The following is a 57,671-nucleotide window of genomic DNA, read 5'->3' on the forward strand; positions in this document are numbered from 1 at the left end:
GAAGTGGTTCTTCAGAGGGCGTGGGGTGAAGCGTCTGCCAGAAGGTTAAGGTGACGGGGACACACAAATTGTGTGCCCCCGTTTTCTAGAATTTCACAGCTTTTCTTTTAATCGTGACTTCTATGACGATCGGTAGTCTGGACGCGTACGCTTTATGCCTTAAGATTAAAACTCTTTACAATTGACCAAGCCAGAGTATGATTAGTTATGTTTAACGAAAGGTTGATTTATGTTTGACTTGGTTAGTGAAATGTTTTGTTTTGTAACGGCAACAGTGAGCTTCTTGTACGGAACAAGAATTTTGTGGGCTTGCGGTAAAAAGTGTAACTTTGTGGTAGCTCCTGCTGAAAAAAAGCAGAGTCTAAGAGCGACTATCCCAGGAGGTTTTGTTGTCTACTTTTTTGGTTTTCTTATTGTTTTCAACGAGGTCTTAAGCGGCACATTAACAATTGTCACGACATCACTTATCAGCGCCCTGCTACTTTCTCACTTTGTCGTTTCAATGGCTATGCCTGAGTTGAAAAGAAACCCTTCGAATTACATTGATTGATTTGTTGAAGTTGTTGCTGATTTAACTATAAAAACTCCTGAATGTATTTATCAACAATAGGCCGTTTTTCTTCTCACAAGTCGTGGTTTCCAGGACACAGCCCGCAAGGTTACATCTCCCTGTTTTCAGAATAATAATATTCCAATACGTCCTTTGTGATATTGGAAAGTCTTATTGCACGTATGCTTTCCCTGCTGAACCAATGTGCATTACAATCTTTTATGTCAGACATCTTTGCGCTACTGATATCACCGACATAGACAGAAACTTCGACATCGCCAGGCCTGACCGGAGAAGGACCTTTGATGGTTTTTCCCAGTTTTCTGAAAACACTGGCAACCGTGTCATTCATTTCACGGGCAACAACTTCATTCAGACACTGCATCTCGTCTTCACCAGGCTCAATCTTTCCACCGGGCAATATCCAAAAATCACCCTTTTTGGTTAAGAGGATCATCCCCTTTCTCTCGACGATAATATCCACTACCTTGATTGCCATCGTTCTTCCTCCAAAATCTCAGGAACTTAGATCAATGAAACGCTACAAAAGCTATAATGTGTTATCTACATGGAATAAGACTACCAAATGGCTTCAATGTCTAAACAACTCGCAATTGAAGCCAAATCTTCTGGTGCTAGGTCTATAAATTGCACACCCACACCTGATGGCAATTCTGGTTGAAGAGGGTTTTCCTCTTGATTGACCCATGCAACTCTAGCGCCGCAAGAAACAGACTTATTCCCTTGGCCATGAAGGGAAAATGTCAACATTAAATCATCATCAATTCCCAACGGTATATTGGTTTTGAGGTAAAGTCCGCCAGTGCTAAAATCAACACTAAAATCAGAAAGGACCGTTTGTGGGGATGGCCCGTAGTATACGCGCATCTCTGACTTCAAACGTTGGCAGGCACCTTGTGTTAACGGCATATCTATATCAATCCCCATTAAAGCTCTCCTTGATTCAATGCAATATAACCTTAAGTAGAAAAACCGTAAGGATGAAGGAACACATCTTCATAGAGCACGTTGCATGCCAACTACTTAAGCAGAATTTAATGTCGAGCTATTAAAGAGTTAGCCCTTTGTGCAGGGAAAGTAAAAGCATCCTAAGCGACAATAACACGCAAAAATTGCACATCATTGCAGGTGAAGATTATCTCGATTCACGACATTTCTCTGCTCACAATATTTAATAGCTAGTTCAAGAATTGCAAAAACATGATGTTCCATAAGTTGTGTCAAAAGGTTTATCATGTCGAAATGACCCGATTTAGCCTGTCAGAAAAAACAGTCACTGTTGTCTGCTCAGTCCCGAACTTGCACAAGCTTGCCACTATCTGTAAGCAGATAAATCCAACCGTCCGGTCCTTGTCCAACATCCCGGATGCGCTCGTTGGGCTCAAAGAATAAACGTTCCCGCGACACTTCTTGATCTTCGTTGAGTTCGACCCGCCAGAGTGCTGTTCCGACCAACGCACCTACAAACAGGTTGCCCTGCCATTGCGGAAAACCGGCTCCTGTGTAAAAGATCATCCCGGAAGGGGCAATGGAGACAGGCACCCAGTAGCTGACAGGCTCGATATAGTTCGGCGCATGGACGCCTCCGCCGATACGGCAAGCATCACTGACCGGATCACCATAGTTGCAGCCATAGCTCACCACTGGCCAGCCATAGTTGCCGCCCGCAACGATCTTGTTGATTTCGTCTCCGCCCTGGGGACCGTGCTCGGACACCCAAAGCTCGTCACTGCCCGGGCGGATTGCCGCACCTTGCGGGTTGCGATGCCCGTAGCTGAAGATCTCCGGTTCTGCGCCGATGATTGATGGATTGTCTGGAGGGATCGTTCCGTCGCGATTGATGCGAATGACTTTGCCAAGAGTGGTGGTAAGGTCCTGCGCCGGAGTGAACTTCTGGCGCTCGCCTAAAGTGACGTAGAGAGTTCGGTCGCTGCGAAAGGCAATGCGTGATCCGAAATGACCGCCGCCAGTGACCTTGGGCTTTTGGCGATAGATCACTTCGACATCATTCAAGGTGCTGCCGATGAGTCGACCGCGTGCGACGGCCGATCCTGCGTGCCCCAGTTCGGCACCGGTGCCGGGTTCGGCGTAAGTCCAGTAGATCCATGGATCGGTTGTGAAGTCCGGATCAAGCGCAACATCGAGCAGCCCGCCCTGACTTGCGTCGGCGACCGCAGGTAAGCCAGTCACAGCTTGTTGCACGCTTGTGCCTTCGGCACTCAGGATCAACATGCGCCCGCGCTTCTCGGTGACCAGTATGCGACCATCTGGCAGAAAGGCGAGTCCCCAGGGGCGAACAAGCAGGTCGTTGAGGACAACGTATCTCGGGTCGACCGATGCTGGAGCCGTGGCTCGAGTTTTTTCGGATCCGTTGCTGCTGCCTTCACCTCCGCAGCCAGCAAGAACCCACAGCAATATCAGTAAGGCGGATAGGGTTACCCCGGTTATAATTTTTCGCTTCATGATCGACCTCAGGATATAGAGATATCTCTTTCCATAACTCATATCAGAGTTTCGGTGCGTGACAACATTTACCGATAGCTTGCGGTCGTCAGCGACTTTCCTGTTATCCTTTACCTGTGTAAACTTGACCCGCAACCACACATAGATTAAGTTGTGCTCCCTATTAAACTCAAGTGGAGTCAGACCATGGCCATTAAGCCTTCTGTGCCCAGTATAAATATCAATGACTTTTCACAATTAACAGCTGTTGAGCAGATCGATGTCCTACGTTGTCTGGACGCGCGACAGAAAACTGAATTGCTGCTTGATTCACCCGATGGTGCCGAGCTTATGGCTCAACTCCCCGCACAGGAAGTTTATCTCCTGGCCGTGGAGCGTGGTCCCGAGCATTTGCCGGAGCTGTTGAGTCTGGCAACTCCTGAACAATGGAGTGGTTTCATTGATCTCGATTGCTGGGAGGGGGACCAGTTCAACTCCGACAAAACACATCGCTGGCTGATCACTCTTTTGCAAGGCGAAGAAGAGAAGGCCTTCGACGTTCTCCAGCAGATGAACTTTGAGCAGCTGGTTCTGATCTTCAAGGCCGAAATGGATATTATCTCGGGGCCGGAAGCCGATGAGAACAGCGACGCTCGCATTGATGCAAAGAAGCGCGATGGCGGCTACGAGATCTCCTACTATTCCGATAACAGCGCCAAGCTTTTTGAAAAGCTGCTTGATGTGTTGCAAAGCTTCTCCCCGGAGTTTTTCGTCTACCTGATGGAGGCGGTTCGTTCGGAAACCATGGGGCTGATCGTTGAGAGTGTTTATCAGCAACGCACCGGACGTCTCCTGGACATGGGGATCCCGGAACCTTTCACGGCGCAAAAAGTTTACGCCTGGCTCGATCCCGAAGACTATCGTGAGGATCGCCCCTTCAAGCTGGCTCCCGGTACGAGTGAGGTCAGTGCTCCCGGCTTTACCCTGACGCTGGCGCGACCTAAAGGCTTGTTGGCCGAGGTTTTGGCTGACGGAATCGATGAAGGTTTGGCCTGGGAGATGGCCAACGTGGTCAACAAGGTGATCCTGGCGGATCGCATCGATATGGGTAATGTCGAGCAGGTTTCCAATGTTGTTGCCAAGGTGGATGCGTATCTCAACCTGGGCCTGGAATGGCTGGCCGGTACCGATGTTGATACAGCCAGAACCTGTATGACCGATTGCTATTGTGAAGACCTGTTTCGCCTTGGCTTCAGCTTGACGATGAGGTTGAAGCGTCGCGGCGACATTGTTGGCAAGTCTTCCGTTGCTCCTTATCTTGATCACAACGCACGCGCTTGCCTCAGCGCTCTACATCAGTTTCCACCGCTCTTCTTAGAAGGTGTCGCCGATTCGACTCAGGGTGGCACTCGCCTCTTTGCCAGCCTCGCTGAAATCGGCATGGTGGAACAATGGCTGGGCAGGATGGAGCTCCAGCGGCAGCTCTTTGAAGACGTCCTGCACTTCCCGATGCCTGATCCAAAGGTGATAGACCTCTCCGGTTGCCAACCGGATAATGTGGATGACATCACCCTGGTGGAATTCTTCCTGACCTCGCTGGCCAACAAACTGATGGGACGTGATTTCCAACCGCTGCCGATCGCCGAGGAAGAGCTGGCCGGTCTGCACGGCATGGTCTCCCAGTCGGGTGTGCTCAATCCGCGTCTGCGGGAAGAGACGGTTAAGTGGCTTGGTTCATTGATGGATGGTGGCGGTGACTTTGCGACCTACTGTCTGGATATCTGGGAAGAAGAGTTCTGCTCGATCGGCTTTGAAGATATCGACCCGCGTTTTATCGGTGGGATGATTGTGCAGTTGGAAGAACTTTGACTTAACCTTAGAAGGTTAACGCAAAGACGCTAAGAAAAGCGAATAAAGGTGCAAAGAGAATTATGGTTTTTACATGATATCCCCTTTGCGTCTTTGATTTGATCCTTTGTGCCTTTGCGTTAAATATTCTACTCTTTATCGTCCTCAGCAGAAGGCTTGCCACCAGAAATAATCCCTTTAAACCACCCCGGTTTATCGTCAGCCTCTTCCGCAGAGGAGTACGTGTAGGGATCTTCCAGGAAACGCACCAGTTCCTCAAAGTAATCCTTGGTGAACTGATCAACCGGACGGTCCGAGAGTTGGTCGCGCACCAGCCCGATCCGTGTGACAAAATCATTTTTGAACGTCTCGTTCTGTTCACTCACAACCGTCAGCGCTATCAGCAGAACATGGCTTAAGGCCTGAATTTGCCCGGCCTGGTTCTGGATCGTCTGCGCCGTCTTGGTGGCAAACTCAATCATCTTCTGTTCGATCTCTGTCGGTTGGTCAGACATTTTCGCTCCTTAATCTTAATCGCTGTAGCGATATTCCTCAACCTGCATTTTCCGCCCGGTCCCTGTGAGATAGCAGAAGAGGTGAACAGTTCTTAGTTCCGGAGTGTGAATGGTGGTGAAGGCCGCGGCAAAATATTGCAGCTTAATCCCCTGACCCTTGATCGCTTCGGTCTTCTCCTGAACCCTTGTACGCACCCATTGCTCTTCTTCAGGTTCGAGGGCGGAGTCAAAAAACTCCGGAATACGGTTGGTGACAACGCGTTCGCAACGGGCGTAGTCGTAAGCGAGGCTTTCAATAAGTCGTGCTTGAGACGTTCCTTTGTCGCGTCCCCTGACGATCTCGTAAAGGTTCTGAAAAAGTGACTGGCGGTTTAAGGGGAAACGGAACAGCTCGCGTTTGCGCCACTCTCCAGCCAGCCATTCCAGCCCCATGGCAAAGGAGCCGGTTGCGTCGCTTAATTCGCGTATAAAGCTCGATAAATGACCGCTGTTGTACGTCAGGTCAAGAAGCCGACTGATCTCCTGGAGTTGCTGCAACTCGGCATAAGAGAGCTCAGGGCTGCCCAGAATCGTGTAGGGTGGGTTCGGGTCAAATCGGATCTGCAACTCTTCGGCTTGGTCGCGCAACGGTGAGCCGGGTAGCAGCTTGACCGGTTCGATCTGCAGGTGGTGGGGGGCGAGGGCGGCCACCCGGTCAATTGATTTGAGAAAGCTGTTGTAGTTGTCACCGGGAAGGCCGGCCACCAGGTCGAGGTGCATGTGAATCCGGTTGCTTTTGCGCAGGGACCGAATATTCTCCTCTAGTTTCTTCATATTGACCTTGCGACCGATCGCATCGAGGGTACTCTCCAGGGTTGATTGCACCCCGATCTCAAACTGGAACATCTCTTCCGGGACTTGATCCAAAAGCTCGAGAGTCGCTTCGTCGAGCAGGTGGCCGGCGATCTCAAAATGAAAATGCGTCGACCGGTTGTGTTCCAGGATGAAGCTGAAAATCTCCTTGGCGCGACCGGCGTCGAAGTTGAAGGTGCGGTCGACCAGTTTGACCTTTGCAACGCCTTTCTGCATAAGCAAGAGCAGGTCGCTCTTAATGCGCTCCATGGAGTAGGAGCGAATCAGGTTGTCTCTGGCGCTTAAACAGAAGCTGCAGTGAAAGGGGCAACCGCGACTGGTCTCGTAATATACAAAGCCGCGCTCCATATCGGTCAGCCCGGTCTTGAAGGGTGAAGGGACTGTGTCGAGTTCTTTTAACGGCGGGCTGTCCGGCCCGCTGATGAGCTCTTCTCCAACACGCAGAACTGTTCTTGGAGCCACCCCTGGTTGTTGTCCCTGTTGCCAGGCAGATAGCAATGCACGCAAGGGTTCTTCCCCTTCACCGCGAATCAACGCCGTGATGCCGGGGTTGCGAGTAAAGATTTCCACACATTCAAAAGAGACTTCAGGGCCGCCCAGGATGATGCGTAACTCGGGCCGAGCAACGTACAAGGCGTCGACCAGATCGAGGGTCTCGCGTCGGTTCCAGAGGTAGACGGAAAAGGCGACCACATCCGGGGCCACATCCAGAATCTGGGAGAGAATTGATTCGCGCGGTTCGTGGACGGTAAATTCACGGATCAGGAAATCGCCGCAATCATCTCCGCAATAGGCTGCGAGACAGGGCAGGGCGAGACTGTTATGAATGAACTTGCTGTGGAGTGTGCTGAGGATTGTTCGCATGAATCAAGGATAGCGAAGGGAGGAGGTTATATAAAGCGGAAAGTTCTACTTTGTGGGTTGTTGCAACGGCTGCTGTTGCCTTTTTAATAAACAATCGAGGTCAAAAGCATATTGATCAGGGTTGAAAAGGGGGGGGGGGGGACTGTCAGCCAGCTTTGGTCTGACTCCCACTGTCAGATCTGGATGAGTTCGCCAGAGGGGATTGTTGCCATTTTCTTCTTTGTCAGGGTCAGTAAAAATTTCCACACTCTGAATTTTACTAGCTTATAAAAAAGAAAAACTGCTTACTACAGCAACCAAGAAGGATTAATCCTACTCTCACTTGACAAACAAGACCAAAATGGTGATATTTAAGAAAAGAACATTCCGTTCAGCATCGCATCATGCTTTTGATGTTTATTTGATGACATGTAAGTAAGGGGGGAGGACATTTTATAGGAACATTTAACCAACGGGCAGCAATCCATGTTACTTCATAAATATTATTTTGTAGCTCTCATTATTGCGATTTCTATAACATCAAGTGTTGTTGTCCTGTCTGCACCACTCACAGACCCAGACAATCAACATAATCTTTCGAGTACAGCGACTCATGGCGGACCACAAGCCCAACCTATAGCGACTGGAGGTACTGATCAGATTTGCATTTTCTGTCATACTCCACACTCTGCAACACCGGAGTCTACTCTTTGGAGTCGCCCGGATCCTAACACTGGGACTTTTCCGCTTTATGGACAACAATTGGTCATTAAGGGAGATTATCCCGGATCCCCTGCGGGCTCTCAGGATCGCAGTCAATACAAGAATGACGGGTCTGTCACCTATCCCAGCGGCGCTTCTCGGTTATGCCTTTCCTGTCATGATGGCGTGACGGCTATTGGTATACTGAACGATGGCACGTCAATTGCTATGCTCGGTGGGCAAGACCTTGTCACTGGCGTAGCGGTTATTGATCTTTCGACATCTCATCCGATCTCATTTGTTTACGATAATGCAGTACTTGCCGATATAAATACTGCCCGGCCTGGAACAACCTATCAGTTGCCGCTGAATCTAACCGTTCCCACCCCGCTTGACGGCGAGAACAAGATGCAATGCACGACTTGTCATGATCCCCATAATGACACCTCTCTTGATGGCGGTGGTCTGCCCCCATTTTGGAGGTGGACAGGAACACCCATCGTTGATGAATATGACGATGTATGTAACCAGTGCCACATCGGCGGCAGTCCTGCAGGGCCTAGTGGGGATCATGATCCTGGCCCTGGAATTTAACTATGGGGCTTTTTATAATTCACGATTTACAGTAAAAGAGAGCCCCAGCCTGTCCACAAGGCCGGGGCTTTATTATTAATCCTGTTGCATCTGATTCTTAGATTATCTAGGGATATTTAGTATGCGGCGAGCGTGGAACAAAATTAGATGCTGTCTGTCAGGTCAAGTTATGCTCATGGCACTTTAAAAACGAAGAACTAGCACTTTTACCATCCCTTTTATACCGTTCCTCACAGTCAACGAAGCTTTTATTCTGATTGCTTTTTACTGCTTGGAATAAAGGCCTCCGGTTCCTCATAGCTCTCATAATCATGCCGCCTCCAGCGAAACGGCAAATCAACGATCTCACCCGGAGTGGTGATGCCGTAAAGAGCCTTAAAGGCCTCAAGAATAACAGCTCGCTGCTGCTTAACCTTTCCCGGTTCACCAAGCGGATGACCGAACGGCCATTTCAGGTAAACGCTGCGTGGCGGCTGAACCTTTTCTGTATACTCGCGAACGATGGTGACGCCAACGGTGGCGATTCCGGCTTTTTCAATCTCTCTTTGTATCAATCCCACGGATTGATTGCAGATGCCTCAAGCCGGGGTGAGCAGGACCACATCGACCTGGTCCTGTTTGAGCCTCCTTACCACCTCCTGGGCGGCTTGTCCGATCAGGGTGGCGATGTGGCGACCGTCGATGTGGCCCATGAAGGAGTAGTGGGTGTCGGCCAGTTGACCGATAACGCCTTCCTGCTGCAGCTCCTGTAACCTCTGCAACGGAAAGATGATGTTGAGGTCTTTCTCGGCATCGCTGTGGTCGTAGTAGTCGTGGGTGATCTTGTAATCGTTGCCGATCGTCGCACCATCGATGGCCCTAAAGCTCGGATCACCATCGCTATCCTGCATGTCGAAGGGTTCTTGAGAGCTGTGATGCACACCTGATGTCGTGACCAGCGCCAGCTTGCATTCGGCCAGTGGTTTGTGTGGAGGTGCCCAGGGCACAGCTTCACCGGATTCCCAGGGCTCATACGCAGTGATGAAGCGTTGGGCGAGGCCCGGGTAGCGGGTAATCACCTTGGCGATCAGGCGGTTTTTGAAGCGGTTGATTGTCGACATAGAAGTCTCCCGTATAATTTTGTGAACGACAGTATAATCATAATTATGCGCCGGATACTAGTGTCCCCATCCGGTAGCCCGGATGGGGACATTTTTTTCAACTCAGGAGAACAAAGCCTCTATTCAGTTACGAAGCAAGGCAACTTCATCCTGCCTGGGTGTCTCTGCATTTTCTATAATTGGCAGGGTCGCGTTGTTCGCCCATTCAATCCATGAGCCATCGTAGTTCTTGACCTCGGAGTAGCCTAATCCTTGTAACACCAGAGTTGCATAAGATGAACGGATGCCGGTCTGGCAATGGGCGATGACCTCCTGACCAGAGGTGATGCCATGTTTTGCGAGCAGTTGGCGAATCTCACTCTCACTTTTTAAGACTTTAACGCCATCGACTTCGTGTTGCAACTTTGTCCAGTTAAGATGAGTCGCGCCGGGGATATGGCCGCCACGATCAGCGCGCACCTTTGTACCGTCATATTCTTCAGGTGTGCGGGTATCCCAGATGACGACCGAGGTATTGCCAAGCTGGGTCAACACGTAGTCGGCTTCGGCGCGTGCTTGACCCGGCGTTGAGACGCGGTAGCTGCTCGGTATTGCCGCCGCTGTTGGTAGTAAAGTTGTCGGATGTCCCTCTTTGGACCATTTTTCATAACCGCCATCGAGAACCAGTACCTTGTTGTGCCCATGGTAGCGCAAGGTCCAGGCGAGGCGTGCTGCATAAGGGTTGCCGTCTTCGGCATAAGTGACCACTGTGGTCTCGGGGGTAATGCCGAATTCCTGCATCAGGGTCTCGAAAGCGGTGGTGGTAGGAACCAGGCTCTTAACGCCGTCGCGCTTGTCGAGAAAGCCACTGCGAGGAAGGTGATGGGCTCCCTCAATGTGCCCCAGGATGAAGAGCGGGGTCTGACGAGCGTCGAGAATGACGACTTTCGAACGGTTCTCGGCCAGCCAGTCTGTTTGTACAAAGTAATCTCCCAGACCTGCGCTTGCCAGTGCTGGGAGAGCGGCTAGAAGTAAAATGGTGAGCGAGATGAGTTTTCTGAGTGACTGCATGATTGTCTCCTGTTGTTGAGTATTTCGGTAAGGAATACATTAAATGAATAACGGTGTCAAGGTGTTTTTTTTAAAAAATATTCTACTGTAAAATAATGTAAAATAAGATCGTGGTTTGAAAGGCTGTAATGTCGGTGGCTTGGCAAAACCATGAACGATAAATTGTTTTCCTCAAGTTGCCTGTGGTAATTTGGAACTGCACCAGTTCAGGGACTATCCCTTTACCGGAAGAGTCAAACAAGGCACGGATCTCCCCGTGGGGTTATGTCCTGTAAACTAGGATTAGAAAACTAAAGGAACGGCGCGTGGCAAAAGGTAAAACCATACTGGCAGTGGTCGCCGATGAGAGTGGCGAGGTCTTCGAGCATCCAGATCTGCTACTTGCCGGCATCAGCGGTACGGAAGCGGTGCGACCGCGCATCGATGAGCTGATCCCCATGCCCGAAGGCAGCCGTCTCTTCACCATACCGCAGACACCGCCGATCGGTTTCGACCGTCGCAGTGGCAAGCAGCTGACGGCTGATCGCCTACCCAAGCAATGGAGCGGAGGTCCTATTCAGGCGGTTTCGGCTTTTCTGACTCCTGGCTATACCCGCACCTTGCTGCCTGCAGCTGATTACCGACGTAAGGAACAGACCTTGCCGCTCTGGTCTTACACCGCGGTCGGTTGGTGCCTTGAGGAAGAGCGTTTCTACGTAGCCGGTGTCCAGGTCGATCGCAACAACCAGTGGCGACCTGATCACTTCGATGATCGTAAGCTCGTTCCCCTGGTGAACAAGACCCTGCAAGACAGCCCGGACAATCGCCTGCTGGAACAGCTCTCGCGCTGTGCTCTCGATTACCATTGTTTTGCCGCCAAGAATCTTTTCTTCCGCCGTTGGGAAGCGCCGCTGCCGACTTCGCCTACATGCAATTCCCGTTGCGTTGGTTGTATCTCCAAACAGGAATCAGACTGTTGTCCTTCCAGTCAGGAGCGTCTGACCTTCGTCCCTACCGTTAAAGAGCTTTGTGAAGTGGCGGTGCCGCACCTCAAAGAAGCAAAGAATGCAATCGTTTCTTTCGGCCAGGGCTGTGAAGGTGACCCGATCATGCAGTCGGATGTGATCAGCCAAGCGGTGCGTGAAATGCGCCGTCAGACAGAACGCGGTACGATCAATTTTAACAGCAACGCTTCTTTACCTGATGCCATCGATAATCTAGCCGCTGCCGGCGTGGAATCGATCCGTGTCTCACTCAACTCGGCTCAGGAACATCTCTACAACGCCTATTACCGGCCATGTGGTTATTGTTTTGCCGATGTGGTTGAATCCCTGAAACGGGCTAAAGCGGCCGGTCTTTACCTGATGCTCAATTACCTGGTCTTTCCTGGTGTGACCGATCGCGAGGATGAGGTTGAGGCCATGGGTGAGCTGATTGACCTGGTTGGTGTTGATATGATCCAGATGCGTAACTTAAGCCTTGACCCGGTACTCTATCTTGATTCGCTGCAAGTGACAGGCAAGGGCATTGGCATGGTTGAAATGCTTAAAATGCATAAGGCACGCTTCCCCAGCCTGCAGTACGGCTATTTCAACCGGACCAGGGAGACCTTTTTCCCGCCTGGATACCAGACGGAGTGGCCGATTCCTTCCTGACGCACCTACCTCATCATCCGTAAACACCTGTATTTAATGGTGCATTAAATGATTGTATTGGCGCGGTGTTTTTGTGTGTTGACTTGCAATACATTCAAAAAGTATGATGCGTTCCGTTGTCCATTCCCTCTAAGGAGCAAATCATGCGTACTTTCCTGATCACCTTTCTGCTTGTAGCCATCTTGTCCCCGGTCACTGCTTTTGCCAAAGATTTCGGCAATGGCGTCACCCTGTCCGAAGAGACGGCGATCTCCGCGATCCTTGATGCCCCAGCAGATTATGTTGGTAAAAAAGTCAAAGTCTCCGGACTGGTCATCGACGTATGCAGCACAAGGGGCTGCTGGATCTATCTGGCAGGCGACCGTGATTTTGAGAAAATCCGTATTAAGGTAACCGATGGCGAGATCGTCTTCCCGATGGAAGCTCGCGGCAAGGTAGCGACTGTTGAGGGGGTCGTGGAGAGTATGGAGTTGACCCGTGAGGAAGTCATCAAGCGGCGCAAACATCATGCGGAAGAGAAGGGCATTGATTTTGATCCTGCCTCGGTGACTTCCGGTGAAACTGTCTTGCGTATTCGTGGTCTCGGTGCCTCGATTGATGGTGTTTAGATAAGCATGAGTTGGCGGCGCTGGAATTACCTACTGCACCGTGATATCGGTTTTCTCTGTATCGGATTGACCCTGCTCTACGCCATCTCCGGCGTGGCCGTCAATCATATCAAAGAGTGGAACCCGAGTTACAGTGTAGAGCGGGTCGAAACCAATATCGGCCCGGTTGTCGGCAACCCTGCGGACGCCGCAACCGCGCTTACGATCCTTGCGCGCCTCGGTGAACCGGGCAAACTTGAAAGCAGCTACCGGCCTGACCGAAACAGCCTGCAGCTCTTTGTCGAAGGGCGTTCGATTACGGTCGACCTGCCGAGCGGTCAAGTTGTTCATGATCGTGCCATCCCCCGGCCCGTTCTGCGCGAGATGAATTTCCTGCACCTCAACCATCCGAAAAAAGCCTGGACCTGGTTCGCTGACCTTTACGCTGTCGCCCTTGCATTTCTGGCCATCAGCGGTCTCTTTATGCTTCGCCGCAAGACTCTAAGGCGGGGGCTCGTATTGACAGGTATCGGGGTAGTCATTCCCGTTTTCTTCCTGATCCTTTATCTTTGATCGCTCCTCCATAACTTAAGAGGGACGCCATAGCAGCCTGTTGTGTCCCTCCACGTATAAGCCCTTTACGTTGACACCCCGGCAGGCCTGGGGTAGAAACGATCACAGACCTGTCGCCTTAATTTTTTCATCAAGACTGGAACAGAGATGTTCACTGATATCTTTTTACATGCCCTGACATCTTATTTTGTTGTCATCGATCCGATCGGTACTGCGCTGATCTTTCATGGTTTGACCACGGGGTGTGAGCGGGCTTATGCAAAGCGCATGGCGTTGCGTTCGACGCTGATTGCGGCGGCGATCGTGCTGGTCTCTGCCTTCTTCGGTCAGGCACTGCTGACCAAACTCGGTATCAGCATCGAGGCTTTACGGGTGTCCGGCGGACTGCTGCTCTTCATTACAGCGTTCAACATGGTGACCAAGGGGGAAACCGGCAAGAAGTGGGAGAGTGGCGAAGAGGTTGATATCTCAGTCTTCCCGATGTCGATTCCGTTGTTGTCCGGTCCCGGTTGTCTGACCGTAACGATTCTACTCTTTTCTCAAACACAGTCAGTTTCGGGGAGTCTTTCCCTGGTGATCGCAGTTCTGGTCATCTACCTGCTCACCTACCTGGCGCTCTCCTCGGCAAACCGGGTCAAAGACTTGATAGGTCGAACCGGTGACGATATCCTGCGCCGTCTGCTTGGGGTGATCCTTGCTGCGCTGGCAATCCAGTTTATTGCAGACGGTGTACGCCAGATCATGACTGGTTGACCCTGCGCGACTTATTTCACCTTAATATCAAAATCCTCTTGCACAAAAAGTGTTGCTTCATGCAGGAACCCTGCAAAGTCCTCCAGCAACGAGCCTTCGTGAGCGACAAGTTCATCAACGCCTTCGGCGAGGGGCAGGGGTCTGCTCAGGCGTCGGGCGATCCTGTGTAGAGCCTTGCCGACCACCTCGCGGTGTTGATAAGAAACCAGCCAGTTGTATTCAATCATGCGTGGGGCTATTTGCTTTAAACCTTCTGGTAGTTGCCGATGAGAGCTTTGCAGCAGTGTGTAGAAATCTGCTGCGTAGCTTTCCAGGGGAACAGGAGAATAGTCGCGCCAGTTTGCTGCGAGAAAGTGATCGTAGAAAATGTCGACGATGATGCCGCGACCGTGACCGAACTTTGGGTCAAGTCTTTGACGACTACGACGTGTGTGTGGACTGTTCTGAGCGAGGCTGTCGATCCGACGATGCAGGTGTAAACCCAGAGCGATTTTTTCGGGATAATCTGTAGGGATGCGGCCTTTGACAAAGTCACCCATCAGGCCGCCAAGTTGAATCTCTGGATCCGATCCGGAGAGATAAAGGTGGACGAGGTAGTTCAAACTCTGAGAATCTTGTTGTGCAGTATGAGGACCTCAAAGGCCATTAATGCTTTGCTGGAGAGCTGTTGGACATCCACGACTGCTAAAGACAAGTCTGCTTTGGGGTCGTCAACGTAGATCAGTCCGACAACGCGGCCCAGCATGCTCATAGGCATCAGCAGTGCTGACTGGGGGGCTGGCTTGCCCAGAAAGGTTGTCAGCGCCAGGTTCGCGCCACTCTGTGGCACGGGGCCGAGGAAGAAGCTGTTGCTTTCAACAGCGGTTTTCAGAACCGATGGCTCTGAGAGTGGTAGCTGAAACTGCTCAAAGCCTGGAATCGGTTGCCCACCTTTTGCAGATCGCCACCCGGTTACTTGCCCGGCTACGACCATGAACAGGGCCGCCCGTGAGTAGTTGGCCCCGAGATAGGCGATAACCGCATCGGCGACATCGTTACGATCGGTGATGCCAATCAGGGTCTGGGCTGTCGTCGCCAGCGTAATCTCTTCATCTTCCAGCTCTTCGATCAGGTCGTCGTCATCCAACTCCTCGATCTCGTCTTCCACGACTTCCGGGGCTGCCACAGGCTGCGCTGGTTCGGCTGCCGGTTTCTCATAGATGTGTTCGGATCCGAGTGTCCCCAGCTCTTCATCTGTATCACGGGCTTCAATCGGGCCGTCCGCAGTTTCCAAAACGTGGAGCTGGTTCAGCTCTTCGCGCACCTGTTTCGGCGGCGCTATATAGCGCATGGTGCGCTTGACGCCGTAGTAATTTTCCAGGGCAAAGACCAGGCGAACTTCGAGAGCCAGGATCGGCATCACGATGTAGCCAGTACGAAAGGAGATCTCGTCGATCGACTGCAGGTTGCGCGGGTCGGCCATGGCCAGGGTCAATTTTTTGCCAATGACAGAAACTGGCATGACCTTATGCTTCTCAGCCAGTTCCGGGCTGATGATTTTTATGACGTTATCGGGGATGTTTTGCAGTTGTCCGGGTTTTGCACAGGGGATGTTGATGAGCTGACCCAGAATCTCGGCCAGGATATCTTCTGTGATCAGTCCCATTTCGATGAGGACTGTCCCAAGCTTACCGCCGAAAATGACCTGGGCTTGCAGCGCTTCTTCGAGCTGCGCCTGGGTCAACAGGTTCTTCTTGATCAGTAACTCGCCAAGTTTTTCGGCCATGATGTGTCCCTTATCTGGAATTAGTCTTTTACAGGGTCCTCTGCCTGCTGTGCGCTGGCAGTCTTGACTGGTGCCTGATCAGTTAACTCGGCCATGAGCTTTGCCGCAAGAATATCAAACTCTGCCCGACTGGCCCCGGAGATCGGCTTGGTCGCAGGGGCTTTCACCCGATTAGGATTGACCGGAGCACCATTTTTATACATGCGGAAACAGAGGTGAGGTCCTGTGGCCAGACCGGTGCTGCCGACATAGCCTATCCGTTGACCCTGAGCGACCCGCTTGCCTTTTGCGATGCCCTTGGCGAAGCCTTTCATGTGCAGATAGATGGTTTCATAGCTGCTGTTGTGGCGGATCTTAACATAATTACCGTTGCCGCGGGTGTAACCTTTCTTGATGATGACGCCATCGCCAACACTTTTGATCGGGGTCCCTCGCGGAGCAGCGTAATCGATGGCCGGATGAGATTTCCAGGTCTTTGTGATCGGGTGGAAGCGACGCATGGTAAATCCCGAGGAGATACGGGAGAAAGAGAGCGGCGCTTTGAGGAAAGCTTTGCGCAAACTCCGGCCTTCGGCGTCGTAGTAGTCAAGGCGTCTGTCGCCGTCCTTGTATAGAAAGGCCTGGAAGGTGGTGCCCTGGTTGGTGAACTCTGCTGCCAAAATGCGGCCATAGCCTGCCGGCTGACCTTCGCGATAACGTTTTTCCACCAGCGCCTGGAATGAGTCTCCTTTACGGATGTCGAGGATGAAGTCGATATCCCAGGCAAAAATGTCAGCAAGGTTCATCGCCAGCACCTCACTCTCACCGGTGGCGGTCACCGCTTCAAAGAGGCTGCTTTCGATGACTCCACGGACACGAGCTGTGTCTGTCGTGTAGGGGATCGGAATTTTCTCGATAGAGAAGGTTTCTGCTTCACGCGAGATGATGAGTTGCTCATCGCGATCTATGTCGTATTCGAAGCGTTCGAAATCATCGTCGCTCAGACAAAGGCGGTAGGGTTGCCCTGCGCTGAGGCGTGAGAGTGGAAAGACCGGTTTGCACTGTTTATTCAACGTGTGAATTTCAGCCGCTGAAAAGTATCCTCCCAGCAGGCCTGAAATCGTATCACCAGAGGCGATTGTCCCGGAGATGATCTCTTTGCGAATCTCAGGAACGGGGGGCGGAGGTGGAGCTGCCTCAGGCGCTGCTGTGTTTGCTTCGGTACTGGTAACCGTCGGGCGCAAAAAAAGCGGAACGAGCAACAGGGTTATCAGGGCAAGCAGCAACCAGATACGTAACTTTGGAGCCTTCTTGCGACGCCTGGTCATGGAATGTTTGGGCGGGTGAAAATCGAAATCCAAGGGTCTCTTCCTACCGGGATGAAAACGTTAACTTCCCGAAAAACAAAATTTATTTATACTAGCAGGGTCATAACAGATTTGTCTATAAATCTATACCCTGTCCCCATTCGTTTTTACTTTTGAGGTGCGTTTAGTGGTTTGTTTTGTTGATTGCAATATGTGATGATGGTGTTGCTTGCAAAATCTGAAAATCTAGATCTATCCAAACAGACCTGTGTCTGTTTTTTGAGGAGTTTCCTATGATTGACCAGCAACGCCTGAGTGAAGAATTTGCCCGCTTGGCAGCCATTAACAGCCCGCCCTTACATGAAAGTTCGATTGCCAGTTACCTGGCCGAACGCCTGCGGCGCCTCGGTTCTGAGATCCGTTTTGACGCTGCGGCGACTGCAACTGGCGGTGAAGTAGGCAACCTGGTGGCAAACTTTCCTGGTAACGGCAAACAGGTCGAACCGCTGCTCTTTTCTGTTCACATGGATACGGTTGAGCCGGGAGGTCAGGTCGAACCGGTGTTACGTGACGGGGTTTTCTACAGCGCCGGCGATACCATCCTCGGTGCTGACGACAAGGCCGGAATTGCCGAACTCATAGAAGCTCTCGAGGTTGTCAACGAGCAGGATATCCTCCATGGGCCTATTGAGGTGGTGGTGACGATCGCTGAAGAGATCGGCCTGGTGGGGGCGAAGCATTTTGATTACAGTATGGTCCAGGCGCGCTACGGCTATGCCCTCGATACTGAGGGCGTCGAGATGATGGTTCTGCAGGCCCCTGGTGCGAATCACATCCAGATAGAGATAGAGGGGCTTGCTTCCCATGCCGGTATGGTGCCTGAACGTGGAGTCTCAGCCATTCAAACCGCCTCCCTCGCGATCAGCCAGATGCGCCTCGGACGCATAGATTATGAAACAACCGCCAATATTGGTGTCATCGAGGGTGGTGTCGCCCGCAATATCGTGCCGCAGAAGGTTTCCATTGTCGGAGAGGCTCGCAGTCATGATCCAGTTAAACTTCAAGAGCAAACCGAGCATATGCTCTCATGTTTTAAAGCGGCCGCCGATGAGATGACACGTGAAATCGACGGCAAGCGTGTACGCCCGGAAATTCATGTCGAGGTTCGGTCTGATTTCCCAAGTATGTCTGTTGATGAAAAAGCCCCGGTGGTGACATTGGCCCGTAACGCCGCGGAGGCTTTAGGGCAGGATCTGAAGATTCGTCTGGGGGGCGGCGGGAGTGATGCCAATATCTTCAACGGTCATGGCATCGAGATGATCATCCTAGCGACCGGGATGACGGGCGTTCACACCCATGACGAGTCGGTTGCGGTTGCCGACATGGTTCATGTCACTGAATTGCTGGTCGAGATTATCCGGCAGGCTTAAAGGCCGCGGTGCGTGCTTCGAGGTGTGGAAAAGCAAAAAGAGAGAAACTCGATTAATTGGTTTCCAGGGGTAATTCGTTTAATGCGGCGATCTGCTCTCGCAACTGCAGGATATGTTCGCCCCAGTAGTTGACGGTGTTGAACCAGGGGAAGTGGTGGGGGAAGGCCGGGTCATCCCAGCGCCTTGCCAGCCAGGCGCAATAGTGCAGAATGCGCAGTGCTCGAAGCGCTTCAACAAGGCGTAATTCGCTCGGCCGAAAATCGTAAAACTCGTTGTAGCCTTCAACAATCTCTGCCAATTGTGCGGTCTGGCGCGAACGATCCCCTGAAAGCATCATCCAGATATCCTGAATTGCCGGCGCTGTCCTGGCATCATCAAAATCGACAAAGTGAGGCGCCTGGTCGCGCCACAAAACATTGCCCGCATGGCAGTCGCCGTGAGTACGGATGAATGGCGTGTCGCCGGCCCCGGCGATCAGCTCATCAATACTCTGCAGCAAGTCATGGCTCAGTGCGTCGTAATTGGCCTTGTACTCGGGTATGATGAACTTCTCACTGATCAATGCCACCGAAGCGTGACCGAAGCTTGCACTGTCGAGTCGGGGTCGATGCTGAAAAGGTTTTGTGGCGGCGATGGCGTGCATGCGGCCGATTGTGCGGCCCATGATCAGCAGATTGTCGAGATCATCGAACTCCGGTGCGTGCCCGCCCTGGCGCGGATAAAGGGAAAAACGGAAGTCGCCGAAATGAAAAAGACTTTCACCGCGCTCGTTAAGCATTGGGGCGACGACCGGCAGCTCATGCTCTACCAGCTCAAAACAGAATTGGTGCTCTTCTAGAATCTGCTCGTCACTCCAACGTTTTGGTCGGTAGAACTTGGCGATCAGTGGGCTCCCCTCTTCGATACCCACCTGGTAAACGCGGTTCTCGTAGCTGTTTAAGGCAAAAGTGCGGCAATCGCAAAGAAAGCCGCAACTCTCGACGGCATCCATGATGAGACTGGGCGTCAAGGCTTCGAAATGATGCTGGTTTTGTGTTTCAGTCATTTGAGCCGTTATTGAATAAGTTAGGTTTTGCCTGCTTATAATTAAAAAAAATCTTTAACGCAAAGGCGCTAAGTCGCAAAAAACGCAGAGGGAAAGCGCCTAAGCTTAGGGACATGTCTCTATATTAAGCTTTACTCTCTGCGTCTTGGCGCCTTTGCGTTAACCAATGGTTTGAATCGATTTTGTCTTATGCTTGAGGTGCGATGCTATGTTTTAAACTTACGCTATAAGAGCCTGAATATCGCTCACAAGGTTAGCTATATCTTCTTCAGTGGTTGCCCAGGAGCACATGAAGCGGCAATGGCCTGAGCCAATGAAGGTGTAGAAGATCCAACCTTTGTCTCTTAGCTTGGCAATCATTTCCTCTGGCATTTCGGCAAAGACTGCATTCGCTTCGGTGGGATTGACAAGGCTCACACCGGAGATCTTCGAGAGTTCTCTGGCCAGTTTGCGTGCGCAGGCGTTGGCATGGCCGGCATGCTTGAGCATGGTGTTGTTTTGCAACAAACCAAGCCAGGGGGCGGAAAGATAACGCATCTTGGAAGCCAGTTGTCCGGCCTGTTTGCATCGGTATTCAAATTCGTAGGCGAGCTTTTTGTTGAAAAAGACCACCGCTTCCCCCATCGGCATACCGCACTTGGTGCCGCCGAAGGTCAGCACATCGACCCCGGCCCGCCAGGTCAGCTCTTTCGGGTGAACCTGAAGTGCCGCTACTGCGTTCGCAAAGCGCGCACCATCCATGTGCAGTTTGAGGTTGAGCCGCTTGGTCAGACCGTGGATCTCGACCAGTTCCTCAGGCGTATAGAGGGTGCCCAGCTCTGTGGACTGGGTGATCGAGAGGACCTGGGGCTTGGGGTAATGAATGTCGGTACGTCTCTTGACGGTGTGTTCAACTTCGTTCAGGTCAACCTTACCATTGTCTCCTCCAACCGTTAAAAGTTTGGTGCCGTTGGAAAAGAATTCGATGGCACCACATTCGTCGGTTTCAACGTGAGCCATCTCATGGCAGATGACACTGTGGTACGACTGGCACATTGAGGCCAGGGCCAGCGAATTGGCTGCGGTGCCGTTGAAAGCAAAGAAGATTTCACAATCTGTTGCAAAGAACTCACGGAGAGCATCACAGGCTTTAGCTGTCCAGGGGTCATCGCCGTAGCTGGTCGAATAACCGCTGTTGGCTTGCTGCAGCGCCTGCATGGCTTCCGGGCAAATCCCGGCGTAATTGTCACTTGCGAACTGGTTCTTAAGATTTTTCATCATCATGATCGTTCTCGTCAGCCGTGTGTTTATGGGTGCTTTAGCGTTTGCAATGACAAGTCAGTACAGGAATTTAACGCAAAGATGCCCAAAAAAGCTAGTAAAGACGCAATAACAGGTAATTCCGGTGACACAATGGTATTCTGTCACCGGAATTAAACCCTCAAGCGTCCTGAAGCTTACTCGAACTATAGACTCCCCAGTCGTTTCATCTGCATGTCCATTTGCTTGAGTCTCACCTGTGCTTTATTGAACATTTCCTCGCCGGCAAGTACGCCCACCGAACTGGAGTGAAATGCCTGCTTCAGGTAGGTTTGTGCAACATGGGCCAACTGCTCCTGCTTCACAGCGAGGATGCCGTTGCGGAAGCTTTGCAGCATGTCGTGGTTAACGCCCTGCTGTTGATGGATAAATTCACGGTATCCCCGACTGCCAGGAGAAAGAGGGCGGTCCAGTTCGGCGAATGCCGTCAGGATCGATTCATTGATCATCTCGTCACTGAAACCTCCCTTGCAGGCCCACTCAATACCTTCTTCGTAGACATCAAGAGTTCGCTCGAGGTGAGGGTCGCGATAGGAGAGCATGGAGAAGAGGCCTCCACCTGCGTTGTACCCGGCCATGCCGCCGTATGCGCCGCCTTTCTCACGAACTTCACGATGCAGGAAGTCTGCACGCAACAGCTTCGCCAGTACCATCAGAGCCGGCGCATCAGGGTGTGTGTAGGGCACGGTACGAAAAACACGAGAGACATAAGCCACCGGCAGGTTGTGCTGCCAACCGGTGACGCCAGGTTGAGCGTTGAAAGTTATTGTTGCCTGAGATTCTTCGGTGGTCCTTTCAGGCAGGGCTGCCAACAAACCTGCTAAAGGCTTTTGAATGCTTTGTTGCGCAAGTTCTTCTGCTGTGATGGCGACTGCTGCATGGTTTGAAACAAACAGGCAGGATGCTATCTCTTTGAAGGTCTGCGCGAGTTCGGCAAGGCCTGCATCATCCAGAGTGCTGGCCTGCTGGATTGTCTGCACTTGAGTCATGCCGCTCCACTCTTCGCGCAAGCTTGCGGTCGGTGTGAGAGTGGCTGCTGCGGCACGCGCGGCGAAGGAATGGCCTGCCCCGGGGATCGAGTTCTCCATCGAGGCCCTGATCTGGCCGATTACCGTGCGTATACGCTCGAGGTCGCTAAAGTCCGGAGCGGTCAAGATGTCGGTCAGAATTTCACACAGGGTGGTCTGATTGCGATCCAGGCATTTACCTTTGAGCTCCACTACGGAACGCATGCTGTCGAGGTCGAGAGGACTCTCCAACAGGTTTGGACCGAAGCGGACGCCACCCGTAGCGGCGCTAATACGTCGGGACATGGCCAGGTAGTCATGACCCGCCGCGCCGATCTGAGGCATTAAGGCACAGAAAATCGGCAGGTAAGGACGCAGGGCAGGGGGCAGAGTGCTGGTGTTAAACTGCATGACCAGATTGGTGATGCCATTCGTTGGCTGGGTAAACCAGAAGGTGTCGCAGATTGAATCTGTTTGCTTTTTGAAAGTTGTCTTCTGCTCTTCCCGTTCGATGTCTGTCAACTCGAGGATGGGCAGACAGCTGGTGTCGTCAGGGGTCTCCTGACTTTCCTTCAAGGCAATATTTTGGGCTTTGATGTCAGCGATTTTTGCCTCGTCAAGGCTCTCTCGAATTTTCTCCAGATGATTAGCAAAGGCCTGCTCTTCGCGATGAGCATGCTCGGTGTCTGGTCGCAGCAGGAGCGTAACGCGGTGCGGGTTGTCGAGCAAATGACGGCGAATCATTTTTGGGAAAAACTTCGGGTCGGCCGTTGCCGTTCTGAGTCGTTCGAGGTTCTGGCCAATCATCAGCGTGCTGAAAGGATCGTCGGCATGCAGCCAGGGACCGAACAGCCGCATCATCAGTCCCAGCCCGTAAGGGTATTGGTCTCCCGTGACTTCCCGGTTGGCAAACTCATATTGGTGCAAAGTTGCGTCGATGCGTTCCTGCGGGAAGCCATCTTTCTCAACTTTACGCAGGGTGTCGAGAATCAGGGCTTCGATCTCTGCCAGGCGCTCGGGATCTGTCCCCTGCAGGCCTGCTGAGAGAAAGGTGTCACGATAGTCATCGTGATAGCCGGTGCCGGGTGAGAGGTTGCGTCCCAGCCCCGACTCGATCAACGCCTGGTAGAGAGGCGCTGCCGGGTTGCCAAGCAGCAGGTTGGCCAGGATGCCGGTGGCTGCCCGTTCAAAAGTGTCTTCGATCGGGCAGGTCAGCCACGCCATCTGCACCATGCAGCGCTGTTGCAGTTCGTCGTCGGGGCCGACAGGGAAAGTCTGTGTGCTCTGGGTTGGGGCCGTCAGGCGTGTCTCCAGCGGAATCTCGCTGGTAACGTCCTGCTGCTTGAAACGACTTAGGGCCAGTTCCTCGATCTGTCGAAGATGTTCTTCAAGGGGCAGGTTGCCGTAGGTGAAGATCCAGCTGTTACTGGGATGATAATAGCTTTTGTGGAAGGCGCGTAATTCTTGCCAACTCAGTTCCGGGATATCGAGTGGCTCGCCGCCGGAATTCTTGCCGTAGCAGGTCGTGGGGAAAAGCGCTGCATTGAGACGCCGTCCCAGCAGCGATGAAGGGTCGGCCATGGCGCCCTTCATCTCATTAAAAACCACGCCTTTGATCATCAGGCTGTCCGGGTCATTCTCGTCGGCAAAGTCGAGCCGATGCCCTTCCTGCAGAAAGTCCTGTTCCCGCAGGGTAGGGAAGAAGGTGGCGTCGAGGTAAATGCCCATCAGGTTGTAGAAGTCTTTACGGTTCATACTGGCCACTGGATAAAGCGTCCAGTCGGCAGCCGTCATGGCGTTCATAAAAGTGTTGAGGCTGCGCTTGATCATGGCAAAAAAAGGATCGCGCACCGGATATTTCTCTGAGCCACAGAGGACTGTGTGCTCAAGAATGTGGGCTACCCCGGTTGAATCGGGTGGCGGCGTGCGGAAGCCAACGGCAAAGACATTGTTCGGGTCGTCGCAAGCCATGTGAAGCATCCTCGCGCCGGTCGGTTCGTGCTTCAAACGAATAGCGGTCAGGTTTAATTCAGCAACGGGCAGGTTCTGCTCTACGAGAAAAGTGCCAAGCCGTGTGCCTGGCAAAGGAAGATTATTCATTATGTGCTCCATTTCATGGTGTCATTTGATGATTAATTGTAGCGCACTACTCTCTGATTGATAGGCGAGGCAAAAAATAAAAAGCCCCGCTTTGCGGCGGGGCAGGATATTGACACAATTTTCAGAGAAAGACTAGTTGAAGCACCCATTCTTCACAATCACTCTTAAATCGTTTGAGGTCTTGTTTTAACAATTGCCCTCAACGCCCGAATGTCGCCTGCGTTTTAGCCTGAAAGGTCCTCCTTGGAATGTACGACCTGCCAATGCTGTAGCGAAAAGTATCTGATCCAGCTCGGTGCATGAGAGATGAACCCGGAAAGTGCAATGACGGCAATTAGGCCAGGGATCGTTGTGTTTGGGTACATGTGGATAAGCAACAGAAGCAGTAACTTGAGATACAGGGATATGCCTCGGAGTTGAACAAACCAGACCCAGCCAGAGGAGGCTTCCATAAAAGTCAGCACCGCCCCTGAAACGATAGTCATGGTTATATAAATTGTTTCGTAACTGCCCGTCATGGCGTTGCCGAAAAAACCGGCAATCGCGACCAGGTGTATTGTCCTGACAATCACCTTGGTTAGGCGCCTGGGAGTATTCTCAGGCAATGAATTCAAAAAAGACATTCATCTCCTCCGGTCTCGAACAAGAATGAAACGGTCCTTTAGCTCTTGCCTGACTTGATTCAAAGATCATCAATAGCCGCAATCAAATGAATGTTCACTTCTTCACCAACTTGAATCTGCTCCTGGTCAGCAGGCAGAACCGCAATTCCATTGGACCGCAACAGGGTGCTTAAAATGCCGGTATTCTGGTCGCCGGAACTCGTCGCAAGCAGCAGCCCGCCGTTTTTTGCTATGCGTACTCGCAAGAATTGAACGCGTCCCGGTTTCTTTTTTATCGCCTCTTTCATGACAGCCTTGATGAACGGCTTGATCACATGCTGATGACCCATCATCTTCAAGAGTGCGGGCCTGACAAATTCCTCAAATGTAACCATACTCGAGACCGGGTTGCCAGGCAGGGAGAAGACCGGCGTTGACCCCTTAAGACCAAAAGCGGTTGGGCGTCCGGGTTTGATGTCAACTTTCCAGAACTGGCGTTCAACTTCCAGCTCTTGCAGTACTTCACAGACCAGGTCGCGATCCCCCATCGACACACCCGCCGTTGTGATCAGGGCATCAGCCTGTAACCCCGCAGTCAACTTAGCGATGAGGCTTTCTCGGTCATCGCGGGCAATGCCGAGGAGGATTGGCTCACCACCAAGCTCACTGACCGCAGCTGCAATAGAATAGTCATTGCTGTTGATAATCTGACCCGGACCAACGTCTTCTCCCGGTTCCACCAGCTCATCACCGGTCGACAGAATCGCGACCTTGGCACGGCGGATGACGGTGACGCTCTGGTAGCCGAATGAAGCCAGCATGTTGATTTCCGCCGGCCGCAAAATCGTGCCGGCAGAAATGACCAGTTCACCCTGGGGTACATCCTCACCCTGAAGGCGAAGATGATCGCCAGGTTTGACCTGGCCAGTGATGATAAGCTTACCGTCCTTCTCTTCAGTTTCTTCAATCGGCACAATCGCATCGCAGCCCGCCGGAGCAGGAGCCCCGGTCATGATCCTGACCGCACTACCTGGCTCGACAGAGATCCCTCTGGCACTGCTGCCTGCCGGAAGATAACCGTCTATTGTGAGTGCCTGGCCAGAAAAGCAATCCTCTGCCCTGACAGCAAAGCCATCCATGGCCGAATTGTTCCAGCGCGGCAGATCCCAGGGCGCGCGAATATCTGCAGCAAGGACTCGTCCGACGATGTCCAGTAATGATGCCGACTCACACGGTAGTGTGGTCATCTTTTCCAGAATCATTGATCTTGCAGATTCAAAACTAAGTGCCATACAGATTGCTCCGTTCATCCAGTCTCTGCTGGGGGCTGTTTAATAATCTGCCATTTTCCAGGCGCAACACCTGGTCGCCAAGTCGCTGCGATTGGGACGGGTCATGGGTAGAAAAAACCACGGTCACACCGTATTTAGGCAGGTCTCTGAGCAGGGACTCGTAGCCTTGGAGGCTGCTGCTGTCGATATTTGCAGTAGGCTCATCGAGAAGCAGTAACTCCGGTTTGAGAGCCAGCGCACGCGCCAGAGCCACTCTCTGTATTTCGCCACCGGAAAGCTCTTTCGCCTGGCGCTGTTCGAACCCCTCGAGGCCGACATTTGCCAGGGTTGTCTTGATACGACGGCTTCGTTCGTTACTGTCAATACCACGAAGTTTTAGGCCATAGCTTAAATTGTCAATCACCTTTCCCTTGAAGAGATAAGGAGACTGTTCCACCAGGGTGACCTTTTGCCGTTGCTGTGCGGAATTGTGTGTCTTGTTGCCAGAGAATTCGATCGTCCCTTCGTACGGTGGGGTCAATAGCGCCATGACGCGAAGCAGGGTGCTTTTGCCGGAACCGTTGGCTCCGGTCAATGCATAAATTAAACCTGGCTGTAAGGCGAGATGCCCAACCGACAGTTTGAAGCTGTCGCCTTGTGTCACCAGGATATTATTAAACGAGACCACCGGTGGCATTGGTTCACCTCTGCTGCAGAACATTCAGGAAAAGATTGACCAGTAAAGCGACGGATAACAAAAGCATCCCTAATGCCAGACCGAAGGCGAATTCCCCTTTGCTGGTCTCCAGGGCAATTGCTGTCGTCATGGTTCGGGTGCTGTTACGAATATTGCCACCAAGCATCATTGCAACGCCGACTTCGGCGATCACACGCCCGAAACCGGCGATTACCGCAGCCATCACACCAAAGCGTATTTCCCGCAACAGCTGGATCGCTGCTTGAAATCGGCTGGCCCCGAGAGTGAGGGCCGTGTTGATAATTCGTTGGTCGGCACCTGTAACAGCCGCAAGCACCAGGTTGGCAACGATCGGCGTCGCTAGCACTGTCTGTCCGACGATCATCGCCAGTGGCGTGAACAGTAACCCAAGTGGGCCCAGTGGTCCCTGGCGGCTGAGTAGACCGAACAGCAACAGGCCGACGACCACGGTTGGCAGTGCCATAAGGGTGTTGAGCAGGGCGAGCAGGATTTGACGCCCACGAAACCGATTTAGACCCAGCCACAGGCCGGTCGGCACGCCCAGCAGCGCCGCGATCACAATAGCACAGCTGGAGGTATACAGGGAGACCCAGGCGGTTATCCGGACCTCCCGATCAAAGTTTATAATCAGCTCAAGTGCTGTCAGTAGTGATTCGCCTAAATATCCCAAGATGACCCTTAATCGGCAATGTAAAAGAGTTGCTTGCCACCTTTACGGAAGCCAGTGATCAACTGCTTTGCCTGGCTTGAAGTCAGGTAGTTGAGGAAATCCTTCGCAAGGTCAAGCTTGACATGTTTGTGCCTTGCGGGGTTGACCATAATGACGCCATAGGGGTTGAAGAGGCGTTTGTCTCCTTCAGAGACGATCTGCAAGGGGGTTTTTTCCGAATAGGCAATGTAAGTGCCGCGGTCACTCAAGGTGTAACCATTACGCTCGCTTGCCATCACAATAACTTCGCCCATACCGCGACCGGCCTCCAGATACCAACTTCCAACGGGTGTTACACCCGCTTTTTGCCATAGTTGTTTTTCCCGTGTGTGGGTTCCCGAGTCATCACCTCGCGAAACAAAGGTGCTCTTGCTGTGAGCGATTTTTACCATCGCCTCAGCTGCATCGTTGTTCCCCTTGACTCCCGCCGGGTCAGTTGCAGGGCCGAGAATGACGAAATCGTTGTACATTACGTCGTGGCGGTCAACACCAAAGCCGGCGGCGACAAACTTGTCCTCCTTGCTGCGGGCGTGGACCATGATGACGTCAACGTCGCCGGTTTCTCCGAGCTTGATAGCTTTGCCAGTCCCTACAGCAATCACGTCGACTTGACAGTTATTGGCTCTTTCGAATGGAGGCAAAAGCTCTGCGAGCAGGCCGGAGTTGTCAGTGGAGGTTGTTGTTGCCAGGCGCAGGTGCTCGACAGCGAATCCTGTAGAAGTCAGAAATAATAAAAGAGAAATACTGATGACAAGTTTTTGAAGGGAAAACAACTTTAAACTCTCCTGGTTTTGAATTAAATCAGTGCAATGAATACTGTCAGGGTAGAGGATTAGCCTCCACCTTTCATGAATTTTAGATTGAAATGCCTGATAAAGTCACTCATCTCTTCTTCTGAAAAAGCAAAAAATCGTAATGTGACGATTGTCACGGGTAAGGTTACAGAGGGCCCTATCTTGCGAACCTCTTCGAGACCAAGATTTACTTCGACGCGTTTGCCTCGAAGCTCAAAACTGATGGTGTCTTGGTACAGATGATAAGGAATGCCTTCAAGCAGGTTCGGAAGCTCATCATGAAAATCTTTATGGGTAATCCCCATCTCTTTTTTGATTGTTTTGGGTTGACCTGTGTTCATCTGGTCTCCGGCCTAGACATCAAGAAAGCTTATATGAAAGTCCGCAAGGCTGATAACGAGACATCGGTTGAGCAGTTTCGGGGTTTTCCAGAGTACGCTGAAGAGTTCGTTGGCCATCAGACCGGCGATGATTACTACGTTGTCCGGAGTTACAGGAATGCTGCCCTGCGGTTGGACGGCACCGGCAAAGATGGTGCCGAACGCTTGAGACTCTCCGGCCACAAGGGTCAAAAGCTGCCCGTGGTCGCCGTCGAGGCCACCATGCACAAAATAGGTCCCCGTTGCGAGGCCGTTGTAGAGAGCAAAACGACTTTGGTAGTTATCAAGGCAGTCGGCCACACCATCGATCGCTGTGGGAGCCTGGAAAAATTCATCAATTCGCCCTTGCAGTTCAACGATCTCGGTTGCGGAGTTGATTTGATTCAAGCGTTCTTTGGCGAGGGGCAACTTGGCCCGGCCGACATCATTTTCACCATAGAGTGTCTGGCGGTTCAGATCAGGCCAGTCGAGGCGACCATCATCAACCAGGAAGAGACGACCGATACCAGCGCGTACCAGGAGTTGACTGACCGTCGCTCCCAAGCCACCGACTCCGGCGATCAGTAACGATGATTCTTCTATGATCTTTTGCTTCTCAGCTCCCCAGTGGAGGACCTGCCGGGCGTAACGATCTGTCAACATCAGCCTCCGGCGCCGGGGGGGAAGAAGGCCAGAACATCTTTATCGGCAACAGGAGTCTGCAAACCCTGCAGGTGCAGGATGTTCTTGCGATTAACCATTATAATGGCTCCGGTGTGCGGCTCACCCTGTTCATCAAGCAGTTTGTGCAGAAAAGGCGTCACGATTTTCGCCTGGGTTTTTTCCAGGACACTCTGCACGGTGTCGCCTGCCTCCCAGGGGATTTCTGCGGCCTCCTGCTTTAAAAGCATCCTGATCAGGCTGAAAAACTGGATCTGTATCATCGCTGTCACCTCTATGCCATTCTCTTCTGGAAGCTGGCGTATGTATTGGTGCCGCTCAAAACCTCTTTACCCGGGAAAATAATCTGGTTGCGAATCCAGTGGTAATAGAGGCCCGAATCGTTGGTTTCTCCGATCAGGATCGCACCGATCACCTGTTGTTGATCATTGAGAAAAACCTTGCGGAAACGGCCAGTGGACGGATCGTGAGTGCGGACAGTTTGCGCGCTGTCAGCCAGGCACTCACCAATTGCGGCAACATCTACACCGAACACCTCGGTGATGTTGTTTTTCAGGCTGCCTGCGTAGGCGCAGTCCATCGCCAGCATGTTGAGAGCCGCGTTCTCTCCCTGTTCGACAGCCGTCATCCAGTTGCCTTGAATGACCGGTTCGCCGGTGATGAAATCTTTGCCTTCAGCTGAGTCTCCCGCAGCGTAGATATCAGCGTGACTGGTTCGACAGTAATCATCGATCAGTATGCCGTAATTCACCTGCAACCCTGCCTGTCGGGCCAGCGCGCTGTTCGGTTGCACGCCCTTGCCCACAATCAGCATGTCACTCACAAGACAACCGCCCGAAGCCAGCTGCAGTTGCAGCCGGTCCCCCTCTTCGATCGCCACAATGTCATCCTGCTTGTGTATCTGCAAGCCCTGCTTGGCAAAACGTGCTTCGAGGAGTTCTGAACTTTCTGCATCCACCATGCGGCTCAAGATGCGGTTGGAGCCAACCACCAGGTGCTTCTCGGCGGACGCCGGAGCATGGGAGAGTAACGGCAGACTGACCAGGCCGGCGCCGATCGCCGTAATGCTTTCGGCGCCCTGCATCAGCTCGACCAGTTTCTCCGCATCCGTCATGTGCCGCAGCACGCTGGAGCGATCGGAGGCAATTGACAGCTTGCGTGCCTCGGCCCCCGTTGCCAGAAGCAGTTTGCCAAAGGTTACGTGGCCGCCATCGTCAAGCTCCAGTTGATGGTTTTCGGCATCGAGCGCAACGACGTTACGACCAAACAGGGTTGTGGCACCGGCCCGCCGATAGTAATCGTGGTTGACGATGAACAGGTTGTCACGGCTGGTCTTGCCGCCAACAAAGTAGGGAGTTATTACTCTGGAGTAGGCGGGAAGGTCCTCGCGGTCGATGATCGCCACGGAAGCCTCTGCCGTATGTTTACGAAGCGTGCTTAGCGCCTGTAAGCCTGCCGCGCTGTTGCCCACAATTACGTAATCGAAAGCTTCTGCCATGTCAGCCCCCATTTCAAAGCAGGGAGGAGTCTTGGCTGGCTCCTCCCTTATGCATCAATCACGACAGACTTAAGCGAGGCCGAGAGACTGCAGCTTCTCCTCGGTTGGAATCCCGTCGCTGCCCCAGCCACGCACCTGGTAATAGTCGGGCAGCATCTGGTCGAGTTTGCAGACCTCACCCTTGGACGGCCCGTCAGGTAACGGCTCTTCGATCATCCGCTTCGGCAGTTTGTCCTGAGAAGGATCAATGCCCGCCTTGAGGTTGAAGACCCTCTCCAGGTTGTAAATACGGTCACCGGCCTCAAGCAGCTCTTCGTCACTCATATTGGTGCCGTTCGCTGCGTTGCAGAACTTGGTGAACTGCGGCACACCGATGCCGAAGGTCGTAAAGAGACAGACTCCGGCCGAATCGACAACCGCGGTGAAATCCTGGAAAATCTTCAGCCAACCGGCCTTTCCTTCTGTCGCCGCGGGATCAAGCTTCTCCGGCAAGCCAAGGACCTCGGGCGAAATCAGGTAGCCGCGGACATGGCAGGCGCCACGGTTGCTGGTAGCGTACTCCAGGCCCATGCCCTGTACCATGCGGGCATCATAAGCGGGGAACTCCAGCTTCTTGACCGACATCGACAACTCGGGAACACCGTAGCTATCGGCTAAGCGGTAGGAGCCGAGACCTATCTTCTTGCCGAAGCCTTCGCCCTTGGCGGTCATCTCCATCAGCTTGACCATATTGTCGGCCTCGCCAAAATTCAATGACATGCCGATTTCTTCTTCGCTGATCAGGCCTTTTTCGAACAGTTCCATGGCACAGCCAATCGTGGAGCCGGCGGTGATGGTGTCCATGCCCGCCTCGTTACAGATATAGTTGGCCTTGGTAATCGCCGCCAGGTCGGAGATGCCGCAGGCGGCACCGATCGCCCAGAGCGTCTCATACTCGGGCCCTTCACCATCGCCCCCGTAGCGCGAATCGGAGATTTTGGTCACCCGACCGCAGCTGATGATACAACCCATGCAGCTCTTGTTGCGTTTCAAGTAACTGGAGGCCAAGGTCTCACCTGAAATCGCTTCGGCTCCTTCGAAGGTTCCCGTCTGGGCGTTGCGGGTTGGCAAACCACCACTCTGGTTCATGATGTTAACCAGAACCGCGGTTCCCAGGGCGCCCAGACCTTCACCGGTGACCGGATTCTCTTTCAGCATGCTGTAAGATTCCAGGGCCGCATCGCGATAAGCTTTCGGGTTAGCGACCTTGACGCCGCCGGTGCCGCGCACGGCAACCGCCTTGAGGTTCTTGCTACCCATCACCATGCCGACGCCGCTACGGCCGGCGGCCCGGTGTTTATCATTCACGATACAGGCGAAATGCACGCCGATTTCACCAGCCGGCCCAATGCAGGCGATCTTGGCGTCACCATGAAACTCGTTCAGGATAGCGTCTTCCGTCTCATTGGTTGATTTGCCCCACAGGTGGACGGCACCGACCAGTTCAGCCTTGCCGTCGCGAATCTGCAGGTAGACCGGGTGGGCCGACTTGCCTTCGAAAATGATCATGTCGAAGCCGGCGTATTTAAGTTCGCTGGGGAAATATCCGCCAGAGTTGGAGCTGGCGATGGTGCCGGTGAGGGGTGACTTGGTAATCACCATGTAACGGCCGTTGGCCGCACCGTAAGTACCGGTAAGAGGGCCGGTCGCCATAATCAGTTTGTTCTCCGGGCTCATCGGCTCAACCTCTGGGGAAATTTCCTCACAGAGATATTTTGACGCCAGGCCACGCCCACCGAGATATGTCCTGGCCCATTCTTCGTTGAGCGCTTCAATCTTGCAGGTGCCCGCAGTCAGATCAACGCGTAACAATTGTCCCTTCCATCCCTTATTCATATCAAACCTCCATCTGCCCGTCTTTTACCGTATTGACGAAACGCAGCATCTTCTGCCGCAGCGGCTTGTCCTCCTCATCCAGCGTGAGACACTGGGTGGGACAGAAAGCCACACACTCGGGAGTGTCGCCCCCGCAGAGGTTGCACTTGTCTGCCTTTCCAGTGCTGTCGACATACTTGATCATGCCGAAGGGACAGGCACTGACGCAGGTACGGCAGCCGACGCAATTGTCATCGTCGACCGTAACAACGCCACTGGACATGTCTTTGCTGATAGCGTTTTTGGGGCAGGCCTTTTCGCACCAGGGCTCATCGCACTGCATGCAGGTGACTGTAATGAACTTGGCTTCCTCGAGAAAAATTTCGTTGTAGATGCGGGATCGACTGGGGGCAAACTCGCCGGTGTTCTTGAACGAACAGGACAGTTCGCAGGTCTTGCAGCCAACACATTTTGCGGGATCGATGCGTATCAATTTCTGCATGAGCTACCTCCTTCACGAGATGGGTGATAACCAATAGAACGCAAGCTGGATGTCAAAATTCATATTTAAAGGGTGGCGTTGTCTTCTCTCCTCCCCGGATAACACATTTGAGCAGTATAGCAGTGTTTTTGGAGGGTGCCAGTTCGTGGAAAGGGCGGGGCGCGAAATAAAAAAGCCCCGCCGGGAAGCGGGGCTGAATATTGATATGGTTTGAGAAGAAGGACCCTTTGAAGGAACGAAGAATAATCGACCTCTATCTGGTTACGAGGCCGTTTATTTGTCACCAAATATTAGGCACAGACTTTTCGGTTTGAATCTTATGGTTTTATGATGATTTTGCCGAAGAGCCCTTTCCCCGAGAGGAATTGCTCGTAAGCTTCAGCAGCTTGATCGAATGTGTACTCGGCACCGATTGCGGATTTGATCTTGCCCTGACCCATCCAGTAAAAGCCCTGCTCGAGCTCCGCTTTGGTCCCCTGGGTAGAGCCGAGGACATTGGTGCCTTTGAAGAAAATTTGGCGCAGGTCAATTTTGGCGTCATAGCCGGTGGTGGCGCCACAGCTGACCAGGGTGCCGCCGAATTTCAACAATGTCAACTGAGCGTTGAAGTGGGTTTCACCGACATGATCGAATGAGACGTCGATGCCCGGAGCACCGCCGGTCTGCTTGGCGATCTCTTTGCAGATGCCGCGCACTTCCTTGACCCAGCCCTCGTCGCGGTGATTGACCACATAGTCAGCGCCGAGTTCTTTACAGAGAGCGGCGTTTTCCGGGCTGGCTGTGGCGATGACGGTACAATTGTAGAGTTTGGCGATCTGGATGCCGAGGTGGCCGACGCCGGAGCGTCCACCCATGATCAGCACGAGCTGACCCGGCTTGATTTGAGCGCGCCCGACCAGCATGTGCCACGCGGTGAGCAGGTTCATGGCGGCAGCGGCAGCCTGCTCGTAGCTGACACTGTCGGGAATTTTGACGACGTTGACTTCTGGCAGGCAGACCTGCTCAGCGTGGCTGCCTGGAGTCGTCTGGAAGCCCCAGACCATACGCTTCGAACAGTCATATTCGCGGCCGCTGGTGCAGGCTTCACAGACACGACAGGCAAAGTTGGCGTGAACAGCGACCCGGTCACCGACCTTGATGCTGGTCACTTCACTGCCAACAGCAAGGACATCACCGGCGGCATCGGAGCCGGAGGTGTGTGGCAGTTCAACTGGAATTGGGTTGCCGCGCATGCCCCAGACGTCGTTATAGTTCAGCGCTGAAGCTTTAACCTGGATCAGGACTTCGTTTGGTTGTGGCTCGGGATTAGGAATCTCTTCGACTTTCAGGATGTCTCCAAAATTATCATTGGGCGCGTATTCTCTGTAGACAAGTGCTTTCATGGTTTGATCCTTTCCGGTTGGTTAGGTGTCGTTCTTATATAAGTTCCAAAAGGAACTGCTCTCTACTGATGTAATTGTTTGCTAGCCTATCTAGTATTTAACTATTTGTCAAACAAATATATAAATGCTTTCAATGCTCTTGGAAATAGGCTATCTTAGATGCGTGGGAAAAATAATATCACTCGTGCCGTGAGTGAAAAGGGAGTCCTTAAAAATGGCGATTAATTTTCAACCCCTTGTGGCAGAAAGTCTTGCCAAACAGATAGCGGAGAATATCCGCAGCTCAATTTTAGATGGCAGTCTCAAGGTTGACGACCAGCTTCCGACCGAGGAGGTCTTGGCCTCAAAATTCAACGTTTCTCGTCCGACGATTCGCGAAGCTCTGAAACGGCTTGCGGCTCAGAACCTGATTCGCAGTCGTCGCGGACCGACTGGAGGCACTTTTGTTAACAGGCCCAGCCAGGAGGAGCTTCGTTCTTCGCTGGCGGGGGCAGCTATGCTCATGGTCAGTATGGGCAAGTTCAGTCTGTCGGAAATTGCTGAAGCGCGCCGTGAGCTGGAGTTGCCCTGCTGCCGGCTTGCTGCAGAGCGGCGCAAAGACGAACATCTGCTGACCATGGCTGAAGAAATTAAACGTCAGAAAGACCCAGAGACCAGCGATGTCGACTTCTGCGCTTCGGATGTCCGATTTCACCGGGCGCTGGTCGATGCAACCGGGAATCCGGTGATGCAGTTTGTCATGTTTGCGGTCATTGAAGCCTTGCAGCCTGCAACCAATCTGGTCATTTTCCGCTTCAGGGAACGCGAAAAAATCATTGCCCAGCATGAACGGATCTATGCATCGATCAAAGCGCGGGACGCTGATGCGACCGAAGAAGCAATGGCCGAGCAGATGAATTACCTGTGTGAGCAATATGCCCAGGCTCAGGAGTGGCGTCGCGAACGTGATGAGGAGTCGCTGTGATCGATCAATTTAAAGCACTGGTTCTGTCCCGGAATAACGGCAAGGTTGAGCATCAAATTCGCCAGTTGACAGTCGACGACTTGCCAGATGGCGATGTCCTCGTCGCGGTGAAATACTCCAGCCTCAACTACAAAGACTGTCTTGCTGTCGCCGGCCGGGGCAAGATCGTTCGCCAGTATCCCATGGTTCCAGGGGTCGATTTGACGGGTGAAGTGTTGTCCTCAGAGTCCCCGGATTTTAAGCCCGGTGACGAGGTCCTGCTGACCGGTTGGTATGTGGGAGAGCGCTATTGGGGAGGTTATACCCAGCAGGCGAGGTTGAAGTCCGAATGGCTTATTCCGTTGCCAGAAGGCTTGAATGGGTTGAAAGCTATGGCCATCGGTTCCGCCGGTCTCACCGCCATGCTGTGTGTCATGGCATTGGAAGATCAGGGCGTTGTTCCAGGCCAGGGGCCGATTCTGGTTACCGGAGCCAGTGGCGGGGTCGGTGGTGTTGCGGTCGCCCTGCTTTCCGAATTGGGGTACTCTGTCTCCGCGGTGACTGGTAATAGTGATAATGATGACTATCTTTACCAGCTCGGCGCCACAGAAATTGTGAGCCGAACAGAGCTTGAAAGGCCTGCCCAGCCTCTGGAAAGTCAACGCTGGGCAGGAGCGATCGATACTGTTGGCGGAGAGGTCCTGGCCCGCCTGCTGGCAGAAATGAAGTACGGCGGCACTGTAGCCGCAACCGGCCTGACGGGAGGCTCTGAATTGCACACGACGGTCATGCCCTTCATCCTGCGGGCGATCAAGATGGTCGGTGTGGAAGTTACGACTTGTCCTGTGCCCCTGCGCAAAAAGGCATGGGCGCGTTTGGCACACGAACTATCCGATGAGCTCCTGGGGCCAATTTTCAAGGTGGTCTCACTTGAAGAGATCCCACTGTTTGCCGAAAGGCTTCTGGATGGGCAGGTTAGTGGACGAGTTGTGGTTGACCTTACGCTCTAGAAGTTTCAAAAAGGCTCCATGCCATGGAGCCTTAGCAGGACGTTTTACGGCCATCGTGTTTGGGCAGAATTCCTAAACGTCTTGGTGCTTAGCCTGCTTCCGGTTTCTCTTTTCAAGAGAGGACCAAACTGTTAGAATTGCCCCGTTTTTGTTCTGATGATGTTCCGGTATGGGGGCCGGGAAATCCATGTCTCTTAGAAAACCTATCTCTGTTCAAAAGAAAATGACAGGTATCATCTTCCTGGTCAGCATGCTGGTCATGATCTTGACCTCTGCCCAATTCTTTTTTATCGAACGACAGCATATGAAGAGTGTTGCGCGTGATGATATCGTATCTCTCGGTGCGCTGGTTTCTTTTAACGCGCGTTCTCACATGGCGTTGAACGACTATGCCGGTGTTAAAAACACTCTTGAATCTTTATCTATCCGTAAAGACGTTGTCACTGCTTATCTGTTCAAACCTGATGGGCTCTCTCGGGTTGGTTATTCCCGTGCAAAAAAGAGTCGGACACAAACCGACCCTGTAAAAGAGATCGAGGCCCTCGAGCTTGAAGCCCGTCAGATTGAAGAAGGTCTGCAATCGGGGGCAGAAGTGTTCTGGGACGAAGCTGGACGTCTCGCGCATTTTATGCCAATCACCTTTGAAGGTGGTCACGTTGGTTATAGCTACGTCAGCACAGAACCCGTCAAACTGCATGAGCGACAACAGCTCCTTGCTCTGGGCTGGCTGCTCTCCATGGGGGTGGTCATGCTCTTGACTTATCTGCTGAGCTCCCACATGCAGCGGCAAATCTCACGTCCGATCGCGCAGCTCGTTTCACGGATGAGTCAGGTTTCCCGTGAAAAGAGCCTACTTTGGTTCGAGACGAAAGAAACGGACGATGAGTTCAAACAGCTCTTTCGTGGTTTTGATGAAATGATGCGTGCTCTGAAAGAGCGCGATCATCTGCTGGAGCTTCAGCGCAAAGACCTGGAGTTGGAAGTCAAGGTTCGCACCCGGGCGCTCGAGGCAGAAAAAGAGAAGGCAGAACAGGCGACAGCTTCCAAGTCCCGTTTTCTGGCCAATATGAGCCATGAAATTCGTACACCGATGATCGGTATCCTTGGCATGGCAGATCTTCTCAGACAGAGATCTCTGACAGAACAGGACCAGAAATTGGTTTCGACCATCTATCGGTCCGGTGAAGCGTTGTTGACGATTCTCAATGACCTTCTTGACTTTTCAAAAATTGAAGCTGGCCGCATTGAACTCGATTCGGTGCCCTTTGATTTGGTGCGATTGACCGAGGACGTGACGCGTCTGATGGAGGTGTCCGCTCATGATAAGGGTCTTGAGTTGGAGGTGGTTACTTCAGTTGAATCGTCTGTTGTGATGGGCGATCCCGGGCGCCTGCGTCAGGTCTTGTTGAACCTGATCGGAAACGCGGTCAAATTTACTGACTCAGGGAGCGTCTCCATCTCGCTTGAAGTTTGCGACGGCCCTGAAGAGGGAGAGTGCGAATGCCTCTTTGTTGTAAGAGATACTGGGGTCGGTATTGCAGAGGATTTGCGTAGCAGAATCTTTGATTCCTTTGACCAGGGAGATAGCAGCACGACAAGGATATATGGAGGTACAGGGCTGGGCTTGGCTATCACCCGGGATTTGATTCACCTGATGAAAGGGGAGGTTGAGGTTGAGAGTAAGCCCGGAGAAGGTAGTGTCTTTAGCGTTCATCTGCCGATGACGCTTTCCAGCCATTCTGAATTGCTGCATGCTAGCTTACCGAAGTCGACTCCGGCGGCATTCTCTGATGATAATCCTGTGATCGAACCACCTGCTAACCTCAATAACAAAAGGCGCATCCTGCTTGCTGAGGACAATCCGACAACGCAGAGCCTGATATCAATTCTGATGCAGCAGATGGGACTTGATCTGGTAATCGTCGATAACGGTCAGTCGGCAATCGATTACCTTACGGATAAGAAGGTCGATTTGATCTTGATGGATTGCCAGATGCCTGTTCTAGACGGTTTTAAGGCCACTGCACAGCTGAGGAGGCAGGGTGTAATGACACCTATCGTTGCCTTGACCGCCTATGCGCGGGAAGAAGATGAGGAGCTGTGCCTTGAAGCGGGGATGAACGGTTTCCTCAGTAAGCCTTTTCGGCAGAGTGAGCTGAAAGAGGTCCTTTTGCGCTGGCTTGGTGCCGAAGTCCTCCCTCTTAACGCCGTGGGGAAGTCTGTGAACGATTGATAGTGATTGGATGAATAAACTGCATCGCAGAATCATTTGCTTGAGAGAGGATATATCATTCGCTTCTCGATAAGGTGCCTTTCCCTGTGTCCTTTAGGGGGTTGATTCTTTTTGGCTCAACTAAAAGCCTCCTGTCGGGGAGCTTTAAACTGATCATGTATAGAAAACAATGGTCATTGTTGATAAAAAAACGAAATGATGCCAATGTGAAACATTGATTCTTGAGGTTCTTGTGTCGCCTTTGGCATTGGTTGCTGTCGAGCCCTCATTCTTAGCTTTTTCAGGTTTGACTCGAGGTTGTCGGTGTTTAACGGAATATTGACTAATTTCCCCCCTGTTCTCAGGCTGGCGGTTTTTCTGCTCCTCTCTTCGGGGTTGCATGGCGGTTTAGCCTTTTATGGCTGGGTGAGTGACCCTGATGACTCCAGTTTGACCGCTGTCCCTGTGTCAGTTTCTCTCCTCCTCGCAACGAATTCTCCTCAGCTTGTGGCAACGTCCGAACCTGAACAGGCTCCGGCGCCTCCGCGTAAGCCTTCTCGTCCAAAGGTAAAGCAGAAAGCCGTGCCTCCGGTGGATAAGATTAAAAAAGCTTCGGTCAAAAAAAATCCAAACGCAAAAATTGTCGAAAAGATCGTCGCCGATCCTCCAGCCCCCGAGCTGGTGTGCTTAACGCCCCAAGAGGAGACGGAGGGTTCTCCCGTCGCAGTTGCCGCGGCTTCGGTTCCGGTTGAAGAGCCTGTCCTTATGGCCTCTCTGGTGACCGGTGACCTTCAGGTTGTCAATCAAGCGTCTTCTTCTGCCTCTTCACTGGTTGAGGCGATTCCTCATTACCGAAGTAATCCTCTCCCTGAATATCCTCGCCTGGCCCGCAAAAAACATTGGGAGGGCGTCGTCTGGTTGCTGGTTGATGTCTCTGTTGATGGGTCTGTTGATGATCTGGAGGTTGAAAAAACCTGTGGCCACAAGATCCTTGACCGTGCTGCGCAGCGAACGGTCAAGCGCTGGCAATTTTCTCCGGCAACTCGCGGCGGTCTGCCAGTCTCCAGCCAGGTTCGCATCCCGGTGCGCTTCCGTCTCGAGGAGGGATGACCTCAGGTATACGTTTGTTCGAAATGATTTTTATTCAGGGCAATGGTCATAAAGTTCAAGTTTAGTCTTGCATTATTGATTTTAGCATGCTAGAAAACCGGTCTTCGGGGAGTGGCGCAGCCTGGTAGCGCGCCAGTTTTGGGAACTGGATGTCGCAGGTTCGAATCCTGTCTCCCCGACCATTTTTAAGCGCCAGTAGCTCAGCTGGACAGAGCAACGGCCTTCTAAGCCGTGGGTCGAGGGTTCGAGTCCTTCCTGGCGCGCCATTTTGGCTCTCGGGTGGCAAGTTTCCCGGCCCTGGCTTTAAAGCTTTATTTTGTGGTGGGTGTAGCTCAGTCGGTAGAGCACTGGATTGTGGCTCCAGTTGTCGCGGGTTCAATCCCCGTCACTCACCCCATAATTATTCTGGGCCTGCCTTTTCCCCGTCAACCCCTCAACTTGTGGTGGTTCTCTAGGGAAAAGCCGGGCCTTAATTGTTTGTGTTCTAAAATAAGCGAGTGTGGTGGAATTGGCAGACACGCTAGATTTAGGATCTAGTGCCGTAAGGTGTGGGAGTTCGAGTCTCCCCACTCGCACCATTTAAATTCTTAGTAGACTAATATTACTGAACAAATATGCCGGTCTCTGCATTTTTCTGTGCGTGGCTCCGGTAGAGGACGTGAGGAGCGAACGCATGAATGTCAAAATTGAAGATGTCAGCAGCATTAAAAAGAAGTTGAGCTTTGAGGTTGCTGCAGACCAGGTAGATAAAGAAATCAGCAAGGCTTTTAAGAAGATCGGCAAGACCGCTAAGATCAAGGGTTTTCGCGCTGGCAAGATCCCCGTCGCGGTTCTCGAAAAGTATTATGGCGCTCAGATGGAGCAGGAAGTCCTCTCTCGTCTGATCAATGACACTTACTTCCAGGCCCTGCAGGAAAATGCAATTCCCGTTGTTGGCGAGCCCAACATCCTTGATAGCAGCGGTATCATTAAGGGAGAAGCCTTTACTTATGAGGCAGAAGTAGAAATCAAGCCGGAGATTACTGCCAAGGACTACACCAAGCTTTCTCTGGAAAAAGAAAAGTTTGTTGCGGACCCCAAAGTCCTCGACAGTCGTCTTGAAGAGATGCGTACGTCGCGTGCCCAGGTAGAGCCGACCACCCGTAAAAAAGCCCGCGAGGGCGATTCGGTCGTGATCGATTTTGAAGGTTTTGTTGATGGCGTGGCTTTCGAAGGTGGTAAGGGTGAGGAGCACCTGCTTGAACTTGGTTCAGGTTCTTTTATCCCCGGCTTCGAGGATCAGGTTGTTGGCATGAAGCGCGAAGACGCCAAGGATGTTGAGATCACTTTCCCTGAAGAGTACGGTCAGGCCGAGTTGGCTGGCAAACCGGCAGTCTTCAAGGTTGTTATGAAAGAGATCAAGGAGAAGGTTGTTCCCGAGCTTGATGATGAGTTTGCCAAAGGCTTCGGAGTTGATACCCTTGATGAATTGAAAGCCCAATTGCAGACAAGCTACGAGACTCAGGAGGTCAACCGGGTTGAAGGTGACCTGCGAGAGAAGTTGGTTGGCAAGTTGATCGAAAAGAACCCGGTCGAGGTTCCTGAAGCGATGATCGTTAAGCAGCTTGAATATATGTACGAGAATATCTGCAACCGGATGCAGTCTCAGGGGATGAAACCGGAGATGCTCGGCATCACTCCGGAGAATTTCCGCGAGAACTACCGCGAGACAGCTATTGAGCAGGTGAGCGGCAACCTGATACTGGAAGCGATCGGTCGGCAGGAAAATATCGTCGCTGATGAGTCTGAGATTGACGCCAAGCTGGAAGAGATCGCCACCATGGCCAATGCACCGATTGATATGGTCAAGAAATACTATGCCGGTGCAGAAGCCCGCAGCGGCCTGATGGCCCAGATTGCCGAAGAGAAGGTGGTCAGCTTTCTCCTTGAGAGCGCCAAGGTAAAAGAGGTTGCTCCCAAGAAGGAGAAAGAGGCGGAGCCAAAGAAAGACGCTGCTCCTAAAAAGGCGAAAAAGAAGACCGAGAAGAAGGCTGACAAGGGGGACGCATGAACTTGATTCCTATGGTCGTTGAGCAAACCGGTCGCGGTGAACGCTCTTACGATATCTACTCTCGACTGCTCAAGGACCGGATTATTTTCCTGGGCGGCGGTATTGACGATCATGTGGCCAATCTGATCATTGCCCAGATGCTTTTTCTTGAGTCGGAAGACGCGGAGAAAGATATCCACCTCTACATCAACTCTCCCGGTGGAGTTGTCACCGCGGGCCTGGCGATTTACGACACCATGCAGTACCTGAAAGCTCCGGTCTCCACGATCTGTGTTGGCCAGGCGGCCAGTATGGGTGCGCTGCTGTTGGCAGCAGGCACAGCTGGCAAGCGTTATGCCCTGCCGCACGCCCGTATCATGATCCATCAGCCTCTTGGCGGTTTTCAGGGGCAGGCAACGGATATCAGTATTCACGCTCAGGAGATTCTGCGTCTGAAAGAGACTCTCAATGGCATCATGGCCGATCACTCCGGTAAGGATATCATCCAGTTGTCTTCTGACACGGAGCGAGATTTCTTCATGGGTAGCGAAGCCGCAAAAGAGTATGGTATTATCGACGACATAGTGAGCAGGAAGCCTTCGGTGGATTGATGTTCCTTTTTTCAAAGTGTTTGTTAAACTGATTGTGCCACCCGATGTGCTTCCGGACAAGATAGAGTCTTTCAAAGAGGTGAGATAGTGACCCAGAAGAATGGTAGTGGCGACCAATTGACCTGCTCGTTCTGTGGTAAAGCACAGGAAGAGGTGAAGAAGCTGATTGCCGGCCCGGCAGTTTATATCTGCGACGAGTGTATCGAGCTCTGCAAAGATATTATCGCCGAGGAAGCTCAGCTTGAAGAGGTGCCTTTAGGAGGCGGTCAGCTTCCTAAACCGGTTGAAATTAAGGACGTTCTGGACGATTTTGTGATTGGCCAGGAGCGCGCCAAGAAGGTTCTGGCCGTTGCTGTTTACAACCACTACAAACGCGTCGAGGCTTCTGAAAAGGCTGGCGATGTTGAAATTCAGAAGAGTAACATCCTGCTGCTCGGGCCGACCGGTAGTGGTAAGACTTTACTCGCCCAGACTCTCGCCCGGGTTCTTGATGTTCCCTTCGCTATTGCCGATGCCACCAATTTGACTGAAGCTGGTTACGTTGGTGAAGACGTTGAGAATATTATCCTGAGCCTTCTGCAGGCAGCTGATTACGACCTGGAAAAAGCACAGAAGGGCATTATCTATATCGACGAAGTCGATAAGATTGCCCGCAAGTCAGACTCTCCATCGATTACCCGTGATGTGTCTGGAGAAGGTGTCCAGCAGGCTTTGCTCAAGATCATCGAGGGTACGACCGCCAGTGTACCGCCAAAGGGTGGTCGCAAGCATCCCCAGCAAGAATTCCTCAAGGTTGATACGACCAATATACTGTTTATCTGTGGCGGCGCTTTTTCCGGCCTTGAAACAGTGATCGGCCAGCGTGTTGGCGCAAAAACCATGGGCTTCGGTGCCGATTCAGCCCAGCAGAAAGAAGAAAAGATCGGCGAAGTCCTCTGCCAGGTTGAGCCGGGTGATTTGCTCAAGTATGGCCTGATTCCAGAGTTTATCGGTCGTCTGCCGATCGTGGCAACGCTTGACGAATTGGATGAGGAGGCTTTGGTTCGAATCCTTAGCGAGCCGAAAAATGCCCTGGTCAAACAGTACCAGAAGCTCTTCGACATGGAGGGCGTTGATCTCCGCTTCAGTGATGGTGCACTGGTTGCCGTTGCTGCAGAGGCTCTCAAGCGCAAAACAGGTGCGCGAGGGCTGCGCTCCATCCTAGAGAATGCTATGCTTGACGTTATGTATGATATCCCTTCTCAGGATCGTGTCCGAGAAGTCATGATCAACGAAGATGTGGTTTTTAAAGGCACCCAGCCTATTGTTATCTACGAACACGCCGAGTCGGCCTGATAGAGTTCCTGTCGGGCGTGTGCTCAGCTGGAAGATATTTCTATGACAGAACTCTCAGAAGAATCCCTGCCTGACGCTGTAAAACCAGATACATATCCTGTCCTGCCTCTAAGGGACATCGTTATCTTTCCACACATGGTGACTCCCCTGTTTGTTGGCCGACCACGGTCGATTCAAGCACTGGAATGGGCCATGGAGCATGAGAAGCTGGTTCTGCTTGTCACTCAGAAAGACCCCAAAACTGACGATCCCCTGGCGGATGACATGTTTGAGATGGGAACCCTGGGGCAGGTTGTGCAGATGCTCAAACTCCCTGATGGAACTGTCAAGGTCCTGATCGAAGGTCAGGTCCGAGCACGCCTTATCGATCTCGATTACACCGAAGAGTGTATCTTTGCTTCCTTGCAGGAGTTGCCCGATCAGGAAGCTGACTCACCTGAGCAGGAAGCCCTGATGCGCAGCGTGAACAACACTTTCGAGACGTATGCCAACCTCAGCAAAAAAATTCCTGCGGAGATGGTCACCTCGGTAGCCGGCGTCGAAGAGCCCGGCCGCTTTGCCGATACCATCGTCGCACACTTGACCGTTCAGATTTCGGACAAGCAGGAGGTCCTCGAAGAGATGGACTCCCTGTTGCGCCTTGAAAAACTGCTGGCACTGATGGAGCGTGAAGTTGAGATCCTGCAGATCGAAAAAAAGATCCGCAATCGTGTCAAAAGCCAGATGGAGCGCAGCCAGAAAGAATACTATCTGAATGAACAGATGCGAGCCATTCAGAAGGAGCTCGGTGAAAAAGACGAGTTCAAACAGGAATTGCGCGAGCTGGAAGAGAAGATTTCCAAGTCGCGCATGTCCAAAGAAGCGACCGAGAAAGCGACGGCAGAGCTGCGCAAGCTCAAGATGATGTCGCCTATGTCGGCAGAAGCCACGGTTGTGCGTAATTACATCGACTGGCTGGTGGCGTTGCCGTGGAAGAAGGGCACCAAGGATCAGATTGACTTGGATAAAGCGGAAGAGATCCTCGATGAGGATCATTACGGTCTGGAGAAGGTTAAAGAGCGAATCCTCGAGTATCTGGCGGTGCAGGCCCTGGTGAAAAAAATCAAGGGCCCGATCCTCTGCCTGGTCGGCCCTCCCGGAGTCGGCAAAACTTCGCTCGGTCGTTCTGTGGCCCGTGCCATGGGCCGTAAGTTCCTCCGCGTCTCTCTCGGCGGTGTTCGTGACGAGGCCGAGATCCGTGGTCATCGTCGTACCTACATTGGCGCTATGCCTGGCAAGGTTATTCAAGGTTTACGCAAGGTCGGTATGCGCAACCCCGTGTTCCTTCTCGACGAGGTCGACAAGATGAGTACGGACTTTCGCGGTGACCCTTCGTCGGCGTTGCTCGAAGTTCTGGATCCTGAACAGAACAACACTTTTGCTGATCATTTCCTGGATGTTGATTACGACCTCTCCTCGGTCATGTTTATCGCCACAGCCAATACGCTGCATTCGATCCCCGGGCCACTACGTGATCGCATGGAAGTCATTCACGTGGAAGGCTACACCGAAGAAGAGAAGGTTCATATCGCCGAGCGTTACCTGCTGCCCAAGCAATTGGAAACCCATGGTCTCAAGGCTGAGCAGGTTAAATTTTCAGAGGCCGCGTTGCTGGAAATCGTTCGTCGTTATACCAGGGAGGCCGGCGTGCGTAATCTCGAGCGCGAGATCGCGAACGTTTTCCGTAAGATTGCTCGACAAGTCGTCAAGGCTGGCCAGCAAGGTAAGCGCTTCCAAGTCGGTGGACCGCAGATCAAAAAGTACTTGGGCGTGCCTCGCTACAGCTTCGGAGTGCGTGAAGAGGAGCATGGTGTCGGTCTGGTTAATGGCCTTGCCTGGACCGAGGTCGGTGGTGAGCTGCTGACCATTGAAGTGACAATCTTGCCTGGTAAGGGCAAACTGACCGTTACAGGTAAACTCGGTGAGGTTATGCAGGAATCAGCTCAGGCAGCGCTCAGTTACGTCCGTTCTCGTTGGAGCCCTCTCGGCCTGGAAGAGGACTTCTATAGCAGTATTGATATCCATATCCATGTCCCAGAGGGAGCTATTCCGAAGGATGGGCCGTCTGCTGGCATTACCATGGCAACAGCTCTGGCTTCTGCGTTGACCGGGTTGGCTGTCGATCAGGACTTGGCGATGACGGGTGAGATTACGCTGCGTGGTCGAGTTCTTCCGATCGGTGGGTTGAAAGAGAAACTTTTGGCAGCAAAACGTGCCGGAATTCATCGAATCCTGATTCCTCAAGAGAATGAAAAGAATCTTGAGGATGTGCCCATGACGATTCGTCGCTCTTTGGAGATAATCCCTGTCGCGCATATGGATAAGGTCCTTGATGAAGCGATTTTGGGTAGCTTTTCTGTGACGTCTTCGGCTGACAATACAGAATACTCCTTAGAGCCAGAAAAATCGGTACATCACTGACCGTTTTAACCAATTATTTCTTGACTCAATTTTGGAGCCTCTGATATATATAATCCCGTTTTCAGCAGGGCTTAATCATTCTTTTACTAGTGGAGGTATGTTGTGACTAAGGCTGATCTTGTTAATTCAATTGCAGAGAAGGCGGGACTGAGCAAGGCCGATGCAGAGAAGGCACTCAAGGCATTTACGGATGCTGTTACTGATGCTCTGAAGGCAGGCGAGAAGGTCTCTTTGGTTGGTTTTGGTACTTTCAGCGTGGGCGACCGTGCTGCACGTACTGGCCAGAACCCTCAGACTGGTGCGAAGATCGAAATCCCTGCAGCCAAGGTTCCTAAGTTCAAGGCTGGCAAGGCATTGAAAGATTCCATCAACTAAATAGTTGAAGACATGATTGTTTCAGAGTTTCTCTGGAACAGTTGTGGAGCAGTTGAAAATAGGAAACGTTTAAAGATGGGTTTTCCCTTAAAAGCGTTTCCTATTTTCTATCTTTATGCGGGGCTGTAGTAGAGTCGGTTACAACATCGGCCTGTCACGCCGGAGGTCGCGGGTTCGAGTCCCGTCAGCCCCGCCATTAAAATATGGGCGAATAGCTCAGCTGGGAGAGCATCGGCCTTACAAGCCGAGGGTCACAGGTTCGAGCCCTGTTTCGCCCACCATATTTACAATTTGTTCGGGGGCTGTAGTAGAGTCGGTTACAACATCGGCCTGTCACGCCGGAGGTCGCGGGTTCGAGTCCCGTCAGCCCCGCCATTTTTAATCGAGGTGATTCCTGTAGTGGGGGTCGCCTCTTTCTTTTAGTTTTATTGACTTTGATTGGGATTTTTTATAAGTTTCTTACTGGTAATTATTTTATTCGCAGCTGTTTCAAATAGTACTTTAAGGAGAAGCTTGTATGCTTTTGTTAACTAGATTTGTTGGTGTTCTCTTTGTGTTGCTCTACTGTTTATCTTTTTCTGTTGCTTTTGCAGAGCAAAATAAAAATGAGGATAAAGATATCCTGAAGGTTGGCAATATTGTTCTTACAAAGATGGATTTTGATCTTCGGCTCCAAAAGATCATGCCTATGCAGCTGAGTTTTCATGGTGGATTAAAAACCGAAAAATTAAATGAGATTAAAGAGCAGGCTGAAGATGAGTTGATTACTATTGCCTACAAAGCTCTTTATGCTATCGACGAAGAAATTGCAGTTGATCCCGCCACGTTTGATAAAGAATGGGAAAAAGTGCTTAGTAGTACCCAAAACTTTTCAGAAACGTCAAGTCCTTATCTTTGGGGGAAAGTGAGAGCAGGCCTGTATCGTCAATTACTTGCGCAGCGTGCTGAAGAAATAGTAGTGAATGACAAACTTAAATTCTCTGATGAAGAGGTTTCTTCTTTTTATGCAAAGCATGGGGAAATGTTTTTTCAGCCCAAAACATATACAGCAAGCCACATTCTGGTGAAAGTTGATCCTGCCTCTAATGCTGAAGAACGACAATTACTAAAATCTCGTGCAGAGGATCTGCTCGCTAGAGCTAGGGACGGCGAAGACTTTTATAACCTGGCTTATTATGAATCGGACGACCGAAGTAAATATGTCGGTGGCAGTCTGGGCTCTTTTCAAGGAGGGCAAACTGTTGCGGAGTTTGATGAAGCTGTTAAAAATTTGCAGCCCGGTGATATCTCAGACCTTGTGAAGACGATGTACGGGTTTCATATCATCAAGCTTGATGCCGTGGATGAAGCGCGTCAGTTGACGTTTGAAGAAGCCGCACCTAAAATACGCACCCAGCTTGCAGAGACTAAGCGTAAGCAATTATATGAAGCTTGGATGTCTAAACTGAAAGATCAGTATCCCATTGAACGCTTTGACCAATAAATTGTGACAAAAATGTCGAGAGGCCTTCCATTCCTTCTTCTCATTATCGTGTTGGGTTCGCTAAATGGCTGTGTCGGTGCGTCGACACAGCCATTTCTCTGGCAGGACGAAACCATTGATCTTGTTTGGCCGCCCCCCCCCGATGAACCGAGAATCAGCTTTCTTCGCAACTTGAATGGGCCTCAGGATTTTAAAGTTAAGGGTCGAACTTCCGGGGTTTTGGATTGGTTTCTTGGTGAGCGCCAAAAAGAGCTTCCCTTGCTCAGTCCTTTTGCTGTCGCAACCAGTCAGTCTGGATTGATTTGGGTCGCAGATAACGGATCTCGCATGCTCTATCGTCTCGACCTGAATCGTAAAAAGGTCGATTATTTTCAGGAGTTTGCAGGTGCTCGGCTCTTTTCGCCGAGCGGGATCGCTGTTGATGAAGCGTCTCGACGGGTCTTTTTGGCGGATGCCGGAAGCCCAAAAATCTTCGTTCTCGATTTCGAAGGGAATTATCTTGAAAGCTGGGGCCCGACAGGTGGTTTTAAACGCCCTGCTGGATTGGCTTTAGACTCGACAGGTCGGTTGTATGTTGCAGATGTCATGGGTGAGTCTGTCTACGTTTTTAATGTTGATGGATCTTTAGCGAAAAAGCTGCAAAGCCGGCTAACTCCAGATGGCCGTTTCAGAAAGCCACTCACTGTTGCTTTGGGACCAAATGATGAAGTTCTGGTTCTCGACGCAATATTTTTTACCGTTGAGGTCCAGGATGCGCAGGGGTCTTTGCTCGGGACTATTGGCCGGCCAGGAGATGCGGCGGGTTATTTTGCGAGGCCAAAGGGGCTTACTGTGGATCGGGCCGGCCATGTTTTTGTGTCGGACTCGGCATTTGACAATATCCAGGTATTTGATTTGGCGGGAAATCTCCTGATGTTTTTCGGGGGGTCGGGCGGCCAGCCCGGTCGATTCAATCTGCCCGCCGGGCTTTTTGTTGATCATGAAGACCGTTTGTTTGTCGCAGACTCTTACAACCACCGTGTTCAGGTGTTTAAGCTGCTTCATTAGACTTCAGACAACCCTTACTTGAGCCTGTTGTGGCGTATTCTTTGCATATATTGTTGTTTGTGTTTAACACTACACGTCATGTCTACACGCAATTTACGGCCACACTAGGTAGTTGATCATGTCGCAGAATAAATATTTTTTTGTGTTTCTACTTATTGTCCTTTCTATGGTCTCAGCTGATGTGGTCATGTCAATACCTGTCTCAGACACTGATAATAAACATAACCTTTCGAGCTCCGCGACCCATGGAGGACCACACGCTCAACCTGTTTCGACGGGAGGTACGGACCAGATCTGCATTTTTTGTCATACTCCACATTCTGCAACGCCGGGGTCGACTCTTTGGAGCCGCTCTGATCCTAACTCCTCGACCTTTAAGCTTTATGGAGGACAATTGGTCATTAAGGGAGATCTTCCCGGATCCCCTGCGAACTCCGTGGATCACAGCAAATACCAGCTTGCCGGGCCGGATCCCTACCCCAGCGGAGCTTCTCGGCTATGCCTTTCCTGTCATGATGGCGTCACGGCGATGGGTATTCTGAATGATGGCACGTCAATTGCCATGCTCGGCGGGCAGGATGTGGTCACTGACAATGTCCGCGGCGACTTTGTTATTGGAGCAGCGAGTGCTTCTAGCCAAGACCTTTCGACGTCTCATCCGATCTCATTTGTTTACGATAATGCTGTACTTGCCGATATAAATACTGCCCGGCCTGGAACAACCTATCAGTTGCCGCTGAATCTAACAGTTTTTACCCCGCTTGATGGCGAGAACAAGATGCAATGTACGACTTGCCATGATCCCCATGAGGATACAAAGGCGGATGGCTATTCTGTGCCTTTCTGGAGGCATAGAGCAACACCTATTGTTGATCCCTATGATGATGTATGTAACCAGTGCCACATTGGAGGCACTCCTGGCCTTCCTGCTGGTGATCATAACCCAGGGCCAGGAATATGATTGTGGTTAGTATGAACGACAAAGACTTATATGAGGCGTTGCCGAGGCTAGCTTGTGTCCTTTTCTTGTACACTATTTTTGCTTTAACGTTTTTAGTATTGCCTTCTGATGCCATCGCAAAACAAAATTTTTTAAGCGGTTCACATAGCAATAAATCATTAGTAGCTAAAAGCTGTCGCGCTTGTCACAGAGGCATGACCATGGCCTTGAGCGGGGAAGAGAGCTCGTGTCTTACCTGCCACGGGGACGCTGGAGCTCGTGATCTTATGGTACAGGGTGGCTACCTGAAATCTCAAGGAGCGAGCCTTCTGCGTGATATATCGAACGAGCTACGCAAACCCTATAATCATCCGGTTTTAACAGTTCAGGGTGTTCACAGGCAGCTCGAAGCGCTGCCGGAAGAGGTTGTTAACGCGGCCCGCCATTCAGAATGTGTGGATTGCCACAACCCCCACGTTGTTGAAAAGGGCAAGCCCTTTAGAGGCTTGCAAGGGCGGCGGGTTGGCACTTTGATCACTGAGATCGAAAATGAGTACGAACTCTGTTACCGCTGTCACTCGGAAAGTGCCAATCTGCCAGGGAACTCCTCTGATAAACACGCAGAGTTCAAAACGACCAACCCCTCTTTTCATCCGGTCGAAGGCGAGGGCAAGAACACGGTCGTCATCAGTCTCAAGGATCCTTATGTCGCGCAGAAAAAAAGGCCGAATGAGGTTTCTCAAATAAGCTGTGGGGATTGTCATGGTAGCGACGATCCCGCGGGTCCCAAGGGACCTCATGGCTCAGAAAATCAGGGCTTGCTGGTCTTGAATTACCAGACGGATGATGAGCGTCCTGAGAGTGAGCAGGCCTATGCTCTATGCTATAAGTGCCATGATCGCGTGAGCATCTTGTCCAACGAAAGTTTCCCTTATCATTCGTTACATATTCAGGGGCGTATGGGAGGGCAAGATGGCACTTCATGTTTTACTTGCCACGATGCTCACGGAAGTACTCAATATACGAATTTACTCAAGTTCAACGAGGACGTGGTCTTTGAGAATGCAGCAGGCAAATTGAAGTTCGATGCGCAAGGATATTCTGCGCGGCACGGGTCCTGCTCCCTGAATTGTCACGGGGTTGAGCATGACGCTAAAGACTATTAATTGTGTTGTTTGTTCACAAGGCGAGTGGCCGGTCATTTTTGACCGGCCATTTTTCGTTTCAGGTCGATTTAATAGGTTATTTTCATTCAATTTATTTAGGGAATGTGTTAAAAATCTAGGCTAATGTCAACCTACCGCTGTAAAATTGGAACCTCCGATGGTCGGGTCCTCGAAAAGGAGTTCGAGGCGGACAGTCGTGCAGCTCTTCAGGTGAGTCTGGAAGAGCAGGGTTTTTTTGTATTCAAAATCCGGAAGGCGTCTCTGCAATGGTTTAGCAAGGGCGCCGGTGGTGGGAGTATAAGCGGTCGCCGCTTTCTTGGCTTAAACCAGGAAATGTTGGTTCTGATCCGCTCCGGGTTGCCGATTCTTCAGGTTCTCGACACCCTGGTTGATCGCATGGAGCCAGGAAGCCTGCTCAATACTCTGCAGGATATTCGTAGTGACGTGAAAGGCGGCAGTTCATTGTCCGATGCCTTCGAACGTTTTCCGAAGATGTTTCCTCAGCTCTATGTTGCTTCGTTGCGCGCCGGAGAGCAGTCGGGTGATTTGCCGGTTACTCTTGCGCGCTATATCGAATATCAGAAACGAGTAGAAGCGATCAGGGCGAAGGTTCGCAGCGCGACCTTTTATCCGATTCTCTTGGGGCTCGCGGTGACTGTTGTTCTTGCGTTCCTGCTGTTATATGTCATTCCAAGTTTCACCCAGGTCTACGCTGATGCAAATTTGCAATTGCCTTTATTGACCCGCATGGTGATCGCTCTGGCCAATGGCCTGGTGTCTGGCTTGCCGGTTTGGTTGCCCGCTTTGTTGATTACATTTTTCCTGTTAAGAGCTTATGCCCGTACTGATGTTGGAGCCTTTCAAGTAGATCGTGTCAAACTGAAGCTGCCGTTCTTTGGTGAAATGCTTAACGAATATGCTCTGTCGACATTCTGTAGAACCTTTGCGACAACGCTCGCCAGCGGTATTCCGATTGTTCAGGCGATGCAGATGTCGCGTGCAACTTTGAATAATCGAGTTCTAGAAACAAACCTCTCGGCGGCGGTTAATCGCATCAATGAGGGCGCCAAGATTTCGGAAGCTCTGGAACAAACCGGAAATTTTCCGGTCATTGCCTTACGTATGATCGGTGTGGGTGAAACCAGTGGCTCTCTGGTGGATATGCTGACGGATGTCTCAGAATATTACGAGGATGAGGTCGAGCGACGACTTGATCGACTGACAACGATGGTAGAGCCATTAATGATGATGACTATGGGGCTCTTGATCGGTGGAATTGTCGTTGCCATGTACATTCCCATTTTTCAAATGGCAGGTACGGTACAGTAGGCTGGAGCATTGAATATGCTGTTTGAACATCGTAAAATCGGTGAAATCCTGGTCGAGATGGGGGCTCTTGCTCCGGCGGAAGTGCGTCTTGTCGTCGATCAACAGCGCGAGTCCGGTCAGCGCTTCGGTGAAACGGCCATCGCTCGTGGTGTGCTTTCCGATGATGTCGTCGCGCAGGCCCTTGCCCAGCAGTTTGGCCTTGAGTACGCTGACCTCGACACTATCGTTGCAGACCCTGCGCTGGGCGAGAGTCTCCCGCCCGAGTTATCCATCCGCTATAATTTTATCCCTCTGCAGAAAACTGAAGAGGGTCTGGTGATCGCGATCTCCGACCCGACCAATGTTGCAGAGCTCGATGACCTCGAAATGCAGCTTGATATGCAACTCGTCTGTCAGGTCGCTGCTCGCAGTAAAATCACCGCCCACCTTGGGCAGGCTCAGGGATCAAAGCAGGTTCTGCAGGAGGTCTCGGAAGACTTCAAGCTGCAGCTGGTCAAAGAGACAGACAAAGGCGAAGAGGTCCTGTCGATTGAAAAATTGACCGATGACAGCAGTCCGATTATTCGTTTGATCGATTCAACCCTCTTTGATGCGCTAAACAAGCGCGCCAGTGATATTCATATCGAGAGCAGCCCTGATGGCGTGCAGATCAAGTACCGGGTCGATGGTGTCCTGTTCCGTGCCACGGAGCCTTTGGACGGCCGCTTCCAGGGGCCAATCATCTCACGTATCAAGGTCATGAGTGAACTCGATATCTCTGAGAGGCGTATACCCCAGGACGGTCGCTTTAAAGTGCGCATGGCGGGCAAGTCGATAGACTTCCGTGTCTCCATCATGCCGAGTATTTTTGGTGAAGATGCGGTTATCCGTATCCTCGACAAAGAAAGTATCGCCAAGGATCTGCACGGTTTGACTCTCGATGTCCTTGGCATCGAAGGGCATGAGTTAACTCGTTTTCGTCGCATGATCCGTGAGCCTTACGGTATGGTTCTGGTCACCGGCCCGACCGGTAGCGGTAAGACGACGACTCTTTATGCAGCTTTGACGGAGATTTATAACGAACAGGAAAAGATTATCACCATAGAAGACCCCGTTGAATACCAGCTCAAGGGGGTCGTCCAGATTCCGGTCAACGAGAAGAAGGGGTTGACCTTTGCCCGCGGTCTACGCTCCATCCTGCGTCATGACCCCGATAAGATCATGGTTGGCGAGATCCGTGACCCGGAAACAGCTCAGATCGCTGTCCAGTCAGCTCTTACGGGACACCTGGTCTTCACCACTGTGCATGCCAATAACGTTTTTGATGTCCTTGGCCGTTTTCTGCACATGGGAATTGATGCTTATAATTTTGTGTCCAGCTTGAACTGTGTGGCAGCTCAGCGGCTGATTCGCAAGATCTGTGTCCATTGCAAGCAAACTGTTACTTACGAACGTGAAGACTTTATCGACTCCGGTCTCGATTACGACAAGCTTAAGGATCATACCTTCTACGAAGGGGCCGGCTGCAAGGAATGTAACGGTCAGGGCTATCATGGCCGTACCGCCATTCTTGAGCTGCTTGACCTGGATGACAATTTACGCGACCTGATTATCAAAAAGGCTTCTGTGAGTCAGCTCAAAGAGGCGGCGCGTGCTGCAGGCACTTCGTTCTTGCGAGATTCTGCCATAGAGAAATTGCTTAAGGGCGAGACGACGATGGCTGAGATCAACCGAGTCACCTTCGTTGACAAAGCAGGGGGGGGCTCATGAGCAGGATATTTGTCGGTGTCGACGTCCAGCCTGGCGGACTTTACTTCGCGGCTCTTCAACGAAACCGGCCCAATACACGCCTGCTCGGTTTACGCTTTGAAAGCCTGGAAGGGGTTTTGGACGTTTCCAGCCGACAGCCCAACATTCGTGACGCCAGGCGCTTTGTCGAAGGCTTAAGACGCGGAGTTGATGCTTTGGCAGGACAAGAAGAGCGTATTGCCCTGAGCCTGCCTGATCGCGCCGGTCGCATTTATCTTACAGATGTGGATGCGCCATTTAAAACTCATCAAGAGGGGGTTGATATCCTCAAGTGGCGGCTCAAATCGAATTTGCCGGCGCCGCCAGCCCAGATCAATCTTGATTACCAGGTCCTTGAAAAACGTGACGATGGCCGGCAACGATGTGTTGTGGCAGCTATTGCCCAACCTGTTCTCGAACAGTATGAAGATCTCGTCAATGAAGCCAACAGGCATGCGATCCAAATCGATTTTCATTCACTGAACCTCTACAATTACTATCGTCCGCGTCTCGACCTTGGCGAAGAGTTCATTCTGGTCGGAATGGAACATGGTCTTTTGAGCATCCAGTATGTGATTGGCCACAGCCTCTGCTATCAGCGCGTCCGTGAATTCAAAGTGGACCCACAACGAGCTTTCCAGGAAATCCACCGCACTCTTGTCAAAGCTTATGAGTCTTTCCCGGCAATGAAGCGCTGTGCTATCTTTGCCCATGTTGATCCTGATATGGACGGCGATATCGACAAGCTCCTCTCAACCGCCTTTGAGCGTGAGGTCAAGTGTCTGGATTCAGGCTTGAAGCGCTTTAGTGGTGATGGGAAAACAGGCGGTTTACAGCCTGTTGGTTCTGTCATTGCCGCCCTCGGCGCGGCAGAACGTATGATGTGAAGCCTATGGAAATTAAACTTAATCTTGCCAGCAAGCCTTACCTGAACAAGCAAAGTGTTCGTCTCTGGATACTCTTTGGCTGCACTCTTATGGTCTTGTTGCTGATTTTCAACGGCTTTCACGCTTATCAGAACTACAGGCAGTTGGGTGTGCTTGAGAACCATTTTAAAGAACTGGAAGCTCAGGTCGCCACTGTACCGGGTGTCCCGGCAAATTACTCGCTCGAGAATCATGCCGTTGTCAGGGAGAGTATTGCTCTGGCAAACGATTTTGCGGCGGCGGATCAATTTCGTTGGACAAGGTTGCTGAGCCGTTTCGAAGAACTTGTTCCTGACGATGTCAGTCTTCGTTCAATCCGGCCGAATTTCAAAGAACGATCTGTTCAACTTACTTGCGTTGCTCGTGATGTTGCCTCCATGACAGCTTTTGTTGATAACCTGCTGGGCTCAGACGATCTCAATCAGGCCTATCTTCAGAATCATGCTGAGATCGAGTCGCAACCCGGTGGCCGTGGCCAGATGCAGATCGGGTTTTCCCTGCAGATAAGAGAGGCCTTCTGATGCGAATCAAAGAACTTCTCAAACTGCTCTGGACAACCCACCGAGGCTCATTGCTTTTGCTCGGAATTCTGCTGGTTTTAAATGTTGCTCTCTCCGTAGCTCTTGAGCAATTTGTCGTACCACAAGTTGCTGCAGAAGAAGGTCGTTTCCTGAAACGGCAAACCGAGGTCCGCCAACTGCTGCGTAATCAAGGTGGGAGCGCAGAAACTCCTGAACAACTCTACGTCTTTGCCAGTCAGGATTTCTCAAAGTTTGAGCAGGCGGTGCCTGAATACCGAGAATTCACCGGGTTGATAGAAGAACTACTGGTTCTTTCCAGTCAGTCACGCCTGAATATAACTCAGATCAGCTATGCTTCTGAGATGTTGAAAAAAAGTCCGCTGCTCAAATTTGATCTTAATTTTAGTGTTGCGGGAGACTACGAGCAGGTTAAAAAGTTTATCTATTCTCTGGAACAATCGGTTCGACTGATAACGATCAAACAGATCAGCCTGCAGAGTGTCGATAACGAAGGTGTCAAGTTGGGTTTGAGCCTGGAAACGCTTTTCCGGCCAGGGAGGCGTGAGTGATGAATCGCAAACGCATGATACTGGCGTCTCTGCTGGGAGTGCTGGCCCTTTGCCTGGTTTATGCCTATTTTGCAACCCCGAGGCTTGAGAAAGCCCCGCCGAGAAGTGCGAGCAAACGCACACGTTCAGTCGTTGCAAAGGCACCGGATAAACTACAATCGAAGGTTTCTCAAGAGCGCATTGATTTTACCTTTCTGGAATCAGAAGAGCAGGAGTTCCCAGGCGCGACGCGTGATGTCTTTCGCTTTGTTCAAAGGCGGCCAGAGCCGATTGCCGTTGTCGTTGAGGAACCGGAGGTTCAAGCGCCACCACCGGTTGTTATTGAAGAACCGATGGTGCCGGTTGAAGTTGTTCAACAAGCCCTGGCGCAGTTTACCTTTCTTGGCTTTCTGGACAAGGGTGGTGAAAAAACAGTTTTTCTTTCCAGTGAAGGCAGTTTGTTTCTCGCCAAGCGTGGAGAAAAATTCGGTCTTGATCTGGAGTTTACGGTTGAGGATATCAGCGGTGACCTTTTGCTGGTTCGTCCTGACGGACGCGATTTTTTGATCGACATCCCGTTGATTGAACATCAAAAATTACAAGCATCGGTCAGCGCACCGGCTCATTTGCCACCAGCGGAGACGGTCAGTCAGCCGAAGTCACGGGTTTTTAATCCAAAGCGGAGAATGTTGCGTCCTGCAGCACCTCAGGGAAGTGAAGAAGATTTCCCCGGGACGATTGAAGAGAATAACCCCGAAGGAGAGCAGGACGTTGTCTCGCCTGTCGAAGGGGATGCGTTAGAGGGAGAAGTCAATGGTTCGAATCAATAAGGTCCGTTTTGCAGGATGGATCGTCCTGTTGCTTGCAGTTCTTTGGCTTGGGGGGTGTACCACCGCCATGCAGGCTCGTTCAGCTTTTGAAGAAGCCGAGCTTCTTGCCGACGAAGAAAATTACGACCTGGCGATTGAAAAATATGCCGAAGCAATCGAGTTAGAACCCAGCAGCAAAACCTATCGGTTAAAAATGGTCTCTGCCAAGACACGTGCCGCAGCCACGCATATCAGGAGAGCACGTGCTCTGAAAGAGGAAGGTAAATATTCCGAGGCGGTAGAAGAGTATCGTATAGCGGAAGGTTTTGACCAGAGTGTAGAGGTCGCTGCTCAGGAAGCGAATGAGCTACTACAACTTATTGAAGCTCAGAAACTTGCTGAAGAAGGTGCATCTTTCTGGGGAACAGGAAAGCTGCTCCCGGCAAGAAAGGCCATCGAAAAATCTTTGAAGCTGGACCCTCAGAATGCCCGTGCTTTGGCGATCAAAGATCTAATCGAACGCGATCAAAAGAAAATTTCTATGGATGGCATTGAACTGGACGTGGCCTCAGAGGAGCCGATCACCCTGAGTTTCAAGGATGCTGACATCAAAGAAGTCTTTGGAATCCTGTCGCAACTGAGTGGAATCAACTTTATCTTTGATGAGGAGATTCGCGATCAGTC

At 51.7% G+C, this 57,671-nt stretch carries 55 protein-coding genes and 7 tRNA genes (2 of these 62 running past the window's edge); 36 read left to right on the plus strand and 26 right to left on the minus strand.

Annotated features, from left to right (window positions below):
• On the plus strand, window positions 1-49 hold the end of the coding sequence (locus tag P9J64_07525; GenBank protein ID MDG5468172.1) for a DUF4126 domain-containing protein. 575 nt of this gene lie to the left of the window's left edge; only the last 49 of its 624 coding nucleotides appear in the window; the start codon falls outside the window, past its left edge; its stop codon occupies window positions 47-49.
• A 180-nt stretch (window positions 50-229) separates the two neighbouring features.
• Window positions 230-550 (plus strand): hypothetical protein, encoded by a 321-nt coding sequence (locus tag P9J64_07530; GenBank protein ID MDG5468173.1) that lies wholly within the window; start codon window positions 230-232, stop codon window positions 548-550.
• A 109-nt stretch (window positions 551-659) separates the two neighbouring features.
• Here P9J64_07530 and P9J64_07535 read toward each other — a convergent pair whose 3' ends face one another.
• The 3 genes from P9J64_07535 to P9J64_07545 all read right to left on the minus strand — a co-directional run bounded on the left by P9J64_07535 (window position 660) and on the right by P9J64_07545 (window position 3,034).
• Complete coding sequence (locus P9J64_07535; protein MDG5468174.1) at window positions 660-1,049, minus strand: NUDIX domain-containing protein; 390 nt, start codon at window positions 1,047-1,049, stop codon at window positions 660-662.
• Between the two features lie 80 nt (window positions 1,050-1,129).
• Window positions 1,130-1,498: a PilZ domain-containing protein gene (locus P9J64_07540; GenBank protein MDG5468175.1), complete on the minus strand. Its 369-nt coding sequence runs from the start codon at window positions 1,496-1,498 to the stop codon at window positions 1,130-1,132.
• A gap of 360 nt (window positions 1,499-1,858) precedes the next feature.
• Window positions 1,859-3,034 carry a PQQ-dependent sugar dehydrogenase gene (locus tag P9J64_07545; protein MDG5468176.1) on the minus strand — a complete coding sequence of 392 codons (1,176 nt, stop codon included), beginning with the start codon at window positions 3,032-3,034 and terminating at the stop codon, window positions 1,859-1,861.
• Window positions 3,035-3,220: 186 nt separating this feature from the next.
• On the opposite strand from P9J64_07545, the gene P9J64_07550 reads away from it, so the two are divergent.
• Window positions 3,221-4,882 carry a DUF6178 family protein gene (locus tag P9J64_07550; GenBank protein MDG5468177.1) on the plus strand — a complete coding sequence of 554 codons (1,662 nt, stop codon included), beginning with the start codon at window positions 3,221-3,223 and terminating at the stop codon, window positions 4,880-4,882.
• A gap of 128 nt (window positions 4,883-5,010) precedes the next feature.
• Here the strand turns inward: P9J64_07550 and P9J64_07555 are convergent, their stop codons facing one another.
• A complete protein-coding gene (locus P9J64_07555) occupies window positions 5,011-5,376 on the minus strand; it encodes a hypothetical protein (protein ID MDG5468178.1) in 366 nt (121 codons plus the stop codon).
• Between the two features lie 15 nt (window positions 5,377-5,391).
• Window positions 5,392-7,092: a DUF4080 domain-containing protein gene (locus tag P9J64_07560; GenBank protein MDG5468179.1), complete on the minus strand. Its 1,701-nt coding sequence runs from the start codon at window positions 7,090-7,092 to the stop codon at window positions 5,392-5,394.
• 741 nt (window positions 7,093-7,833) lie between these two features.
• Here P9J64_07560 and P9J64_07565 point away from each other — a divergent pair.
• Window positions 7,834-8,367 (plus strand): hypothetical protein, encoded by a 534-nt coding sequence (locus tag P9J64_07565; protein MDG5468180.1) that lies wholly within the window; start codon window positions 7,834-7,836, stop codon window positions 8,365-8,367.
• Window positions 8,368-8,615: 248 nt separating this feature from the next.
• Here P9J64_07565 and P9J64_07570 read toward each other — a convergent pair whose 3' ends face one another.
• The 3 genes from P9J64_07570 to P9J64_07580 form a co-directional block, all read right to left on the minus strand.
• Entirely contained in the window at window positions 8,616-8,927 is a 312-nt protein-coding gene (locus P9J64_07570) for a hypothetical protein (protein MDG5468181.1), read from the minus strand.
• Window positions 8,928-8,945: 18 nt separating this feature from the next.
• Complete coding sequence (locus tag P9J64_07575; GenBank protein ID MDG5468182.1) at window positions 8,946-9,467, minus strand: glycine/sarcosine/betaine reductase selenoprotein B family protein; 522 nt, start codon at window positions 9,465-9,467, stop codon at window positions 8,946-8,948.
• A 123-nt stretch (window positions 9,468-9,590) separates the two neighbouring features.
• The gene (locus P9J64_07580) at window positions 9,591-10,517 is read right to left on the minus strand and encodes a sulfurtransferase (protein ID MDG5468183.1); all 927 of its coding nucleotides are present in this window, start codon (window positions 10,515-10,517) and stop codon (window positions 9,591-9,593) included.
• A gap of 305 nt (window positions 10,518-10,822) precedes the next feature.
• On the opposite strand from P9J64_07580, the gene P9J64_07585 reads away from it, so the two are divergent.
• From P9J64_07585 to P9J64_07600, 4 genes are all read left to right on the plus strand, one after another.
• The gene (locus P9J64_07585) at window positions 10,823-12,151 is read left to right on the plus strand and encodes a radical SAM protein (GenBank protein ID MDG5468184.1); all 1,329 of its coding nucleotides are present in this window, start codon (window positions 10,823-10,825) and stop codon (window positions 12,149-12,151) included.
• A 143-nt stretch (window positions 12,152-12,294) separates the two neighbouring features.
• A complete protein-coding gene (locus P9J64_07590) occupies window positions 12,295-12,759 on the plus strand; it encodes a DUF4920 domain-containing protein (protein MDG5468185.1) in 465 nt (154 codons plus the stop codon).
• 6 nt (window positions 12,760-12,765) lie between these two features.
• Complete coding sequence (locus P9J64_07595) at window positions 12,766-13,311, plus strand: PepSY-associated TM helix domain-containing protein (GenBank protein ID MDG5468186.1); 546 nt, start codon at window positions 12,766-12,768, stop codon at window positions 13,309-13,311.
• Window positions 13,312-13,458: 147 nt separating this feature from the next.
• Window positions 13,459-14,064 carry a MarC family protein gene (locus P9J64_07600; GenBank protein MDG5468187.1) on the plus strand — a complete coding sequence of 202 codons (606 nt, stop codon included), beginning with the start codon at window positions 13,459-13,461 and terminating at the stop codon, window positions 14,062-14,064.
• A gap of 11 nt (window positions 14,065-14,075) precedes the next feature.
• Here the strand turns inward: P9J64_07600 and P9J64_07605 are convergent, their stop codons facing one another.
• From P9J64_07605 to P9J64_07615, 3 genes are read right to left on the minus strand one after another with little or no spacing between them, the layout of a single operon-like run.
• Window positions 14,076-14,666 (minus strand): acyl carrier protein phosphodiesterase, encoded by a 591-nt coding sequence (locus P9J64_07605; protein ID MDG5468188.1) that lies wholly within the window; start codon window positions 14,664-14,666, stop codon window positions 14,076-14,078.
• A complete protein-coding gene (locus P9J64_07610; GenBank protein ID MDG5468189.1) occupies window positions 14,663-15,829 on the minus strand; it encodes a general secretion pathway protein GspE in 1,167 nt (388 codons plus the stop codon). The genes P9J64_07605 and P9J64_07610 overlap by 4 nt, the downstream gene beginning before the upstream one ends.
• A 20-nt stretch (window positions 15,830-15,849) precedes the next feature.
• A complete protein-coding gene (locus tag P9J64_07615) occupies window positions 15,850-17,169 on the minus strand; it encodes a peptidoglycan DD-metalloendopeptidase family protein (GenBank protein ID MDG5468190.1) in 1,320 nt (439 codons plus the stop codon).
• Window positions 17,170-17,408: 239 nt separating this feature from the next.
• On the opposite strand from P9J64_07615, the gene P9J64_07620 reads away from it, so the two are divergent.
• Complete coding sequence (locus P9J64_07620) at window positions 17,409-18,545, plus strand: M20/M25/M40 family metallo-hydrolase (GenBank protein MDG5468191.1); 1,137 nt, start codon at window positions 17,409-17,411, stop codon at window positions 18,543-18,545.
• A gap of 52 nt (window positions 18,546-18,597) precedes the next feature.
• Here P9J64_07620 and P9J64_07625 read toward each other — a convergent pair whose 3' ends face one another.
• The 15 genes from P9J64_07625 to P9J64_07695 form a co-directional block, all read right to left on the minus strand.
• A complete protein-coding gene (locus P9J64_07625; GenBank protein ID MDG5468192.1) occupies window positions 18,598-19,590 on the minus strand; it encodes a serine/threonine protein kinase in 993 nt (330 codons plus the stop codon).
• Window positions 19,591-19,809: 219 nt separating this feature from the next.
• A complete protein-coding gene (locus P9J64_07630) occupies window positions 19,810-20,853 on the minus strand; it encodes a low specificity L-threonine aldolase (GenBank protein MDG5468193.1) in 1,044 nt (347 codons plus the stop codon).
• A gap of 182 nt (window positions 20,854-21,035) precedes the next feature.
• Window positions 21,036-23,996, minus strand: a complete 2,961-nt coding sequence (locus P9J64_07635; GenBank protein MDG5468194.1) for an insulinase family protein — start codon at window positions 23,994-23,996, stop codon at window positions 21,036-21,038.
• 224 nt (window positions 23,997-24,220) lie between these two features.
• The gene (locus P9J64_07640; GenBank protein ID MDG5468195.1) at window positions 24,221-24,619 is read right to left on the minus strand and encodes a hypothetical protein; all 399 of its coding nucleotides are present in this window, start codon (window positions 24,617-24,619) and stop codon (window positions 24,221-24,223) included.
• A 59-nt stretch (window positions 24,620-24,678) separates the two neighbouring features.
• Window positions 24,679-25,890, minus strand: a complete 1,212-nt coding sequence (locus tag P9J64_07645) for a molybdopterin molybdotransferase MoeA (protein ID MDG5468196.1) — start codon at window positions 25,888-25,890, stop codon at window positions 24,679-24,681.
• Window positions 25,880-26,566, minus strand: coding sequence for an ABC transporter ATP-binding protein (locus tag P9J64_07650; GenBank protein MDG5468197.1), 687 nt, complete (start codon window positions 26,564-26,566; stop codon window positions 25,880-25,882). Before P9J64_07650 ends, P9J64_07645 begins: the two co-directional genes overlap by 11 nt.
• Before the next feature lie 4 nt (window positions 26,567-26,570).
• A complete protein-coding gene (locus P9J64_07655; GenBank protein ID MDG5468198.1) occupies window positions 26,571-27,257 on the minus strand; it encodes an ABC transporter permease in 687 nt (228 codons plus the stop codon).
• Between the two features lie 8 nt (window positions 27,258-27,265).
• Window positions 27,266-28,069 carry a substrate-binding domain-containing protein gene (locus P9J64_07660; GenBank protein MDG5468199.1) on the minus strand — a complete coding sequence of 268 codons (804 nt, stop codon included), beginning with the start codon at window positions 28,067-28,069 and terminating at the stop codon, window positions 27,266-27,268.
• A gap of 59 nt (window positions 28,070-28,128) precedes the next feature.
• On the minus strand, window positions 28,129-28,431 hold the full coding sequence (locus tag P9J64_07665) for a hypothetical protein (protein ID MDG5468200.1): 303 nt from the start codon (window positions 28,429-28,431) through the stop codon (window positions 28,129-28,131).
• Between the two features lie 12 nt (window positions 28,432-28,443).
• Window positions 28,444-29,112 (minus strand): ThiF family adenylyltransferase, encoded by a 669-nt coding sequence (locus P9J64_07670; protein ID MDG5468201.1) that lies wholly within the window; start codon window positions 29,110-29,112, stop codon window positions 28,444-28,446.
• A complete protein-coding gene (locus P9J64_07675; protein ID MDG5468202.1) occupies window positions 29,112-29,393 on the minus strand; it encodes a MoaD/ThiS family protein in 282 nt (93 codons plus the stop codon). Before P9J64_07675 ends, P9J64_07670 begins: the two co-directional genes overlap by 1 nt.
• Before the next feature lie 11 nt (window positions 29,394-29,404).
• Window positions 29,405-30,628, minus strand: a complete 1,224-nt coding sequence (locus P9J64_07680) for an FAD-dependent oxidoreductase (protein MDG5468203.1) — start codon at window positions 30,626-30,628, stop codon at window positions 29,405-29,407.
• Window positions 30,629-30,697: 69 nt separating this feature from the next.
• Window positions 30,698-32,503: an aldehyde ferredoxin oxidoreductase family protein gene (locus P9J64_07685; GenBank protein MDG5468204.1), complete on the minus strand. Its 1,806-nt coding sequence runs from the start codon at window positions 32,501-32,503 to the stop codon at window positions 30,698-30,700.
• 1 nt (window position 32,504) lies between these two features.
• The gene (locus P9J64_07690; GenBank protein MDG5468205.1) at window positions 32,505-32,984 is read right to left on the minus strand and encodes a 4Fe-4S dicluster domain-containing protein; all 480 of its coding nucleotides are present in this window, start codon (window positions 32,982-32,984) and stop codon (window positions 32,505-32,507) included.
• A 317-nt stretch (window positions 32,985-33,301) separates the two neighbouring features.
• Window positions 33,302-34,366, minus strand: a complete 1,065-nt coding sequence (locus P9J64_07695; GenBank protein MDG5468206.1) for a zinc-binding dehydrogenase — start codon at window positions 34,364-34,366, stop codon at window positions 33,302-33,304.
• Window positions 34,367-34,580: 214 nt separating this feature from the next.
• Here P9J64_07695 and P9J64_07700 point away from each other — a divergent pair, with 214 nt between their 5' ends.
• From P9J64_07700 to P9J64_07830, 27 genes are all read left to right on the plus strand, one after another.
• Window positions 34,581-35,330: a FadR/GntR family transcriptional regulator gene (locus tag P9J64_07700; GenBank protein ID MDG5468207.1), complete on the plus strand. Its 750-nt coding sequence runs from the start codon at window positions 34,581-34,583 to the stop codon at window positions 35,328-35,330.
• Window positions 35,327-36,319 (plus strand): oxidoreductase, encoded by a 993-nt coding sequence (locus P9J64_07705; GenBank protein ID MDG5468208.1) that lies wholly within the window; start codon window positions 35,327-35,329, stop codon window positions 36,317-36,319. Before P9J64_07700 ends, P9J64_07705 begins: the two co-directional genes overlap by 4 nt.
• A gap of 223 nt (window positions 36,320-36,542) precedes the next feature.
• The gene (locus P9J64_07710; GenBank protein MDG5468209.1) at window positions 36,543-38,552 is read left to right on the plus strand and encodes an ATP-binding protein; all 2,010 of its coding nucleotides are present in this window, start codon (window positions 36,543-36,545) and stop codon (window positions 38,550-38,552) included.
• A 303-nt stretch (window positions 38,553-38,855) separates the two neighbouring features.
• Window positions 38,856-39,641, plus strand: a complete 786-nt coding sequence (locus P9J64_07715) for an energy transducer TonB (protein ID MDG5468210.1) — start codon at window positions 38,856-38,858, stop codon at window positions 39,639-39,641.
• Between the two features lie 105 nt (window positions 39,642-39,746).
• A tRNA-Pro gene (locus P9J64_07720) sits at window positions 39,747-39,823 on the plus strand.
• Between the two features lie 7 nt (window positions 39,824-39,830).
• Window positions 39,831-39,907, plus strand: a tRNA-Arg gene (locus P9J64_07725).
• Window positions 39,908-39,962: 55 nt separating this feature from the next.
• Window positions 39,963-40,038 (plus strand) — tRNA-His (locus tag P9J64_07730).
• Between the two features lie 96 nt (window positions 40,039-40,134).
• Window positions 40,135-40,219, plus strand: a tRNA-Leu gene (locus P9J64_07735).
• A gap of 95 nt (window positions 40,220-40,314) precedes the next feature.
• Window positions 40,315-41,691: a trigger factor gene (tig, locus tag P9J64_07740; GenBank protein ID MDG5468211.1), complete on the plus strand. Its 1,377-nt coding sequence runs from the start codon at window positions 40,315-40,317 to the stop codon at window positions 41,689-41,691.
• Complete coding sequence (gene clpP, locus P9J64_07745) at window positions 41,688-42,281, plus strand: ATP-dependent Clp endopeptidase proteolytic subunit ClpP (protein MDG5468212.1); 594 nt, start codon at window positions 41,688-41,690, stop codon at window positions 42,279-42,281. Before tig ends, clpP begins: the two co-directional genes overlap by 4 nt.
• A gap of 87 nt (window positions 42,282-42,368) precedes the next feature.
• Window positions 42,369-43,616, plus strand: a complete 1,248-nt coding sequence (gene clpX, locus P9J64_07750; protein MDG5468213.1) for an ATP-dependent Clp protease ATP-binding subunit ClpX — start codon at window positions 42,369-42,371, stop codon at window positions 43,614-43,616.
• A 42-nt stretch (window positions 43,617-43,658) separates the two neighbouring features.
• Window positions 43,659-46,076, plus strand: coding sequence for an endopeptidase La (gene lon / locus P9J64_07755; protein MDG5468214.1), 2,418 nt, complete (start codon window positions 43,659-43,661; stop codon window positions 46,074-46,076).
• A gap of 102 nt (window positions 46,077-46,178) precedes the next feature.
• Window positions 46,179-46,451, plus strand: a complete 273-nt coding sequence (locus P9J64_07760) for an HU family DNA-binding protein (GenBank protein ID MDG5468215.1) — start codon at window positions 46,179-46,181, stop codon at window positions 46,449-46,451.
• A 119-nt stretch (window positions 46,452-46,570) separates the two neighbouring features.
• Window positions 46,571-46,647: transfer RNA gene (locus P9J64_07765), tRNA-Asp, on the plus strand.
• A 9-nt stretch (window positions 46,648-46,656) separates the two neighbouring features.
• A tRNA-Val gene (locus P9J64_07770) sits at window positions 46,657-46,732 on the plus strand.
• 17 nt (window positions 46,733-46,749) lie between these two features.
• Window positions 46,750-46,826: transfer RNA gene (locus tag P9J64_07775), tRNA-Asp, on the plus strand.
• A gap of 142 nt (window positions 46,827-46,968) precedes the next feature.
• Window positions 46,969-47,934 (plus strand): peptidylprolyl isomerase, encoded by a 966-nt coding sequence (locus P9J64_07780; GenBank protein MDG5468216.1) that lies wholly within the window; start codon window positions 46,969-46,971, stop codon window positions 47,932-47,934.
• A gap of 12 nt (window positions 47,935-47,946) precedes the next feature.
• Window positions 47,947-48,981, plus strand: coding sequence for a hypothetical protein (locus P9J64_07785; protein MDG5468217.1), 1,035 nt, complete (start codon window positions 47,947-47,949; stop codon window positions 48,979-48,981).
• Between the two features lie 394 nt (window positions 48,982-49,375).
• Window positions 49,376-49,942: a hypothetical protein gene (locus P9J64_07790; protein ID MDG5468218.1), complete on the plus strand. Its 567-nt coding sequence runs from the start codon at window positions 49,376-49,378 to the stop codon at window positions 49,940-49,942.
• A 194-nt stretch (window positions 49,943-50,136) separates the two neighbouring features.
• Complete coding sequence (locus P9J64_07795) at window positions 50,137-51,087, plus strand: cytochrome c3 family protein (protein MDG5468219.1); 951 nt, start codon at window positions 50,137-50,139, stop codon at window positions 51,085-51,087.
• A 123-nt stretch (window positions 51,088-51,210) separates the two neighbouring features.
• The gene (locus P9J64_07800; protein MDG5468220.1) at window positions 51,211-52,416 is read left to right on the plus strand and encodes a type II secretion system F family protein; all 1,206 of its coding nucleotides are present in this window, start codon (window positions 51,211-51,213) and stop codon (window positions 52,414-52,416) included.
• A 15-nt stretch (window positions 52,417-52,431) separates the two neighbouring features.
• Window positions 52,432-54,165, plus strand: coding sequence for a GspE/PulE family protein (locus P9J64_07805; GenBank protein MDG5468221.1), 1,734 nt, complete (start codon window positions 52,432-52,434; stop codon window positions 54,163-54,165).
• Window positions 54,162-55,070, plus strand: a complete 909-nt coding sequence (locus P9J64_07810; protein ID MDG5468222.1) for a hypothetical protein — start codon at window positions 54,162-54,164, stop codon at window positions 55,068-55,070. Before P9J64_07805 ends, P9J64_07810 begins: the two co-directional genes overlap by 4 nt.
• A gap of 5 nt (window positions 55,071-55,075) precedes the next feature.
• Window positions 55,076-55,630, plus strand: a complete 555-nt coding sequence (locus P9J64_07815; GenBank protein ID MDG5468223.1) for a PilN domain-containing protein — start codon at window positions 55,076-55,078, stop codon at window positions 55,628-55,630.
• Window positions 55,630-56,199 carry a type 4a pilus biogenesis protein PilO gene (gene pilO, locus P9J64_07820; protein ID MDG5468224.1) on the plus strand — a complete coding sequence of 190 codons (570 nt, stop codon included), beginning with the start codon at window positions 55,630-55,632 and terminating at the stop codon, window positions 56,197-56,199. The genes P9J64_07815 and pilO overlap by 1 nt, the downstream gene beginning before the upstream one ends.
• Window positions 56,196-57,008, plus strand: a complete 813-nt coding sequence (locus P9J64_07825; GenBank protein MDG5468225.1) for a hypothetical protein — start codon at window positions 56,196-56,198, stop codon at window positions 57,006-57,008. Before pilO ends, P9J64_07825 begins: the two co-directional genes overlap by 4 nt.
• On the plus strand, window positions 56,992-57,671 hold the 5' portion of the coding sequence (locus P9J64_07830) for a cohesin domain-containing protein (protein MDG5468226.1). 1,780 nt of this gene lie beyond the right edge of the window; only the first 680 of its 2,460 coding nucleotides appear in the window; it begins with the start codon at window positions 56,992-56,994; its stop codon lies off the right edge, out of view. Before P9J64_07825 ends, P9J64_07830 begins: the two co-directional genes overlap by 17 nt.

It is taken from the genome of Deltaproteobacteria bacterium IMCC39524 (genome assembly GCA_029667085.1).
In the GTDB taxonomy this organism is placed as follows: domain Bacteria; phylum Desulfobacterota; class Desulfuromonadia; order Desulfuromonadales; family BM103; genus M0040.

Bases quoted from the DNA above. Each gene is read 5' to 3' on its own strand.
- P9J64_07530 (MDG5468173.1), top strand. From the start codon at position 230: ATGTTTGACTTGGTTAGTGAAATGTTTTGTTTTGTAACGGCAACAGTG.
- P9J64_07535 (MDG5468174.1), bottom strand. From the start codon at position 1,049: ATGGCAATCAAGGTAGTGGATATTATCGTCGAGAGAAAGGGGATGATC.
- P9J64_07540 (MDG5468175.1), bottom strand. From the start codon at position 1,498: ATGGGGATTGATATAGATATGCCGTTAACACAAGGTGCCTGCCAACGT.
- P9J64_07545 (MDG5468176.1), bottom strand. From the start codon at position 3,034: ATGAAGCGAAAAATTATAACCGGGGTAACCCTATCCGCCTTACTGATA.
- P9J64_07550 (MDG5468177.1), top strand. From the start codon at position 3,221: ATGGCCATTAAGCCTTCTGTGCCCAGTATAAATATCAATGACTTTTCA.
- P9J64_07555 (MDG5468178.1), bottom strand. From the start codon at position 5,376: ATGTCTGACCAACCGACAGAGATCGAACAGAAGATGATTGAGTTTGCC.
- P9J64_07560 (MDG5468179.1), bottom strand. From the start codon at position 7,092: ATGCGAACAATCCTCAGCACACTCCACAGCAAGTTCATTCATAACAGT.
- P9J64_07575 (MDG5468182.1), bottom strand. From the start codon at position 9,467: ATGTCGACAATCAACCGCTTCAAAAACCGCCTGATCGCCAAGGTGATT.
- P9J64_07580 (MDG5468183.1), bottom strand. From the start codon at position 10,517: ATGCAGTCACTCAGAAAACTCATCTCGCTCACCATTTTACTTCTAGCC.
- P9J64_07590 (MDG5468185.1), top strand. From the start codon at position 12,295: ATGCGTACTTTCCTGATCACCTTTCTGCTTGTAGCCATCTTGTCCCCG.
- P9J64_07595 (MDG5468186.1), top strand. From the start codon at position 12,766: ATGAGTTGGCGGCGCTGGAATTACCTACTGCACCGTGATATCGGTTTT.
- P9J64_07600 (MDG5468187.1), top strand. From the start codon at position 13,459: ATGTTCACTGATATCTTTTTACATGCCCTGACATCTTATTTTGTTGTC.
- P9J64_07610 (MDG5468189.1), bottom strand. From the start codon at position 15,829: ATGGCCGAAAAACTTGGCGAGTTACTGATCAAGAAGAACCTGTTGACC.
- P9J64_07620 (MDG5468191.1), top strand. From the start codon at position 17,409: ATGATTGACCAGCAACGCCTGAGTGAAGAATTTGCCCGCTTGGCAGCC.
- P9J64_07625 (MDG5468192.1), bottom strand. From the start codon at position 19,590: ATGACTGAAACACAAAACCAGCATCATTTCGAAGCCTTGACGCCCAGT.
- P9J64_07630 (MDG5468193.1), bottom strand. From the start codon at position 20,853: ATGATGATGAAAAATCTTAAGAACCAGTTCGCAAGTGACAATTACGCC.
- P9J64_07635 (MDG5468194.1), bottom strand. From the start codon at position 23,996: ATGAATAATCTTCCTTTGCCAGGCACACGGCTTGGCACTTTTCTCGTA.
- P9J64_07640 (MDG5468195.1), bottom strand. From the start codon at position 24,619: ATGTCTTTTTTGAATTCATTGCCTGAGAATACTCCCAGGCGCCTAACC.
- P9J64_07645 (MDG5468196.1), bottom strand. From the start codon at position 25,890: ATGGCACTTAGTTTTGAATCTGCAAGATCAATGATTCTGGAAAAGATG.
- P9J64_07650 (MDG5468197.1), bottom strand. From the start codon at position 26,566: ATGCCACCGGTGGTCTCGTTTAATAATATCCTGGTGACACAAGGCGAC.
- P9J64_07665 (MDG5468200.1), bottom strand. From the start codon at position 28,431: ATGAACACAGGTCAACCCAAAACAATCAAAAAAGAGATGGGGATTACC.
- P9J64_07670 (MDG5468201.1), bottom strand. From the start codon at position 29,112: ATGTTGACAGATCGTTACGCCCGGCAGGTCCTCCACTGGGGAGCTGAG.
- P9J64_07675 (MDG5468202.1), bottom strand. From the start codon at position 29,393: ATGATACAGATCCAGTTTTTCAGCCTGATCAGGATGCTTTTAAAGCAG.
- P9J64_07680 (MDG5468203.1), bottom strand. From the start codon at position 30,628: ATGGCAGAAGCTTTCGATTACGTAATTGTGGGCAACAGCGCGGCAGGC.
- P9J64_07685 (MDG5468204.1), bottom strand. From the start codon at position 32,503: ATGAATAAGGGATGGAAGGGACAATTGTTACGCGTTGATCTGACTGCG.
- P9J64_07690 (MDG5468205.1), bottom strand. From the start codon at position 32,984: ATGCAGAAATTGATACGCATCGATCCCGCAAAATGTGTTGGCTGCAAG.
- P9J64_07695 (MDG5468206.1), bottom strand. From the start codon at position 34,366: ATGAAAGCACTTGTCTACAGAGAATACGCGCCCAATGATAATTTTGGA.
- P9J64_07700 (MDG5468207.1), top strand. From the start codon at position 34,581: ATGGCGATTAATTTTCAACCCCTTGTGGCAGAAAGTCTTGCCAAACAG.
- P9J64_07710 (MDG5468209.1), top strand. From the start codon at position 36,543: ATGACAGGTATCATCTTCCTGGTCAGCATGCTGGTCATGATCTTGACC.
- tig (MDG5468211.1), top strand. From the start codon at position 40,315: ATGAATGTCAAAATTGAAGATGTCAGCAGCATTAAAAAGAAGTTGAGC.
- clpP (MDG5468212.1), top strand. From the start codon at position 41,688: ATGAACTTGATTCCTATGGTCGTTGAGCAAACCGGTCGCGGTGAACGC.
- lon (MDG5468214.1), top strand. From the start codon at position 43,659: ATGACAGAACTCTCAGAAGAATCCCTGCCTGACGCTGTAAAACCAGAT.
- P9J64_07780 (MDG5468216.1), top strand. From the start codon at position 46,969: ATGCTTTTGTTAACTAGATTTGTTGGTGTTCTCTTTGTGTTGCTCTAC.
- P9J64_07785 (MDG5468217.1), top strand. From the start codon at position 47,947: ATGTCGAGAGGCCTTCCATTCCTTCTTCTCATTATCGTGTTGGGTTCG.
- P9J64_07795 (MDG5468219.1), top strand. From the start codon at position 50,137: ATGACCATGGCCTTGAGCGGGGAAGAGAGCTCGTGTCTTACCTGCCAC.
- P9J64_07800 (MDG5468220.1), top strand. From the start codon at position 51,211: ATGTCAACCTACCGCTGTAAAATTGGAACCTCCGATGGTCGGGTCCTC.
- P9J64_07805 (MDG5468221.1), top strand. From the start codon at position 52,432: ATGCTGTTTGAACATCGTAAAATCGGTGAAATCCTGGTCGAGATGGGG.
- P9J64_07810 (MDG5468222.1), top strand. From the start codon at position 54,162: ATGAGCAGGATATTTGTCGGTGTCGACGTCCAGCCTGGCGGACTTTAC.
- P9J64_07815 (MDG5468223.1), top strand. From the start codon at position 55,076: ATGGAAATTAAACTTAATCTTGCCAGCAAGCCTTACCTGAACAAGCAA.
- pilO (MDG5468224.1), top strand. From the start codon at position 55,630: ATGCGAATCAAAGAACTTCTCAAACTGCTCTGGACAACCCACCGAGGC.